The following is a 42,878-nucleotide window of genomic DNA, read 5'->3' as shown; positions in this document are numbered from 1 at the left end:
GGATGGTCTTGGCGTTGTCGACATGGGCGCCGGTGTTGAGGATGGCCAGGGCGCATTGGCGGAAGATGTTGTAGGTACTGCCGGATCCGGCTTCGCTCAGTTGCTGGACTTCCCGCTGGGAGAGTGTTTCCAGGCTGCCTTTCGGGCTGACCGAGGCGTTGATTACTTGTCGTTGGGTCATTCAATGATCCTTAAAACGATGTCATTCCCACAGAAACAACGAATGGCATCCGAATAGTGTGTATCCATGAAAGAAGATGGCACGAACTTCGTGGTCTCGCCATGTCCCCGTTTGACGATGAAAAGATGAAAAGGAGCCCCAGCATAGCTAAATCCCTCGCAGAGGCGATAATGCCCCGCAGTCTTTTTGACGCAGAATCTTTTTACCACCGAAGAAAAGGAATCCCGACGCCATGTTCGAAATCCAGCCGATGGACGCCCAAACCTACCGTCAACAGACACGGCGCAGCACGTTGATCATCGCCGTAGTCTTCGTGGCGCTGGCGATGGTGCTCTCGACGGCGGCGGTGGCGTTGTTCGGCGAACCTGGCGGCGACAACCTGCGGTTCAACATCGGCGGTGTGTTTGCCGCGGTGTTGCTGATGGCGGCACTGATGCGCAAAGTGTTCTGGACCCAGGAGTGGATGGCGCCCGCGGTCTATAGTTGGCAACTCAAGCGCAGCTTGATGAGCGTCACCAATTTCATGCACCACGTCACAGCCGCCGTGGAGGCGGGCGATCCGACGGCTATGAAACTGCTACGGTTCTATCATCTGGGCTTGAGCCAGATGCACGAGCTGGACGGCAATTCCAGCGACCATGGCGCATTGAATCGGGAGATGCAGCAACACGCGGCGCGGATGCAAGTGCTGGGCATTGATCCCGAGCAGCCGCGCCTGGATCCGGCGTGGCTGGAGGCAGTCAAGCGAACATCAGGCTAACCCCGATGGTGTGGCTATCCCGGGGAAGGCATAGTGGGAAGACATCGAGCAGGAAGCCTCGGTATTTCCAATAATCAAGGAGCGAGCGGCATGGGGCATCCGTCCATTTACGATCGTATCGAAAACAGCCGGCCTGGCATTGCCCGACTGAAGATTCGCTCCGCGGTGACGCTGCTGGTTGCGGTGTGCCTGTCGATGGTGGTGATTGTCATCTGGGAGGCCTGGAGCTCTCGCCAGTACCATCTGCGCGACAAGGAAGTGGCGATGTCCAACCTTGCGCAGACCCTGGCCTCGCAGGCGCGTTCGACGATCAAACAGGCGGATACGCTGCTGTTTACCTTGGTCGATCGCCTCGAAAATGATGGCTTCGATGCCGGCCGGATCAGTCGCTTGCAGCGCCTGCTCAGTGCCCAACGCAGTGAACTGAGTCAGATTCACGGCCTGTTCGTGTATGACGAAACCGGGCAATGGATTGCCAACTCAAACGGCGCGGAAGTGGGCGTGGCCAACAATTCCGACCGTGAATACTTCATTTACCATCGCGACCATCCCGATCGCGGCCCACACATCGGCCCATCGATCAAGAGCCGTTCCAGCGGTGAATGGATCCTGACCGTGTCGCGGCGGATCAACCATCCTGACGGCAGCTTCGCCGGCGTAGCGCTGGCAACCATTTATCTCAGTCACTTCCTGCAGCTGTACGACAGCATCGACATCGGCAGCAACGGTGTGATCAGCCTGATCGCCGACGATGCCAGCATTATCGTGCGCAGACCGTTCCATGACGCAGACATCGGTACCAGTCTGAGCAAGAGTCCGCTGTTCACCCAACTGCTGCCCGTCAGCAGTTCGGGAACGGCGACAATTACATCGGTCATCGACGGCGTCGAGCGAGTGACGGGCTATCGTCGGGTCGAAGGTTATCCGCTGATCGTCTTTACCGCGTTGAACAAAGACGAAGTGTTGACCAGCTGGCGCAAGGAGTCGCTGCTCAGCGCCGCCATCGTCTCGTTGCTGCTGGCATTTCTGGGAGTGCTGGGTTATCGCCTGATCAAGTTGATGAAACAGCAAAATCGCATCCAGGCCGAACTGCTTGGCGCTCAGGACAAGTTGCTGGAGGTCAATCGCAACCTGGAACTGTTGGCGCTGGAAGACGCGCTCACCGGGCTGGCCAACCGGCGTCAGTTCGATCTGTTCATTCAGGCCGAAGCCGGGCGTGCCCGACGCAACCAGACCGGTCTCGCGCTGCTGATGATCGATGTCGATTATTTCAAGGCTTTCAATGATCGCTACGGTCACTTGGCCGGCGACGAGTGCTTGCGCAAGATCAGTGCGATCATCGTCGATACCATCAAGCGTCCTGGTGATCTGGCGGCGCGTTTCGGTGGCGAAGAGTTTGCCGTGGTGTTGCCCGGGACCGATTACGTCGGGGCATTTCTGCTGGCGGAGAAAATCCGTGGCGCGGTGCTTGCCAGCGGCCTGGAGCACAGTGAGAGCCCTGAAGGCGTGGTGACGGTCAGTGTCGGAGTCTGTGGCTACGACGCGGTTTCCCAAAGCGCTACCGATGACTTGATCGGTGCTGCCGACAAGGCCTTGTATGTGGCCAAGGCCAGCGGCCGCAACATGAGCGTCATCGCCAATTGAAGTCCGGACCTGACGCTGTCTGCGCTTGCTCGCCACCGCCACCGCCACCGCCACCAGGCACGGTGGCTTCGGTGAAGCTCTTTCAAGCGAAACGCCGTTTGATCACCTGACTATAGACCAGCACGTTGACCAGCAGTACCAGACCCGCCAGCCCCAGTTGAATCGCCGGGGTCAGGCCGCTCGGATAAATCAGCGGCCACACATAATGCTCGATGAAACCGGCGCCATAACCGCTTTGCCCGGCGGCGTGGCGCATCAGGTTTTCCCAGCGCGTCAACGGGCAGGGCAGGTGGAACAACTCCACCGCGATACCCCACGCGACGCAAGGCAGGTGCCACCAGATCAGACGGCGCCACTTGAGCAGCAACAACCCGCCGAACAAGACGAACACAATGAACGCCAGGTGAAACAGCACCAATCCATCGGCGGCGATTCGGTAATGCATGTCGACTCTCGAAGGTGTCAGGCAATCGCTCTATGGTACTCGGGCGCAACAGGTTCGTAGCAATGCGCAAGATTGTTCGAGCCATCGGCCGCGACTGCTGGCAAAGTCGCATGTCTTTTCTTCTGGTTACAGAGCGTTATGTCCAAATCACACTTGCCGCGCAGTGCGTTTCTTCGCGGCGCCGCAGCGATCATGCCGTTGTCCCTGGCCACCGCGCCCTGGGGTTTGTTGGCTGGCTCCATGGCCATCGAAGCCAATCTCACGCCCCTGCAAGGGCAGGGGCTGTCGAGCATCGTATTTGCCGGCGCCGCGCAACTGGTGGCCATCGGGATGCTCAAGGGCGGTGCCGGGGTCTTTTCCATCCTGCTGACCACGCTGTTGCTGACTTCCCAGCATTTGCTGTACGGGATGAGCATGCGCTCGGTGATTTCGCCCTTGCCGGGTCGCTGGCGAGTGGGCTTGGGGTTCCTGCTCACCGACGAATTGTTTGCCTTGACCAGCCAGCACGACAAACAGCAGTTCGACCGCTGGTACGCCTTGGGTGTCGGCCTGACGTTCTACATTGCCTGGAACCTCTTCACCCTTGCCGGCATTGTGTTGGGCAGCAGCATTCCCGGTCTGGAACACATAGGGCTGGATTTCTCCATCGCCGCCACGTTCATTGCGTTGATCACCCCGGTGGTGCGCAATGTGCCGACCGTGGTCTGCGTGGCTGTTTCGCTGTTCTGCTCGGTGCTGTTCAGCTATTGGCAATGGGGCTCGGCATTGGTGCTGTCGGGACTGGCGGGCATGACCGCCGGGTTTATCTGCAACAAGTTTCAGGGAGCACGCACATGATGGTCTGGGCAGTGATCATCGGCATGGGCGTGCTGGTGTTTCTCAATCGTTACGTGTTTCTCGAACCGCGGCTGCCGGTGCGCCTGAGCAGTAATGCCCGGCAGTTTCTGGGCTTCGCCGTGCCCGGGATGTTGACCGCCATCTGTGGGCCGATTGTGTTCATGCCCGAGAAGCAACTGAACCTGCAATGGGACAACCCGTACCTGATCAGCTCATTGGTGGCGATCGGCCTGGTGCTCTACACCCGCAACACTTTGCTCAGCATGTTGTTGAGCATGGGCTTCTTCTTTTTGCTGCGCTGGTGGCTGTGAACCGGGCAAAGGAATGTGTTCTACGCTTAAAACTGACGAACAATCCCTTCAGGAAGAGAGGTGAACATGGCGAACGACCCCAAGCGTCCGGACCCGGACGACGACATGGATGAGCCGACAGAAGAGGAGCTTGAGCAACAGAGAAAATCGGAAAAGACCTGGAAGCATGACGACAGTCGCGAACTGTCGGATCGCGATATCGAAATCCCGTTGAAACCCTGACCGAAAGACGTCCCTGTAGAGCTGCTGCAAGCTGCTCTACAGGGACGGCACGAAATGAAAGAGACTCACTGAGTCTCTGCTAATACGAAGGTTGCAAGCGCGGGAATCAGGCGTCGTCCGACGGCATGAAGTCGGGATGAGCGGCCCGAAAACCCAATGTCTTGTCGATCCAGGCGTTCAGTTCGTTAACCATCACCGGGTGCTTGCCCGGGTAGCTCTTGAGGGTTGAACTCAGGACCTCGTTGATATTGGGAATTGAACGCAAGTTACGGGTCTGTATGTATTGCCCGATAAAACAGTCGAGTTGGTAGTGTTCTGTCTTTGTAAGATAAACACACGCCAGACCCACGACATGATTATTTGTAAAATCGTCGCGCAATTTAGTTCTCTGCAAGGCTTGAGTGTAAGGGGATTTCCTTAAGGGCTGACTCTCTGGTCAGCTGATGGCGTAGCTGGAAATACGGCGCGGATAGTAGCGGTAGCGACAAAAAATGTATGCAAAGCGACGCTCTGGTCAGACCAGCGGTAATACGCCAACTGCGATATTAGTTAATAGAAACAGTCAAGATGCAACTTGCATCTGTATTTTCCGTAATAACTAACGTTTATGCAGGCATCCTTGTTGTTATTGACAGGCTCAGGTCACTTCAGCGATTAAATCCGAGCCCTGGTTTCTGGTATTGCCAACCGCTTTGTCGACCTTGTGCCAGTTGAATACGTCACTGGGTTCACCTTGCAGAAGTACCATTTGCTCCGCGCGCTCCCGAGGTGTGGCCGGGTCCAGCCACTCCTGCGCCAGTTCTGCCGAAAACACCACCGGCCGACGGTCATGGATATCGAGCATGCCGCCGGCGCTGTCGGCGGTAATGATGACAAAGCCGTCGTCTTCTCTGGGCGGTGCGTCGCCCACCGGGAATTGACCGATGGCTGCACAGAAGATCGGCCCTCCATCACGTCGTCGAATCAGCCAGGGCTGCCGCGTGCCATCCCCGGCATCGACCCATTCGAACCAGTTGTCGACCGGGCAGATTGCGCGGTGAGGCCAGATCGCCCGGAAGAACGGGCCGTGGGCGACTTTCTCGACCCGCGCATTGATCGGCGCGGCCCGATCTTTGGCCCAGTGCGGGCGCCAACCCCAGCGCTGTGAATCGGCATGCAGGCCGTCATCCTCCCGATGCAGCAGCGCCAATTGGGTGGTGGGCGCCGCGTTGTAGCGCGCCAGAGGCTGATCGCCGACGTGATTGATCAGCGCGTCGGGAATGCTCAGCACCGCCACGAAATCGTGAATGCCCCGGTATTGCGACAAGCGTCCGCACATCGTTGAACCCTCCGGCAGGAGATTTCAGCTTAGTCGCCTCATTGCCTGGTTTGAGACAAAACTTCCAGGAGCGAGGCTTTTTGGCGAAGTACGCTGGCACAGTAAACGAGCCCCGGAACCAAACACTGTGTACCCTTATCCATCTTCGGCCCGCAGTATCCTGCGGGCCGAAGATGGATGAACGGGCGAAGGAATTTTGCCGTTTGACGTGTTGACCGCACGGGTCTGGCCAAAGGCAAAACATGAAACACTGGTTCAAGCTACTCATGACATGCACGATGGCCGTCAGTCTGCTGGGCTGTATCGCGGCTCCCATCGAAATGACCGCGCAAACCGAACAGCGGCTGCGTGCGCAACCACCGATTCGTTTCCTGCTGACCTTCGATGACGGTCCTTCCGCATCGAGCTTCTGGAACCCCACTGAAACCGTGCTCGACAGTCTGGCAGTCAATCCGCTGCAACCGGGCATCAAGGCGGTGTTCTTCGTGCAGACCCGGGCATCAAGGGCGGGCGGCAGCGAGATCGGCCGTGCAATCATGCACCGCGAACGCGATGCCGGGCACATCCTGGCCTTCCACACCGCCACGCCATCGCATACCAATCATCGCTCTCTGGATGCGCAGGAACTGGATCAAGCGCTCAACGACGGCAGTGCTGATATCGCCGCAATCACTGGTACGCCTCCCACGCTGGTTCGCCCGCCATTCTGGAGTTACGACAAGCGCACTTTCGCTGCCTACCAGCAGCATGGTTTGCATGTGTTGCTGACCGACCTGAGCGCCAATGACGGCAAGATCTGGGGCTTCAATGCCAGCCCGCGGCGCCGCTCGCACATGCTGCGTTCAATGTCTGAAGTACGCGAGCGCATCGCCCGTGGTGAACTGCCAGTGGTGGACGGGGTGATTCCGGTCGTGGTGACCTTCCATGACCTCAATCGCTACACCGCCCGGCATACCCGTGAATACCTGCAGATTTTGCTCGACAGCGCCCGGGCGACTGGCGTCAGGACCGCAAGCCAGCCGTTCTACGACGACACAGCGGCGCTGCAACGAGCGGCGATGGCGCGTACGTTGCGCGACAGTGCGCAGCCGGTTGAACTGCCGGGTGTCTGGAACTGGATCTGGAAGGACAATCCTCATTGAAGAATTTGTTCAAAATGAGAGGTATTTAACGCTTTTCGCTGGGGCAAAACGGGCAAAGCCGATCTATGCTCAGACGGATCCAACCCACTCAACTGTCGCCGAGGCACCGGCCATGGTTCCTATTTCAGTACTTTGCAACATAGTCGAGTCCGGTTTCGAACCGCTGACCTGCGAGTGCACGGAAACCCTGGGATTGTTGCGCATCGAGGTTTTCGAACCCATTTCCGGGGACGTCAAGTTGCTGATCGACGGCGTTTCGACCGAGCAACTGACCAGCGTGCGCGCCATCTCCGACCTGATTGGCGAGTTGCGAACCGAGATGAGCGCCGGGCGCCGGGCGTTTGCCGGCTGAGTTCAGCTTCGCGGCAGCAGTTCGTCAATCATCCGCAAGCAATGGCTCAACCCGGGCGACACATCACCCACCCGCCGACTGAGAATGATCGGCGAGGTTGCGTTGTCTTCCAGTAATGGCGTGAATCCGATGTCGTCGCGGTGCAGCAATTGCACCGAGGCCGGCACCAGCGTGACCCCGATCCCGGCCCCCACCAGACCGATCGCCGTTTGCAGCTCGTTGGTCCATTGCGCCACGTGGATGCTGACCCCGTAGGACTCGAACAACGCAATGACGTGATCGGCATAGCTGGGGCGCGGGTTGCCGGGGTAAAGCACGAAGGGTTCCCGGGCTAGGTCGCGCAGGCTGATGGGGCCAGCCAGCAATGGATGCCCGGCGGGCAGGGCGGCCACCAGGCGATCCTCGGTCAGCACAGTCTGTACGATGGCCGGGTCGTCGATGCGGATGCGCCCGAAGCCGATGTCGATGCGTCCGGATTTGAGGGCTTGCACCTGTTGCAGGGTGGTCATTTCCGAAAGCCCCAACTCCAGCTCCAGCGGCTCTCCACTGCGCAAACGGCGGATCAGTTCCGGGAGCACGCCGTAGAGCGTAGACGGCGCGAAACCAATGCCCAGCCAGGTTTTTTCCCCCAGTCCGATGCGACGGGTGTTGTCGCAAATCTTGTTCAGTTGCTCGAGCAGGGCGCTGCTGTGCTCATGGAAAAAACGCCCGGCGTCGGTCAGCTTCAACGGGCGGCCGCGTTCAAGCAGGATCACCCCCAGTTCATCTTCCAGCTGCTGGATCTGCCGGCTCAGCGGTGGCTGGGCGATGTGCAGCAGTTCGGCGGCACGGGTGAAGTTGAGGGTTTGCGCCAAGACCTGGAAATAGCGCAGGTGCCGCAGTTCCATGAAGCCTCCCGGTGTCAGTTGTTCGCATACCTATAAGGTATCAAGTCAGACCAATTCTATATTGGCAACCAGAAAAAAGCCGTACGAGAATCGATTCCAGAACTCCAAGAACCTGACGGGTATTGAAATGCTAGCAACCGCCATTGAATCGATCGAGACGATCATCGTCGATCTGCCGACCATCCGCCCGCACAAGCTGGCGATGCACACCATGCAGAACCAGACCCTGGTGATCATTCGTGTACGTTGCGCCGACGGCATCGAAGGCATCGGCGAATCCACCACCATCGGTGGTCTGGCCTACGGCAACGAAAGCCCGGACAGCATCAAGACCAACATCGACAAACACTTCGCACCGTTGTTGATCGGCCAGGACAGCGGCAACGTCAACGCCGTCATGTTGCGCCTGGAGCGCAGCATCCGTGGCAACACCTTCGCTAAATCCGGGATTGAAACCGCATTGCTCGATGCCCAGGGTAAACGCCTGGGGCTGCCGGTCAGTGAATTGCTCGGTGGCCGTGTGCGTGATGCGCTGCCGGTGGCCTGGACCCTGGCCAGTGGCGACACCGAAAAAGACATCGCCGAAGCGGAAAAAATGCTCGATCTGCGCCGCCACCGCATCTTCAAACTGAAGATCGGCGCCGGTGAGGTCAACCGCGATCTGGCCCACGTAATCGCTATCAAAAAAGCCCTGGGCGACCGCGCCAGTGTGCGGGTCGACGTCAATCAGGCGTGGGACGAAGCCGTTGCGTTGCGTGCCTGCCGCATTCTGGGGACCAATGGCATCGACCTGATCGAACAACCGATCTCGCGCAACAACCGTGCCGGCATGGCGCGCCTGAATGCCATGAGCCCGGCGCCGATCATGGCCGACGAGTCCATCGAGTGCGTGGAAGATGCGTTCAACCTGGCTCGCGAAGGCGCGGCTTCGGTGTTCGCCCTGAAGATCGCCAAGAATGGTGGCCCGCGCGCCGTATTGCGCACTGCCTCTATCGCCGAAGCGGCGGGAATTGCCTTGTACGGCGGCACCATGCTTGAAGGTGGTTTGGGCACCATGGCGTCGGCCCACGCCTTCGTCACCTTGAACAAACTGGCGTGGGACACTGAACTGTTCGGTCCGTTGCTGTTGACTGAAGACATTCTCAGCGAACCGCTGGTCTACCGCGATTTCGAACTCCACGTGCCGAACACCCCGGGTCTGGGCCTGAGCCTGGATGAAGAACGCCTGGCGTATTTCCGCCGCGACAAGACCTCCACCGCCATTCATCAAGCCTGAGGAGAGCATTATGCTGTTCCACGTAAAAATGACCGTGAACCTGCCGGTCGACATGAACCCCGAAGCAGCGGCCAAATTGAAGGCTGACGAGAAAGCCCTGGCGCTGCGCCTGCAAGATCAAGGCAAGTGGCGTCACCTGTGGCGCATCGCCGGGCACTATGCCAATTACAGCGTATTCGATGTCGACAGCGTTCAGGAACTGCACGACCTGCTGATGCAACTGCCGCTGTTCCCGTACATGGCCATCGAAATCGACGCGATGTGCCGGCATCCTTCTTCCATTCGTGACGATGACCGCTGAGCCCAGCCTGTTCAGCGCGCTACCCTAATAATTACAAGATGAGGAACCTGCAAAAATGAACGTCAAGATCTCCCACACTGCCGAAGTCCAGAAATTTCTCGAAGAGGCCAGCGGCCTGCACAACGATGCCGGTAATCCACGGACCAAAGCGCTGATCTACCGCATCCTGCGTGACTCGGTAAACATCATCGAAGACCTCGCTGTGACCCCGGAAGAATTCTGGAAAGCGGTCAATTACCTGAACGTGCTGGGTGCTCGTCAAGAGGCCGGGCTGGTGGTGGCCGGGCTTGGCCTGGAACACTACCTCGATCTGTTGATGGACGCCGAAGACGAGCAGGCCGGTAAATCCGGCGGCACGCCGCGCACCATCGAAGGCCCGCTGTACGTGGCGGGTGCACCGTTGTCGCAAGGCGAAGCGCGTCTGGATGACGGCGTCGATCCGGGTGTGACCCTGTTCATGCAAGGCCGCGTGTTCAACACGGCGGGCGAACCGCTGGCCGGTGCCGTGGTGGACGTCTGGCACGCCAATACCGGTGGCACCTACTCGTACTTCGACCCGACCCAATCGGAATTCAACCTGCGTCGCCGCATAGTCACCGACGCCGATGGCCGCTATCGCTTTCGCAGCATCGTGCCGTCGGGCTACGGTTGCCCACCGGACGGTCCAACCCAGCAATTGCTCGATCAGCTAGGCCGTCATGGCCAGCGTCCGGCGCACGTGCACTTCTTCATTTCCGCGCCGGATCATCGCCACCTGACCACCCAGATCAACCTGGATGGCGAGAAGTACCTGCATGACGATTTCGCCTACGCCACCCGAGACGAGCTGATCGCCAAGATCACCTTCAGCGACGATCAGCAGCGTGCGGCGGCCTACGGTGTCAGCGGTCGTTTTGCCGAAATCGAGTTCGATTTCACCCTGCAATCGTCTGCCCAGCCTGAAGAGCAACAGCGTCACGAGCGGGTTCGCGCACTCGAGGACTGATCGCGTCGCCCCCTGTAGGAGCAAGCCTGCTCGCTCCTGCAGGGGGTTCGGTACTAGAATGGATTACCGCAACATATAACAACAACGAGAGTGACCCGATGATGCAAGCTCAACTGTTGAGTCAGCGCAGCAGAGTCTTCGACCATGCCGACCCTTATGCGGTCTCGGGCTACGTCAATCAGCACGTCGGTAATCATTGCATTCTCATGCCTCGTGCTGGCAGTCCGCTGGCCAGCCTGGACCATCGCAAGTTCGCCAGCCTCGACCTGTGCCGTATCAGTTACGGTGCCAGTGTGCGCGTGACGTCCGGTGCGCTGGACAGCATTTATCACCTGCAAGTGCTGCTGCGCGGCAACTGCCTGTGGCGTGGACATGGCCAGGAGCATTACTTTGCCCCCGGCGAATTGCTGCTGATCAACCCTGACGATCCTGTCGACCTGACGTATTCCGCCGATTGCGAAAAATTCATTCTCAAAATTCCGACCCGCTTGTTTGAGTCGGTCTGCGACGAGCAACGCTGGCGCTATCCGGGGCAGGGCGTGCGGTTTGTGGAGAACCGTTATCAGCTCAATGAACTGGAAGGTTTCGTCAACCTGCTGGCAATGATCTGCCAGGAGGCCGAGTCCACCGAGCAGATTCCCAGGGTGCAAGAGCATTACACACAGATCATCGTCAGCAAGATGCTCAGTCTGATGAAAACCAACGTCTGCCGCCTTGAACTGGGCTCACAGACGGCCACGTTCGAGGCCATTGCCGATTACATCGCCAGTAACCTCAAGCGCGACATCGACAGCGAAGAACTGGCGCGCCAGGCGCACATGAGCTTGCGCTCGCTGTATGGCCTGTTCGAGCGCAATGCCGGCGTCACGCCGAAAAACTACCTGCGCCAGAAACGCCTGGAGCGCATCAACGCCTGCCTGAGCGACCCGACCTGCAATGTGCGCAATGTCACGGAAGTGGCGATGGACTATGGCTTCCTGCACCTGGGACGGTTCTCCGACAGCTATCGCAAGCAGTTCGGTGAATTGCCTTCCGATACCCTCAAACGCAGGCATTGAGTTCACCCGATAATGTGTGGCGAGGGAGCTTGCTCGCGCTCGGCTGCGAAGCAGTCGCAAATCCGAAGGTCTCGGTTTTTCTGGTTCAGCGACGTTGCAGGTTTTGGGGCCGCTGCGCGACCCAGCGGGAGCAAGCTCCCTCGCCACAGGTCGAAGTCGCGCCCCCAACTGCACAAAACGGATAAAGGTCTGCTTCCTGCACCTGGGACGGTTCTGCGACAGCTATCGCAAGCAGTTCGGTGAATTGCCTTCCGATACCCTCAAACGCCGGCATTGAGTTCACCCGATAATGTGTGGCGAGGGAGCTTGCTCGCGCTCGGCTGCGAAGCAGTCGCAAATCCGAAGGTCTCGGTTTTTCTGGTTCAGCGACGTTGCAGGTTTTGGGGCCGCTGCGCGACCCAGCGGGAGCAAGCTCCCTCGCCACAGGTCGAAGTCGCGCCCCCAACTGCACAAAACGGATAAAGATCTGCATCCAGCGGATAGTCCACCACATTGCCCCGTCCTAGCATGGCCCTGCCTGAACAATAACAATGGAGGCGGCGGCCATGACCCTGCGACCCGAATATTTGCATTCCCTGCTTGAAGACGATCCCGAGCAGGGCCTCTATCGCTGCAAACGCGAGATGTTCACCGATCCCCGGTTGTTCGATCTGGAGATGGAACACATCTTCGAAGGCAACTGGCTGTATCTGGCCCACGAAAGCCAGATCCCCAATATCAACAATTTCTACACCACCACCATGGGGCGCCAGTCGATCTTCATCGCGCGCAACAAGGACGGTGTACTCAACGCCTTCATCAACGCCTGCAGCCACCGTGGCGCGACGCTGTGCCGGCACAAGTCCGGCAACAAAAGCTCCTACACTTGCCCGTTCCATGGCTGGACCTTCAACAACTCCGGCAAGCTGCTCAAAGTCAAGGATCCGGCCAACGCCGGCTACCCGTCGAGCTTCAACTGCGAAGGCTCCCACGACCTGACCAAAGTCGCACGTTTCGAGTCCTATCGCGGTTTCCTGTTCGGCAGCCTCAAGGCCGATGTGCTGCCGCTGGTGGAGCATCTGGGCGAGTCGGCGAAGATCATCGACATGATCGTCGACCAGTCCGCCGACGGCCTGGAAGTGCTGCGCGGTTCTTCGAGCTACATCTACGAAGGCAACTGGAAACTCACCGCCGAAAACGGTGCCGATGGCTATCACGTCAGTTCGGTGCACTGGAACTACGCGGCCACCCAGAACCAGCGCAAGCAGCGCGAGGCCGGTGACGAAAACCCGACCATGAGCGCCGGCAGCTGGGCCAAGCAGGGCGGTGGTTTCTATTCCTTCGACAAGGGCCACATGTTGCTCTGGACCCGTTGGGCCAACCCCGAGGACCGTCCGCTGTACGAGCGTCGCGACGAGCTGGCGCAAGACTTCGGCAAGGCGCGCGCTGACTGGATGATCGAGAACTCGCGCAACCTGTGCCTGTACCCCAACGTCTACCTGATGGACCAGTTCAGCTCGCAGATCCGCATTGCCCGGCCGATCTCGGTCAACCGCACGGAAATCACCATTTACTGCATCGCGCCGAAGGGCGAGAGCGACCATGCCCGTTCGAGCCGGATTCGTCAGTACGAAGACTTCTTCAACGTCAGCGGCATGGCCACGCCGGACGATCTCGAGGAGTTCCGCTCCTGCCAGACCAGCTACCAGGGCAGCGTCACCACCTGGAACGACATGTCCCGGGGCGCCGAGCACTGGATCGAAGGCGCCGACGAGGCGGCAAAGGAAATCGACCTGCATCCGCTGCTCAGCGGCGTACGCACCGAGGACGAAGGCCTGTTCGTGCTGCAACACAAGTACTGGCAGCAGACCATGCTCAAGGCCCTGGCTGCCGAGCAGTCGAAACTGATCGCCGTGGAGGACGTGCAATGACCATTTCCTATGAAACGGTGCGTGATTTTCTCTATCGCGAAGCACGCTACCTCGACGACCGCCAGTGGGACGAATGGCTTGAAATGTATGCCCCCGACGCGACCTACTGGATGCCGTCCTGGGACGATAACGATGAGCTGACCGAAGATCCGCAGCGGGAAATCTCGCTGATCTGGTACGGCAACCGCACGGGCCTTGAAGATCGCATCTTCCGCATCAAGACCGAGCGTTCCAGTGCCAGCGTGCCGGACACCCGTACCTCCCACAACATCAGCAACATCGAGCTGCTCGAACATGCCGACGGACTGTGCAAGGTGCGCTTCAACTGGCACACCCTGAGCTTTCGCTACAAGACCGTCGACAGCTATTTCGGCAGCAGTTTCTACACCCTCGACGTGCGGGGTGAAAACCCGTTGATCAAGGCCAAGAAAGTGATCCTGAAGAACGACTACGTTCGCCAGGTCATCGATGTTTACCACTTGTGAGACTGCCGTCATGACCCATTCCATCGCGTTCAATTTTGAAGACGGCGTCACTCGATTCATCGACGCCAACGTTGGCGAAACCGTGGCCGATGCAGCGTACCGCCAAGGCATCAATATCCCGCTGGACTGCCGCGACGGTGCTTGCGGCACCTGCAAGTGTTTTGCCGAAGCCGGGCAATACGATTTGGGTGAGGAATACATCGAAGACGCCCTCAGCCCTGAAGAAGCCGAGCAAGGCTTTGTCCTGACGTGCCAGATGCGCGCTCAGAGTGATTGCGTGGTGCGGGTGCCGACGTCATCGGAGGTCTGCCGCACCCGTCAGGCCAGTTACGACGCGACCATCAGCGCCGTACGCCAGCTGTCCGACAGCACCATCGCGCTGTCGATCAAGGGCGAGTCATTGAGCAAACTGGCGTTCCTGCCGGGGCAGTACGTGAACCTGGGCATTCCCGGCAGCGAACAGACGCGGGCCTATTCGTTCAGTTCGTTACAGCGCGATGGCGAGGTCAGTTTCCTGATCCGCAACGTGCCGGGCGGGCTGATGAGCAGCTTCCTCACCGGCATCGCCAAGGCGGGCGACAGCATGAGCCTGGCAGGGCCTCTGGGCAGTTTCTACCTGCGCGATATCCGTCGTCCGCTGCTGTTACTGGCCGGTGGCACCGGGCTGGCGCCATTCACTGCGATGCTGGAGAAAATCGCCGAGCAGGGCAGTGATCATCCGTTGCATCTGATCTATGGCGTGACCCACGATTTCGACCTGGTGGAACTCGACCGCCTGGAAGCCTTTGCCGCACGCATCCCCAACTTCACCTTCAGCGCCTGCGTCGCCAGCCCCGAGAGTCAACATCCGCTCAAGGGCTACGTGACCCAGCACATCGAGCCCAAGCATCTGAACGAGGGTGATGTCGATGTCTACCTGTGCGGTCCGCCGCCGATGGTCGAGGCGGTCAGCCAGTTCATCCGCGAGCAAGGCATCGCGCCGGTGAACTTCTACTACGAAAAATTTGCCGCCAGCGCGGCGTGAGACTTGCGCGGGTAACTGCTTCGACAACCCATCCATGCAGGAGCGGGCCTGCTCGCGATGAGTTCGGCACCGACCGATGAGGTAAACATGAACAGATTTCACGAAAAAGTCGCGCTGATTACCGGTGCCGCGCAGGGCATTGGTCGGCGCGTGGCCGAGCGCATGGCGGCGGAAGGGGCGAAGCTGATACTGGTCGACCGTTCCGAACTGGTGTTCGAGCTGCAGCAACAATTGGCGCCGAGCAGCCAGGTCCTGGCGCTGACGGCCGACCTCGAACAATACGATGAGTGCAACCGGGTGATGCAGACCGCCGTCGAGCGTTTCGGGCGCCTGGATGTGCTGATCAACAATGTAGGCGGGACAATCTGGGCCAAGCCTTTTGAGCATTACGAAGCGTCGCAGATCGAAGCCGAGGTTCGCCGTTCGCTGTTTCCGACGTTGTGGTGCTGCCATGCGGCATTGCCGTTCATGCTGGGGCAGGGCAGCGGTGCGATCGTCAACGTTTCGTCCATCGCCACCCGCAGTGTCAATCGCGTGCCGTACGGCGCGGCGAAGGGCGGCGTGAATGCACTGACCGCCTGCCTGGCGTTCGAAACCGCCGGGCGCGGCGTGCGGGTCAATGCCACTGCGCCGGGCGGCACCGAAGCGCCACCGCGGGTGATTCCGCGCAACAGCGCCGAGGAGAGCCCGCAAGAAAAGGTCTGGTATCAGCAGATCGTCGACCAGACACTCGACAGCAGTTTGATGAAGCGTTACGGTACGCTGGATGAGCAAGCAGGCGCGATTTTGTTTCTGGCCAGCGATGAAGCGTCTTATATCACCGGCATGGTCATGCCAGTGGGCGGTGGCGATCAGGGCTGAGAAGACACGAGTTAGAGGCGACGCTGAAACGCTTTGACGATCCTTCGCGTGGCTTCGCTGGTGTTGAGGTTCTGCACGGCATCCAGCGGGTACCAGATACAATCGAAGATTTCATTGAGTGGCCGGGCTGCGGGGTAGCCCGGCACTGAGGCCTCGAAGACGTGGTGCCGGGTACTCTCGGTTTCCAGTTCCATCAGGTACAGCATGTCATCGGCATCTATCCCGGTTTCTTCCTGCAATTCTCGCAACGCCGCGGCAGCAGTGGTTTCACCGGGTTCGACTTTTCCCCCAGGCAGCGTCCAGCGACACCTTGGTTTGCGTACCAGCAAGATGTGTCTTTCCAGCTCGCAAATGACTGTCGCGCGTACTTTCATGGGTTCCAGACCAACTGCTGTCATGAAATTGTAACAAAACTGCAATGATCGGGCCGCTTTTGCCTTCTCTTGTTGTTGTTCTGAGCGGTGTGTGACCCGAAAAGTGCCGTTGTTTTGGCAAGCGGCTAAATCGACGTCTGGTCGTCATGACGTCCAGAGGTGGGTGTAAGGTAAGTGTGTTGACCTTGGATTCATTGTCGAGATGGAGGTGACCATGAGTGTTCCGATGTTGAACAAGATGCACATGAACGGTTACGACGTACTTAGCGTAAACAACGGCCCATGGCGGGTTTGCACCAAAGGTGATCGTCTTGGGTCATTTGCCAGCCGAGAAGAAGCATTGGCGTTTGCGGCGTCACTTCCCGGCTACCGATCAAAGTCGAACAAAAAAGCGAACAGCCAGTAAGCTGATCAAGCGTACGCAAAAGCCCCGGCACGCCGGGGCTTTTTATTGTGTCGGGGCGTTTGCCCGGTAACGGCTACTTTTATTCAGCCTTGTTGCGGGTGATGATCTTGGCCTTCACTTCCTCGGCATAGCCAGACAATCGTTGTTCATCGCCCTGGAACAGGTCGCACAGGCGCTTGACGGCCTCTGCATCGACATCGTTGCCGGTCAGGCGTAATTGCTCGGCGATGCGTAAAAGTTCTACCGCCGACCATCGCAGATCTGATGCAAGCCCTTGCAGATCACGCCGAAGCGCTTGTTCGCTCTCGTTAAGCCACATGATGTTCTCCTGAAACGCTGTGCTACGAAATTTTAGACCCATTAGCGTGACGGGGCGTTGTGTTTGTCATGCCCCGAGCGGCTTCCTTTGGTCGGGAAATTTGCGCGATCGGAAAAATTCGTTGTCGTAGTGAAGTAGCGATTTTCCTCAGGGCGGGGACAGGGCAAATGACGGCAACCGATGACTTCCGGGCGCATGCCCACGAGCTGATCGCCGATCTGGATGCGGCCACCAGCGAAATGATGAATCTCATTTCCGGCCACCAACTCAGCGGTCCGGAATGGGAGCGGGTCACGCGATGGCAGCATGAAGCCTACGAGCGCTGGATGACATATCTGAACGAGCGTTCATACCCCGACCCTGGCGAACACAAGTCCGATGGCTAAGGCGCGGCGCAGCAAATCAGCCGATAGCAAATGGCTGTCGGTGCGGGGACAGGCTACATTTCATGTTTTCAGGATAAGGATGCTTTATGCAGAGGCGGATGTTGTGGGGGGCGGCTGTGGTATTGGCGTTGTTGGGGGGATGTTCGTTACCGGCGTCGGTGGTGCCTGGGGAGCCGAATGTCAGTAAGTACAGTGAAAAAACACCCAAGGTCCTCGCCGGGTGCGTATTGCCGATTTGGCAGCAAGAAGTTTCCAACACCACGCAGTCGTCGATTTCCAATGGCTACCGGATTACCGCACCCAGCATCATTACCGCCGACGAGGTTCTGGACATCGTGAAATTCAAGGACGGTAGCCGGGTGTCCTTGTATCAAGGGCCACCCTGGGCGAAATCCGGCGCATTGCGCCAGGCAGTGCGTGACTGCCTGTAGCCTTCAGTCGCCGATGTCAGTGACCTGGATGAGTTGATCGTCGCCTGCCTGGGCACTCGCTGAGCCTTTCTTTTCACGGCGATCATTCATCCAGTCGTCTACCTGCGAATTGAACTCGGCCGGCGCTTTGCGCCCAACCTTTCTGGCGATATCCAGAATGGTTTGCTGGGCGAGGGCGTCTTCCATGCGCTTTTGCGCGGTCATCATTGCAGCGTGCACCGAGCAGTGCCCTTCAAGTGCCCAGTCGGGGGCTTCACCCTCAAAAAGCGCACAGCGACCGCGAATCTCCCGGCAATCGAAAATGGCCTTGCGCCCATCGATGGCGTTGACGATATCCAGCAGCGAGATCTCGTCGGCGGGCCGGGCCAACTTGAAGCCGCCACGCACACCCTCGGTGGCGACCACCAGTTTTGCCTTGGCCAGTTTGGTGAAGATTTTTGCCAGGTAGTCCAGAGGCACGCCTTGCAGTTCCGCAAGGTCGCGCACGCTCGCTTCACGCGTATCGCCGCGATTGCCCACCAGAAAAATCAGGCAGTGAATCCCGTACTCAACACCTGCGCTGTATAGAGACATCTCGATCTCCGACTAAATATGTCGCAAATATTAACAGCTGATTCCCTGCCTTACAACGAACCACTGCCTCCTCACTGGCATCGACAGGCCTCTGAAGCTGTTGGTTTAAAGGAGTTTTATCGGTGTATCGATTTGATTGATTGGAACCATCTCGAAAAAACTGTTGCGGCATTCAACTCGGACAAATAGAGTCGCCGTTGTCAGGTCGAAAGCCATGCGCCGCGTTTACGAGAAACGTGTCCATCGACTCCTGATCCTTCAACAAATCTAATTGTCCCTGGAGTGATGAATGAAACAGCACATTTTGGTAATCGGCGCAGGTTTCGGTGGCATGTGGACCGCTTTGAGCGCCACGCGCCTGTTCGACATTCACGGCCACGAAGACTTTGAAGTGACCGTGCTGGCTCCCCAGGCCGAATTGCGCGTGCGCCCTCGCTTCTACGAACCGAACGCCCATCAACTGGCTGCTCCCCTCGGCGAATTGTTCGATGTCGTCGGCGTGAAGTTCATCAAGGGCGCCGCCGAGACCATCGACGTCGCGCAAAAACGTGTGGGCTACATCGACGCGGCGGGTGAAAAACAGGTCTGCATCTACGACAAACTCGTTCTGGCCACCGGCAGCCGCCTGGCATTGCCCGGCACTTCGGGTGTGGTTGAGCATGCCTTCGATGTCGATCAGATCGAGCAGGCCGTGCGCCTGGAAAACCACCTCAAGTCCCTGGTCGACCAGCCAGAAAGCCAGGCACGCAACACCGTCGTGGTGGCCGGCGGCGGTTTCACCGGCATCGAAACGGCGACTGAAATGCCCACTCGCCTGCGTGCCATCCTGGGTGATCGAGCGGACATCAACGTGATCATCGTTGACCGTGGCAATAAGGTCGGCGGTTCCATGGGGCCGCAGATCGCCGAGAAAATCGCTGAAGCCAGTGTTCATACCGGGGTGCAATGGCATCTGAATGCTTCGGTTGTCGCTGTCGATGAAAACGGCGTGACCTTGTCCGATGGCCAGCGCATCGAGGCCAAGACCGTGGTCTGGACCACCGGTGTGCGCGCCAATTCGCTGACCGAGCAAATCCCCGCAGAGCGCGATCATCTGGGCCGCCTGCATGTCGATGCGCACCTGAAAGTCATTGGTCAGGATGACATCTACGCCACCGGCGACGTTGCCTATGCGGCCACCGATGACATCGGCAACCACGCGTTGATGACGTGCCAGCACGCCATTGTGCTGGGCCGTCATGCCGGCAATAACGTCGCGGCGCAGATACTGGGGGTGGACCCGACGCCGTATCGCCAGCCCAAATACGTGACTTGTCTGGATCTGGGGGCGTGGGGGGCGGTTTATACCGAGGGCTGGGATCGTCAGGTCAAGCTCACGGGACAGGAGGGCAAGGAGCTCAAGACGCAGATCAACACGGTTTGGATTTACCCGCCGGTGGCGGATCGTGAGGTGGCTTGGGCGGCGGCGGATCCTTTGATTCCGATTGCCTGATGGCTTGAATTTGAACTGAATCCTGCCTGGGGTTTCCTGGGTGGGATTTTTTTTTGCCCAAATCGAGCCATTGCCGGCATGAAATTAATCGTGTACTTTTTCATGAAATTACAACTATAAAATTTCATGGAGCCGGTATGTTTCAGCAGTCCACCCAGCACATCGCCAGCTATTACGCCCATACCTGCGCAAATCAGTTGCCCATTCGACCGGCTCTTGAAGGCGAGCAATCCGCTGAGGTGGTGATTATCGGCGCCGGTTTCAGTGGCCTGCACAGCGCATTGCGTCTTGCCCTGGCGGGCAAGCGTGTGATTGTGCTTGAGGCCAGTCGCGTGGCGTGGGCCGCATCGGGGCGCAACGGTGGTCAGGCGATTCTCGGCTGGTCGTGCGACATGCCACCGCTGGAAGCTGCGCTGGGTTACGAGCGCGCGCGGCAGATGTGGGAGGGCATGCGCTGGGCGGCGCGGGAGTTGCGTGAACTGCCTGTGCGGCATGGGTTCGATTGTGACTATCGGCCCGGACACCTGTGGACCTCGGTGATGCCGAGACGGGTGCGCCTGCTCACCGAATGGCAGCACGAAGCCAGTCACAAATGGGGCCACGACGGCTTGCAATTCATCCCCCGTGAGCAGTTGCCCGACTGGGTTGCCAGCGAGCGCTATCAGGCGGGTCTGTTTGATCCCGAAGGCGGGCACTTGAATCCGCTGAAGCTGGCGCTTGGGCTGGCCGCTGCGATCGAGCGCGCCGGTGGGGTGATTCATGAACACAGCAAGGCACTCGAATATCGTGAGGAGGCGGGCGGGTACGTGGTGACCACCGAGCGCGGCCGGATCCGTGCCGATGTGCTGGTGTTGGCCTGCAATGCCTACCTGGATCGGCTCGACCCGCAACTCTCGAGTTGTGTGCTGCCTGTCGGTACTTACCAGGTGGCCACCGCTGAACTGAGCGAAGAACAGGCCACGGCGTTGCTGCCGAGCAATGTCTGCGTCACCGACAATCAGTTCGTGCTCGATTATTTCCGTCGCACCCCGGACAACCGGCTGCTGTTCGGCGGTGGCTGCACGTATCTGGGCGGCATGCCGAGAGACATCGCCGCAGCTACCCGACCGTGTCTGGAGCGCGTGTTTCCACAATTGAAAGGCGTAGAGCTGGAGTTCGCCTGGGGCGGTCATATCGACCTGACGCTCAAGCGCACGCCTGACATCGGCCGGCGCGGCGACCTCTATTGGTTGCAGGGCTACTCCGGGCACGGTGTGTTGCCGACCCTGGCCGGGGCGCGGGCGGTGTCCGATGCGATATTGGGCCGGCAGGAGGAACTGGCGTTGTACCAAGGCTTGACCAACGGCAGCTTTCCCGGCGGCAAGTACATGGCCGCGCCCTTGGAAGCCATCGGCAAAGCCTGGTATCGGCTGCGCGACAGCATTTGAAACGAGGGAAACCTTTAGATGGACATGCAGGAAGAAATATCGGCGCTGGCGATCCTGATTCAGGACCTGCGCAAACACAAGAAATACACCCTCAAGGAACTGGCGGACAAGATTGGCCGGTCGGTGGGTTTTCTGTCGCAGGTCGAGCGCGGCTTATCCCGCCCCACGGTGGCCGACCTGACGGCCATCAGCGAAACCCTCGGCGTGCCGACCACCTATTTCTACAGCTTGCCCAAACCCATGGCCTTGCCCTGGGTGACCCGGCCGGATGAGCGTCGCACGCTGTATTACGCCGATGGCATCACCGACATCATGGTTTCACCAAAAATGCGCGCGTCCTTTTCGATGCTGGAAAGCCGGCTGGAGCCCGGCGCGAGCAGCGGCGACCGACACATGAAAGACAGCTCGGAGCAGGGCGGCTATGTCCTCGAAGGCGCGTTGACGTTGTGGCTGGATAACGATGAGCCGGTGACCCTGCACGCCGGTGACAGCTTTCAACTCGCCAGTCATGCCCATTGCCGTTACGGCAACCTGTCAGACCAACTCACCCGCGTACTTTGGGTTTACACCTGATAAAAACGACAAGGAACAGAATGATGGATGCTGTGTGCTCTGAACTGCTGGCCGAAGTGCGTGGGTTTCGTCAGCGCTACCCCGATGTGCGCTACGTCGACCTGATTTCCCTGGACATCCCGGGGCATTTCTACGGCAAGCGCTACCCGATAGAAATGCTCGAAAAAGTCGCCGCTGGCAGCGCGCTCAAGTTGCCGCAAAACTGCGTGTTGCTTGGGACCCAGGGCGGGTTGTTCAAGATCGGCGACTACTGCTTCAACGACGGCGACCCGGACGCACTGCGCCGCCTGGTGCCTGGTACGCTCAAGTTGGTGGGCTGGGAAAAACAACCGCTGGGGCAAATGCTGATCACCTCCGACGGCACCGAAAAGCCGATCGTCTTCGAACCGCGCGAAGTGTTGGCGCAGGTGCTGGACCGGCTCAAACGCAAAGGCATTTTCCCGGTGGTGGCGTTCGAGTTGGAGTTCTATCTGTTCGACAGCCAGTTGCGTGAGGGTTTGCCGCAGTTCGCCCGCGATCCGTTGACCGGCGATGCCGATGATCAGCCGAACATGCACATCGAACGCCTGTCGCGTTTCGCCCCGGTGCTCGACGAAATGGTCGAGAGCGCGCGGGCGCAAGGTATCGATGCCACGGTGATCACCGCCGAACTGGGGCCAGGTCAGTTTGAAATCAATTTCGGCCACTGCGATGACGGGCTGCGCGCCGCCGACTGGGCCGCCCTGTTTTGCCGCAGTACCCGTGGCGTGGCGCTCAAGCACAACTACCGCGCCAGTTTCATGGCCAAACCGTACTTGCAACATCCGGGCAGCGGCATGCATGTGCATGTGAGCCTCTACGACAAGGCCGGCAATAATCTGTTGGCGGCGAACGGACAGCGCGCGTTGCGCCATGCCGTGGCCGGTTGCCTGGATGTGTTGCCGCACTGCATGCCGATCTTCGCACCGAACCACAATGCCTTGCGTCGTCTGAGCGCTACGGTGAACGTCGCTTCGCGCGCCAGCTGGGGCTTTGAAGACCGTGATGCCTGCCTGCGGGTGCCGGACTCCGACGCGAAAAACCTGCGGATCGAACACCGCCTGGCCGGTGCCGATGCCAATCCATACCTGGTGCTTGCAGCCATTCTGGTGGGGCTGGAGCAGGGGCTGGAAGGGGAGTGCGAGCCGATTGCACCGCTGAACGAAGACCGCAGCAGTGGCATCGATTTCCCGCTGGAAATGCTCGAGGCCGTGCAGTCGATGCAGAATCACTCGCCATTGCGCGAAGGATTGGGCGCAGAGTTTGTCGATGTGTATTGCGAGAACAAGCGTCAGGACCACCTCGCGTTTCTGAACGACATCAGTGCAAGGGAGTACCGCTGGTTTCTTTAGTTAAAGAGGTTTCGAGGTTAACCTTAAAAAATATCAGGATATTTAAAGGCTTATAAACTTTAGTAACTGGCTGGTTAAATAAAATATCTTGTTACAGCGCGAAACATTGCGTAATATCCGCGCCGCGTTCACCACCACGGTTTATGCATTTTTAAGTCCCGGGCGTCCATCAGCTGCCCGGGATTTTTTTTGCCTGGTGTTTTTGCGTCTATCTGAACGGCCGTGCAGGCCAAATCAGGACTTCGCTTCCTTGGTCCCCAGTACGTCGCGAATGTTGTCCACGACATTGCTGTCCTTGATCACATCGTTCAGCCATCCTTCGAGCGGCATGTTGCCCCATTTGATCGCGCGTTCGATCAGGTAAGGGACGGGGCTCTGCGGCTCGGTCTGCTTGAAGAACTGCGCGATACCCGCCAGCAGGGTGAACGCCTCGTCGCGGGATTGCGGTGTGGTACGCAACGGTGTGACTGGAATGTCTTGCTGGGTCTGGGTCATTGCAGCTCCTGTGGGTTGTGCGCCCGCGCTATCGGAGACGGTCGGCGTGGGAGCGGCAGGGGGCGGGTTTAACTCGATACCCCGGTCCTTGAGCAGTTTTTCGGCCAATTGGCCTGCGCGGGACAGCACGTCCATGAGCCCGGCAAAACTCGGCGCTTCAGGGCCGAACAGACGATCAGCGGTGCTCTGCAATTGCTGGCACGCGTTCAGGCTGGCGGCAATTTCGCTGGCCTTGCGGCGCAAGTGATCCGAGTCAGTCAGCACCACCGAGCGCTGGAATACCTCAGCGTTGATCTTGCCTTCATCAAGGGCGGCGCGCATCGCCTGAGGGCTTTGCAGGGCCAGGTTTTCGACATGTCTGGATTCGTCATAACGAAGCAATCCGTACTGCTGGCCTTGGGTGATGGGCAGTCCGCCGACGACATCGGCGAGGGTCGTCTTCATCCACGACAGGCGGGCAGCGCGCTCATCGACGCCGTCTTCGAGGGACGGAAAGAGATCGCCCCAGAAATTATCCAGAATGCGTTCGGCCAGCGTCAGGCCAAACGTGATGCCGGTGAAATGGTGTTTGTGCGCCAGGCCTTCGCTGAGCCAGGCGACAAGCATCAGGTCCTTGCTCTGTCGAGCCAGGCCTTGGGCAGCCAGGGTGATGGTCAGATCCCAGTCAGATGACTTCAGATCGGTTTGCCAGTCACCCTGGGTCAAATAATCGGGGTCTGCTCGCCGCGCTTCTTTCACCTGATCGAACAAGGCGGAAAAGCTCATGTCTTCGCCGCTCCCCTGATAGATGGGCGCGGTCAGTTCGGCCAGCGAAAGGTCGTTGAGAAATTCAGACATAGGAAACTCTGATCAAAATAAAAGAACACCGTACCCGCCAGGCAGGCACGGTGCTGAAAACGAGCCGCCGGGGCGGCCCGTCATTGCCACGGTTTTATGCGAAAACCTTGTTGGCAGTGCGATCCCAACCACCGGTGACGTTACCGCCGCCCTGGCCATCTGCACGGCTCTGCTGGGTGTAGGTGGTCTTGATGCGAGCGAAGTTGAAGCTGATTTCTTCGATCGGCAGGTCGCCAACCGCTTTGTCTTCGCCGTTCTGGCTGCCACCGGCGACCGCTTTGACCGAAGACACCACGACTTCTTCCAGGTTGATGGTCAGGTAGGTCACCTTGTCACCACCAGCGCGGTTCACATTCAGTTGGATCTTGGCGATGTGCGTGCCTTTGCAGCAGGCTTCGAACAGCTTGGCAGAAGCCTTGTCCACGGCTTTGCGGATGCTGAAGTCGCTCAGCGCTACACGCTCAGACGAAGCACCGCCCGACGAACTGGCTGTCGCGGAGGTGGCCTGGGTTGCGCCGTACTCGTAGCCGAGCACTTCGATCCAATCCTTGTGTTTGTCGTCCAGTACTTCACCAGGAATGCCGTCGATCTGGATGTATGCGTCAAATGCCATTTTTAGTTTCTCCTTACCTTCATTTAAAGGTTGTCACCTGCAAACAGATCACAGCCCTTCGTTTAAACCTCTTTGAAACGATCAAGAGAGGTGTGTTACGCCAGCCCGGGATTGGCCCGGGTAGCGGTTTTTCTTCATTGCACGTGGCGTCTCAATTGAGTGCCCGTACTTCGATTTCTACCCGCCGGTTAGGCTCCAGGCACTGAATCAGCTGAGCCCTTGGCTGCTGCATATCGCACCTGACCAAAGGCTTGGTGCTGCCTTCGCCGACGGCTTCCACCAGCTCGCCGGGAACGCCTTTGCCCACCAGGTAGGTCTTGATGGTTTGTGCCCGCTGCTTGGATACCTGCAGGTTGCCTTGTGGGTCGCCGAGTTGATCGGCGTGCCCGGCGATAATGATTTTGCCGATGTTGGGTGTGCTCAGAAGCTTGCCGGCGATCGCGCTGAGCTGGCTTTGACCCTCGGTCTTCAGGCTCTGGAAGTCGGCGCGGGCAAAGGCGAACAAGGTGTCCGACTCCAGCGTGATGGTCTCGATCGAGCGCAACGACTGGGTGAGCAAACTGTTGATGTAGTTGCGTGAGCTGGAGATCAGGAACGCGTTGTCGAGGATCCGTGGCACGTCCGGCTCGTGAATCTGATCGCTGTAGAAATTGATCTGCCGGCTGGCGAACTCATAGTCCTGATTCGAGGTGGCGACGGCGGCACTGCCAACCTGGCGGGCAATCGCCGGATACCAGTAATCCGGAATTTTCGCTTTCAGGAACCCAGGGTCGGCCTTGTCTCGTTGTGCGCGCGACAACATGACGTAGGTGTCCAGCGTCGACTTGCCGAATGCGGCGATGGACTGCGCCCTGTTGTCATTGGGCAACGCTTTCGACTCGACGCTGTCCACGCCAGTCACCGGCATCAGCTCTTTGGCGTTGCGCTGATAGACCTTGAGCGTGGTCAGCAGATACAACGAGCGCGTCAGGTTGTCGGCCGTGGGTTTGAGCATCACGGTTTCCAGCCGATTGAAATACTGGCCGCGTACCACTGGCTCTACCTTGTGGCCTTGGTATAGCCCCAGGCGCAGGCGCAGTGGCACGCCATCGTCGTGATGCTGCGCATAGTAATGTGCGGTCCACAAACGCAGGCGATCGAGGGTTTGCCAATCGGTGTACTGCCCGCTGGCCGAGTGATCGTCGGCACTGGCCTGGGTCAGCTCTGCCGAGATGCTTTGCAGGGTGTCGCGGTTATTGACGTACGACCAGCTCAACAGGCTGCACAGCAGCACCGCGACCAGACCGGCACCACCGATCCATGCCGCTTTGCGCCGACGCTCGCGATGATTGGTGGTGTACAGCGCCACCAGGTGTTGATCGGGAATGATGACTTTGCGGAACAGACTGTTGATGAACAACGGTCGTGGTTGCGCGTTGCCGTTGGCGATCTCCAGATCCTGTTCAAGCGAGAATCGCTCGGTCACCTGGCGCGCGTGTCCGCCCATTTCCGGTTGGTCGGCATCGAGGGCACTGGTGAAATAAAAGCCACGCAGCAGCTCTGCATTTTGATAAGGGTTGGCGCGCAACAACGCATCGACGAACAGCTGCAGCCGTGGCTTGAGTGCCGCCAGCTCCAGCGGGAAGCGGTACACCGCCGAATCCTGGCGGGTGATCTGAATGTCCTGCGTCACCAGTTGCTGGCTCGCCACTTGTTGCCAGTAGCCGATCAGCTCGTCCATCGCGACGCCGAAGCGCTGACCCCAATCAGCCTGCTCGTAGCCCTTGTGGGAAAAGGTCTTGCCCATGACTTCGCCGCGCGCGGTTTCGTCCAGCTGGCGATAGAAGGGCGCGAAACCCGGCACCAGGTCGCACTTGGTAAACACCAGGTAAACCGGCAGCCGCACTTCCAGCAGGGCATGGGTTTCCTGAATGCGTTCGCGCAGGCGCTTGGCGATACGTTCCTGGTCTTCCAGCGAGGATTGCAGGATGTCGTGGATGCTGACGGTGACGATCAGGCCATTGAGTGGCCGGCGTTGCCGATGCTGGCGCAGCAATTGAAGGAAGGCCCGCCATTTGCCGGCCTCTTCCTGGTTGTTCATGTAGCGACCGGCTGTGTCCAGAAGGACCGCTTCGGAGCTGAAGAACCAGTCGCAATTGCGTGTGCCACCCAGACCGGCGACGCGCACGCCCTCACGCTCGGCGTAGGGAAAATTGAGCCCCGACTGGTAGAGCATGGTGCTTTTGCCCGCTGCTGGCTGCCCGACCACCAAGTACCAGGGCAGGGCATACAGTGCATCTTTGGCATTGCTGCCCCGAGGCTTGTTGCTGTGCAAACGTTCGATGCTTTGCAGCAGTCTTTCGCGCAACAGGCTCACTTCTTCGCGATCGGCCGGGCTCGCATTCAGCACGGCCTGATCGGCATCCTCTCGCAACAATCCTTCGAGGTTGTGATGTCGGGACACGCCTCGGTAAAGCAGCAGCACATAGCCGGCCGACAGCAACAGGAACACGCCAATGCCCGTCAGCAGACTGTTGAGCGAACTGAAATCAAACGCACGCCCGATGCCCCACACCACGAAGATCGTGAGGAAAAAGCACACCCCGAGAATGTAGGGTTGATAGCGCAGGAAGTAATATTTGATCTTGTTCATACGGACTTCGAATCCAGGGCATCGACAAAACGGTCGATAACGTCACCCAGTGGGCGGTCGATTTCGGGAAAGGCGTGTTTGCGGTGGTGCTCGTCGAAGGCATCGAAAGAGGCCAGTACGTCGTAGCTTTGCGACCGCTCACTGATACCTGTCAGCACGCGATAGGCATCGCTGGTGTGGCGTGAGGCAAAACAGATCAGCCTGGGGCGCATGAAGTCGTCGGCCAGCAGACTGACCTGCGGCACCGCGCGTTCAAGGGACATTTGCGTCAGCCATGTGACCCATAAGTCGGCGGTCGGATTCTTCAGGCCTCTTTCCGCGGGCAAGGGCAGGGCGATGCCGATAGGTGTCGCGTCAGCCAGGTGCCGTCTGAAGGCCAGAAGCCGGGTCAACACGGCATTGCTGACGAACTCCGGGTAGGCACCTTCGAGCGCGGTACTGATATCGCGCAGATTGAAATTCACCAGAAACTTGTCATGCACGCGCCGGAACAACTCGAAGTCCTGTCCTTGCAATGGACGCAAGGCCTTGATGCGTTCGAACAGCACCGACGTGCTTTCACCCTGGACGGCCATGTGCAACAAGGGCCTGATCTGTCCGCTGAACAGTTCGCCGAGGGTGAACGGATTGACCAAAGGCTCGGCCTCGCTGGCCTTGAGCGTCTGGAAAATGAAAAACGGATAGCGGCGTCCGCTCGAATCCTTGGAACTGATCAGCCCGCCCAGCAACCAGTTACCGCTGCGTGCGCGATAGCTGAAAAAACATACCGGCAACGCATCGAACAGTCCGCGCCAATCCTCGCGGTGTTGCAAGGCGGCGAGAGCGCCTTGCAACCAGCCGTCGAACTCGCAGACGTCATCGCCTGCGCCTTGCAGGCTGACGAAGTCCGGGCTCGCGGGGACTTTTCCGAAGCAGCCGATCATTGGCCGGATCCCTGATTCAAGGTTCGGCTGCTCACAACGGACGACCTTCTTTGGCGTTGAGCGCACTCAAGGCTTTGACGTTGGCCAGGTCCGTCAACTTGACGCCGCCGTAGTTGCGCACGGCGAGGCTGACCGGGCCGCTGTTGGTGTTCCAGCTGAAACGTTGCTGGATACCGTCGAGATCGCTGACCCTTGCGCTGTCGTTCATGCGCAGCAGGCCCCAACGGCCCGGGTAATCGAACACCGTGATGCGCTCGCCGGTCAGGGTCACCACATCCAGGCGTGCGCCGGGAGTGGTGGTCGTGCCCGGCCATGAGAACCGGCTCCAGCTGGTCTTGCCGTTCCGGTAGTGCTGCACCTGGCCATCGAGGGTGAAGATGATGTCGGTCAGGTTGGCAGAGGGTTCGAGCATGATTTCGAAGCCGTTGTCGCGGTCCGACAGACTGGCGATCACCTGGCCCAACGAGCTGGCCTTGTCGATGCTGTTGACCATGTTCGGGTTGACCAGCGGCGTTGCCTTGCTGTCGCTTCCCATTCCCAGGCCTTCGCCACCGGACAGGTTGCCAATCTCGTTACGCTTGAAGTTCGGCAGCAGCCCGGATTCCGGATCGACAAAACGCTGCAGGTCCTTGACCGATGCTTCGTTGCGGCTGCCGGCGGCAATCGGATAACGGTGGGCCATCACCTGTTCCCATGGCTTGGCAATCTGCTGTGCCCAGGCTTTGGCAATCTGTTGGCCGGCCGGGTCGCGCAGGGTTTCCCAGGCAAACTGGATCGGCAGGCTGAACAAACCCTGCAACGCAGTGGACAGGCCGCCCTGACTGGTGTCGACAGTGGTCTCGACGTAGTTGCGCACGTTGGTCACTTCGCTTGGCAGCCCTTCGAGGGTTTCGCTGATCAGCTGCTTGCTGCTTTTGCCGACGTCCTGGGAGCGCTGGATGTTGTTCATCCGCACCTTGAGTTTGCGCAAGGCCGCCAGGTATCGATCCATGATCGTACTGTCGGCGCCTTCGGCGTTTTGCACGGCAAACACACGTGACACAGGCTCGAAGCGTTTCGCCAGACTGCCGTCGTCAACCGCCGGCAAAGGCGATATCAGCGTGCTTGGCGAGGCATTCTTGCCATCGAGAATACCGCTGACGCTGCTCCAGAATCCGTCGTCAGGCTTGATGCCTGCTGGCAGGGTTTCCCGCGAGGCAGGGACATCCCACTGGGTGTTGTCGTTGACCGCCGCCAGGAGAATTTTCACCGGCGAATTCTGCACATCGCTGAGCAGTGACAGTTGTTGGGTTGCATTGGCCATGTCAGTGAAATGGCGAACGCCGACGCTGTCGATCAGGGTGTACCAGGCCTGTGTGTAGTCGCGCTTGTAGCGCGTCATGAACTCACGGATGAAATTGGCTTTCTGCACGATGCTGTCGGCGCCTTCGCCGTCGAGCACCCAGTCCGATTCATTCTGCAGATTGCCCGACACCAGTTTGATCAGCTCCGGCTTGACGAATTGCTCCCAGCCCTGACGGGTGAAAATCGCCGGCACCGCTTCTGTGCCGTAGAGCAACTGTCGGCCTGGCAAGGGCACCAGATCGCTCAAGCCGACCGCCGGGAACTGGCGACTGGATTCCAATTGCAGGCGCAGGTATTCGCGGTCCACCAGCGAACTGGAAATCATGAAGGACTTCAGGCTGTTGCGGGTCTCACTGATGAGCTGTTCATTGCGTGACAAGGTCGGCGCCTGACCGGTCTTGAGCAGCTGCACATACACCGGCGCGTTGTCCTGGATCACCGCGCTGCTGACCGCGTTGTCGCTGCTGGCCGTGTTGGCCCAGGCGACCGGTAATGCAGCACTCACGAATTCGGGATCCGGATGCGTGGCGGGTTGGGTCAGCATCAGGTAGAGCTTGAGTGCGTTGTAAGACTCGATGATCGACGCAACCTGGCGCTCATCCAGCCGTCCCAACATTTCTTCGGACAGTGAAAGCCCGCCGGTAGTCGCCGACAGTTCAGCGGCATCGCTCGCCGTGGCAGGGTTGCGCAGCGCTGTCAGGGCTTCGCCGCGAGCCTTGTTTGCAATTCCCCTGGCGGCGCCATTGAGGCGGCCGGCGACATCACCGGTGCTGCGCGGCAGGTTGTTCAGGCGGGTCGGCAGTTTCTGCCCCTGCGCACGGGCTTTGGCTGAGCCGGTTTTGGACGTCGCAGGGGCAAAGTTGTTCTGCGGGTCCATGGTTTTTGCAAACTCATTGAACGCGCGCATCTGCAATTGCAATTGCAGGGTGATCGGTTCCAGCGCCTGAGTGCGCAGTTGCTGCAAGTAGGCGGTTTGTGCAACGCGGTAGACATCGTCACCCCGGTACAGGCCGGCGCCGAGTTGCAGCGGCACGCCTTTGGCTCGGTGCTTCTCGATGGCGGTGAGTTGCTCGCGCAGCAGTTCCAGGCCGTGGCCCGACGCGAGCAGCCGCGTGCTGTCCGGCGATTGTTGCAGTTCGGTCAGTTGCTCGCGCAGTGTCGCCAGCCACTGACGGTTGTTCTGGAACGACAGGGTTTGCCAGCCGATGAACGCGAGTCCCGCCATTACCGCCAGACCCAGCAGGGCAGGGCTGGCGGACTTGTTCTTGCCGAATCGCGACTGGTAGAGGGTCAAGTCGCGATCCGGGAAAATCACCCGACGGAACGTATCGGTGATGAAGTAGCTGCGGTCGCTGATTTTCCGGCTGCTGCCTTGCGCCTGTTTGTCGTGCTCGGGGGCGGGCTGCAAGGCGAACGACTCAGCCAGATCATCTTCATACACCTGGCTCAGTTGCTGGTCGGTCTGCAGGGCACTGGTGAAATAGAGTCCGCGCAGCAACAGTGGCGCACCACTGCGACGGGTTTCGGCGAAATGCTGGAGAAATTGCTCGAGCACGCCCGACAGCTCGGCGAAATAGTTGGGGAAGTTCAGCAGCGCGCTATTGGCATCGGCGCCCAACGCAATCATCTGGGCATCGACGTGGCGACGGATATGGCTGTGCAGGTTGGCCAGCTTGGCATCCAGCACCGGACGCAGGCCCTGGTTGCGGATCTCCGACAAACCGAAGGTCATGCCCAGCGGTTGTTGCCGTTCGTTCAGGTCCAGGCCTTCAAACGCCTGGCTGAACCCCGGCAGCTGATCAGTCTTGCTCAGCATCAGGTAAATCGGCGGGTTGACCTCCAGGCAATCGTTGTATTCCTCGATGCGTGAGACCAGTTGTGCGGCGAGCTCGTTGCGCTCGGCAGCACTGCACGCCAGCAGTTCCGGCAGGCTCACCACCAACACCAGACCATTGACCGCGGCCTTGCTGCGTTGTTTTTTCAGCATGCGCAGGAAAGCGGCGAATTCGCTGGCCGACGTGTCGTCCCGCAGATAACGGCCGGCCGTATCGATCATCACGGCCTCAGGGCTGAAATACCAATCGCAGTGTTGCGTACCGCTTTCGGTGTCGTTGGCACTGCTGGCAATGTTCGCCGACAGCCCCGAGCGGGTCAGCAATGAGGTCTTGCCCGCGGCCGACATGCCGATGACCAGGTACCACGGCAAATCGTAAAGCGCCGACGAACCGCCGCCGCCAGCCGAACGATCAGCGCGCAGCATGGCGATGGCGTGCTTGAGCCGCTCGCGCAGCACTTGCTGATCTCGGAACTCACCGGTGGAATTGAGCGACCGGTCGACTTCGATCTGCACCAGGTTTTCGAGGTTGTGTTCAGCCCGGATACGCTTGTACTGACGCAGCACAATGATCAGCAGGTAAAAGGCGCTGACGATCGCCATCGTCTCCAGCGCATAACCGCGCAGCCAACTCACCCGCGGGGCCACGAACCAGCTGACCGCCAGGCTGATCAGCCACAGGACGGGGATGAGAAACCAAAAACTTTTCAACAAACGCAATAATGTCTTCATGTCTTCCTGACTCGGTTACCTGACCTGTGCTCAGGCACTGAACAGCTGGCTGATTTGTTCGGACAGCGCGGCGACTTCTTTGCCCAGCAGCCAGTCCAGCGTCAGGTAAACACCTGCGCAGACCAGCGCAATCAGCGCCAGGTAGAGCCAAAGCGGAACTTCATGACGCAGCATCTGCGAAACCTGGTCTGGCAGTGCCCAGTCGGGCGAGAGTGCCTTGGGCGTCTTGCGAAACCGCGCGATGTCCTGGCCCAGGGTATTGGCCAGGTAACGCAATTGGTCCTTTTGCCCGATGCTGAATTTGCCTTCGAAACCCAATGCCAGGCACAGGTGGTAAACCTCGAGTACATCGAGGTTCTGTTTGACGTCGCCGCGCAACGAATCGATTTTTTCGAAGAAACCTTCACCGGCCAGGTGCACGCCGAAGTAGCGGAATTGCAACGGCTGCAATTCAAAGTGGCGGCGCAACTCGTTGTCGCCGGAGCGCAGCACGCTTTCATCGAGGAACGCACACAGCGCGTACTGGGTGTCTTTGACCTGTTCAACGCTGTAGTCGGCACTGCGCGCTTCACGCTCCAGTGTCTTGAAGAAAGCGTCGACGCTCGCTTCAAAGGCGCTGACCGAGGTCACTTGCCGACCCTTGCGCACGATCAGCGCCATGCTGATGAAATCCTGCACCAGGTCTTTGAGCGTCGGTTTTTCGCTGGCAGCCGCAACGGCGCCTTGCAGTACGGCTTCGGTCATTTGAGTACCGCCATCAGTTCAAGCTTGAGGTTGGTGAACGCGCTGGGCGCATAGAAAGAAATGGCCTGGGCACTCATCATGCGTTCGTAGACCCGGCCATGGGGCTCGATGGAGAAATAGTGATTGTCCAGTCGCACCGGGATCGCATTGGGCAGGCGCGTCGAGTGGTTGAGCGTGACGCCCGGCATGGCGCTGTTGACCACCACTTCGATGTCCTCCGGCGAGCCGACCTTGAACGCCCGCGGCACCAGTTCCAACAGGCTTGCGCCTGGCATGTCGGCATGCACGGAAATGTAGAAATCCGCCTCTGCCAGCCGTGGATCGTGCAACTGCCCTTGCCAGTACGAGGGCTTGGTCTGCGTCAGGTTGATCACCACGCACTGGTTCGGCACGACGTTGTCGAGCAGCACGCGAATCATTTCGTCGAGCTTGACCAGCGAGGCCGCCGGGTCGTGGTGGTCGTACTCGGGAATGTCGTTGAGCTGCGTATCCAGCGAAAACGTCAACAGGCCGCCGGCGAGTTCGGCCAGGAACAGGTACAAACGTTCGGGATGCAAACGCGGGTGCGCGAGCAAATGCGCCAGGCTCGGGTGGGCGCGGTTCACCGTGTTCAGCAGCCAGAACAGGGTCACGTCGCTGGAACCGAACTCGGCGATCTGGTCCGCGCGCTCGCGACGGCGACCGGACAACGCCTTGCTCTTGGATTGCAATGCACCGAGCAAACGCTTGCCCAGCCCGACCAGGGTGTCGTGGGTGCCCAGGTGCAGCGTCGGGTGCACAAAATGCCCGTCGAGGTTGAAGCCGCCGATGTTGTTGCGTGACAGCCGGGCAATCGGGCACCAGGTGTAGCCATCAAGGTTGTCGCCGTCGATCAGCATCACCACGTTCAGGCGCAGGCTGGTGATTTCGTTTTCCAGGTCGCCTTCGTTGAGGTCCGGCAGGGTGTCGAACTGCTTGCGAAAGCGTCGTCCGGTCTTTTGTTCCTGGCCGTCTTCAACGTAATTCAGGCCGAAGGGCTCTGGCAGTTTCAGCGCGGCGTAGACCTTCAGGTCGTTTCCCTTGAGCAGGTCTTTCAAGTCACGGGCCGCGGGCAACGGATCATGCTGCGGCGCGTCGAACAGGCTGCCATCGGGAAACACCAGCTTCAGCCGTTTGAGCTGCAAGGAACCGGTGGCGAGGGCTTCCTCGTCCACTTCCAGCAACTGCACGCCCCAGTGAAAGGGCGTATTGCGCAGCGTCGCCTGCGCCAGCTGATGCTGGTGGAACTCATCCTGATACTGGAAATGTTGTGGCAAAAGGAACATGCCTTCGGACCACATCACCCGGCTTTGCTTACTCATTGAGCGCCTTCCAAAAATGAATTCAATTTCGAGTCCAGCGCTTTTTGCGCGGAACTGGCCGCTTTGTCCTGGGCCTTTTCGATCACGACGTCCTGAACCCGTTCGGCCAGCGTCGGCTGGACCTGCTGGTCGGGCAGGGTGTAGGCCTTGGCGAGCTGCTCTTCGGTCTTGGGTTTGTTCAGCACGTCGACGCCGCTGACGGCGGACACCGTGTTGTTGTCCACCAGCACCCGCAGGCCATCGGAAGAGAACCAGATGCCGTCCTTGCGCAACGAATTGGCGTCAAACGCGACCTTCCAGCGGCTGTTTTCCTCCGAGCGGAAAAAAGCCGCGACGCCGACATAACCTGCGGCTTTGTTCAGTGGCCACTTGTCGACCTGACCCATACCCGGCAGCAAAGTGATTTCACGGTTCTCGATCAGGGTATTGCCGAGGGCTTTTTGCGGGTCGTCCCACAACGAATCCGCGTCAACCGATGAAAAGCGCTCCAGAGAAGTCAGCTGGTAGACCCGCAGCACCACCGAAAGCGGTTTGCCGGAGGCGTCGGGGTTGAGCTGGTTGCCGCCGTCGGACGTCAGGATGACTTTTTCGCTGTCATCGAACAGCATGTCGCCGGCCCACGTGTCGTCGACCCGCTTGCCGACCCGGTCGGTGACGCCACACGCCGTCAGCGCCAGCATCACCGCCACCGCCGTCAGGCATTTAGCCAATGCCGTTTTCGCGGGCTGCTTCCCTGTTTGTCTGTTATCCATGACCGCTACCTGTAAATGCTCGATCAGCACAGGCGATAGGCGAAGTCGCCGTCGCTGCCCAATTCGATGTTCAAACTCTGGATCGGTTTGTCCTGCGCCATTCGCTCCAGTACCCGCTGCGCGAGTTCCGGCATCAGGGTCTTGGACAAAATGTTGTCGATGTTGCGGGCGCCGCTGTCGACTTCCGTGCAGCGCGAGGCAATGGCTTTGACCAGCGCCTCGTCATAGCTCAGGACGGCCTGATGATTGCGCTCGAAGCGCTGGCGAATGCGCTCCAGCTTGAGTGCGACGATGCGCTCCAGAATCGCGTCCTTGACCGGGTAGTACGGGACGATGGTCAGGCGGCCGAGGAAGGCTGGCTTGAATACCTGATTCAGCTCGTCACGCAGTCCTTCGACGATGGCTTCGGGCGTCGGTTGCGGCTGGGCATTGAGGCACCACTGCATGATGCGGTCGGTGCCGGTGTTGGACGTGAGGATGATCACGGTATTGCGGAAGTTGATCTCGCGACCCTCACCGTCATCCAGCACGCCTTTGTCGAACACCTGGAAAAACAGTTCGAGCACGTCCGGGTGGGCCTTTTCCACTTCATCGAGCAGCACCACGCTGTACGGCTTGCGCCGCACGGCTTCGGTCAGTACGCCGCCCTCGCCATAACCGACATAACCCGGCGGCGAGCCCTTGAGGCTGGAAACCGTGTGGGCTTCCTGGTACTCGGACATATTGATAGTGATGACGTTACGCTCACCGCCGTACAGGGTGTCCGCCAGCGCCAGTGCGGTTTCGGTCTTGCCGACGCCGCTCGGGCCGAGCAACAGGAACACGCCGATCGGTTTGTTCGGGTCTTCCATGCGGGCGCGGGAAATCTTGATGCGCTTGCCGATTTCATGCAGCGCGTGGTCTTGTCCGAGTACCCGCTCAGCCAGCAGTGCAGGCAGGCGCTGCACGGTTTCGATTTCGTCGCGCAGCATCTTGCCCAGGGGAATGCCGGTCCAGCCGGAAATCACTTCACCGATGGTGCCGCCATCCACCAGGGCATGCACCAGCGGTTGCTCGCCCTGGACGCTGGCCAGTTCGGCGCGTACGGCGGCAATCTCAATGGCATCGGGTGATTGATTCTCGGGGTGGCTGAGGGCACCGAGTTGCTCCACCAGTTGCAGCTCGCGTTGCCATTGTTGTTCGAGGGCGTCGCGGGTCTGCTGCTCATTCTGCAACTCGGCATTGAGGGCGGTCAGGCGTCGGGCGTGGTCGCTGCCTTTGGCGGCTTCCTGTTCAAGGACCGAAATTTCCGCCTGCAAGTTGTCGATCTGACGCTTGCAGTCTTCCAGCGGTCCCGGCTGCGCCGATTGCCCCAAGGCAACCCGTGCGCAAGCGGTGTCCAGCACACTGACGGCTTTGTCCGGCAACTGGCGCCCGGTGATGTAGCGATTGGACAGGCGCACGGCCTGCACCAGTGCTTCGTCCATCACCGTGACGTTGTGGTGCTCCTGCATCTTCGCCAGCAAGCCGCGCAGCATGTGGATCGCCTTGTCTTCGTCCGGCTCTTCGACCTTCACCACCTGGAAACGGCGGGCAAGGGCGGCATCCTTCTCGAAGTACTTCTTGTACTCGGCCCAGGTGGTCGCCGCGATGGTGCGCAGTTCGCCGCGAGCCAGGGCTGGCTTGAGCAGGTTGGCGGCATCGTTCTGCCCGGCCTGACCGCCCGAACCGATCAGGGTGTGCGCTTCGTCGATGAACAGAATGATCGGATGCAGGCTGCGCTTGGTTTCTTCGATGACCGACTTGAGACGGTTTTCGAATTCGCCCTTCACGCCGGCACCGGCCTGCAACAGGCCCAGATCCAGGGTGTGGATGGCGACGCCCTTGAGTACCGACGGCACGTCACCTTGAATGATGCGCAGCGCCAGGCCTTCGACCACGGCGGTTTTGCCGACGCCGGCTTCACCGGTCAGGATCGGATTGTTCTGGCGGCGGCGGGTCAGGATGTCGACCATCTGCCGCACTTCGAACTCCCGGCCCAGCACCGGGTCGATCCGGCCTTCGCGAGCGCTTTGCGTGAGATTGATGGTGTACTGATCGAGGGCCGGCGTCTTGCCGTTGCCTTTAACCGGGCTGCTGCTCACACCGCCAGTGGTGTCCAGTGGTTTGGCCTGTTGCGACTCGGCGCTGCCTTCTACCAACGCGTTGAGATTCACGCGCAGATCGTCGGCGTTGATCTTCTCCAGCTCGGCCGCACCCGCGATCACCACCCGGCGCAGCTCGTCGTCATCGAGCAAGGCCTGCAGCAGATGACCGGTGCGGATCTGTGCCTGGCCGAACTCGATGGACGCCAGGACCCACGCCTGCTCGATCATGCGAGTCAGGTGCGGGGACAGTGCCGGGGTGCGAGAATTGCCTTTTTTGAAAGTCCCCAGTGCCGTCACCAATTGCGCCTGCAAGCGCTCGGGCACCACATCGTAATGACGCAGGATCGCCGGCAGGTCGTTATCGCTGCTGTCGAGCAACTGCAACAACAGATGCTCGACTTCAACGTCGTAGTGGTGTTCCGACAGACAAAGCGCCGCGGCGCTCTCGGTGGCAGTGCGGCTGGTGTCGTTCAGCTTGGCGAACAGGGACTTCAGGTTCACAGGGAGACCCCATCAAAAGGAATGTGGAAGAGCGCGCAACGGGAGGGTTCCACGTCGACGCCTGGTCGTTTGAGCCAGCCGAGCCGGCCCAGTGAGACGTTGCCCTGGCGACCAAGGCGGGCGACGGGTACGGCTTGGGTCTTGAGCTTGGGCGCCAGTTGGAAGTCGAGTTCCGCACCGACATAGAAACGCACCAGTTCGAGCAATTTCTGGTAGTCGACGGCGCCTGGCTGCAAGCGTTGATAGTCGGCCAGTTCCAGTGGTGCGGTTTCGATGCGCACGCACGACTGGTAATCCCAGACCCGGTTACCGGCGACCGCGCTTTGCCCTAGCACGGCGTTCTTGCGGCCCAGTTGCGTGCATTGGCTGGCTTCGAGCTTCAGCCAGCGACCGGCGAACGGCTTGACCTTGAACGGCAGCGAAAAATAGAAGCTGAGCATCACTTCCAGGTTCAACGCATTGCGTGGTTTCTGGGCGAACAGGCCGGAGAAATAGCTGAACAGTTCGCGGCGCAGGGGCGAGCCTTGTTTGTCGAATTTCTGTTTCTGCGCCTCCGGGCCGAAGCCCACCAGGTTGAGCAGATAGCGGTCGAAATCCGAGCTGCCGTTGCGTTCGTACTCGATGTAAAACTTGTACTTTTGCCAGGCCTCGTAAAACAGCGTGGTCATGCGGTGCGAAAAGATGTCGAGGAAGGCGTGCGCTGCATCATCCCGATACTGGATGTGTCGCTCGATCAACAGCTCGGTGTATGGGCGCGGCAACACACCCGACGGCCCCACCAGTCCCATGAACGTGACTTGCACCTCGGACAGCGGCAGGCCAGCCACGGACACCTTGCCTTCGCGCTCAAACTGCAAGTCGCTGACTTCACTGGCCGGGAAGTTGAGCGACAGCTGCGAGCGAAAACGCAAAGGGTCTTCGTGCGGACGGGTTTGCAGGTCCATGCGCCCGGTTCTGCTGTAATGCAGGCGAAGCAAGCGCACCAATTGGAAAAACTCGAATCGGTGCGGCTCAGCCCGTGCCTGGTCAATCAGACCAGAGGTTGATCGCCGGTTCGCGGTGGCCATTGGACGACTCTCTTTTCGCGCTGCAAGGTGCGAAGGGTTAATTGGGTAAAACTGTTCATGGAGCAGTACTGACCAAAGAAGTGGTCGAGCACCATGCCGAACAAAAACACACCGCTGCCGGTGTATTGGCTTTCATCGAAATTGAGGGTGATACCGACGCCTCGAACGAAGTTCGGCCGCGGGTGGCCGATGCGTGCGACCACCGGTTCGCTGCTCACCGAGACGATGCCGTTGATCTGTTTGCGAATGGCCGACACGTTGCGGTAGTTGTAGAGCGACAGCAGCTCCAGCAGCACTTCGCGGCCACGGGACACCAGTGACATGTGGTTCAGCGACAGGTGCGAAATCAGTCGCCAGATCACCCCGTTGCCCAGCGGTACACGAACAGTGGCGGTGGGTTTGCGCAGGCAGCGGATGTCCTTGATCACCGAGTTGCCGGGGATATTGAAATCGCCGCGCTCGCCACCGAAAGGCAGCATCAGGGGCAGGTCGCGGTTGCTGCAGGTCAGGCGGATGCTCAACGTATCGTTGTTGGCCTCCAGCAAACCCAATTCGCGATCCACCACGCGGATAAACACGTTCGAGCCATCGCGCTGGCCGGACTGCACCGCGCGGCGCCGGGCAATCCAGAAACTTTGGCCGGGACCTTGATCGCCACGGGGTTCGAAAAACGGATGGCAAGTGCCGACCTGATCGATACCGCCGACCTTGCGCACGCGCCGTACGCGATCGATCGACACCACTTCGGCCGAGCTTTGCAGGCGCACATCCGGCGTCACCGCGTACTCGTGCTGAGCGTGGGTCAACTTGATTGGCTCGGCCTGCTGGCGGAACAGGTTGATGATCGGCGTGCAGTTGAGCTTGAAGTTATTACGCCCGATATTTTGCGTCAGACGCGCCAGGCGATCGCTGAGGTCGTAGTCGGAAAAGTAGAAGTTGACCTCGACTTTCTCGATCTCCTTGCCCGCCAGAATGCGCGCGAACCCAGACAGGTCGAAGAACATGAACTTGTCGGGGAAGGTGAAGTATTCGTGCAGCAAGCGATAACCGAGGAACGAGCGCTCCGAGTAATCCACCAGCCCTTCGTCCAGACCGTAACCGACAGCTTTCAGCGCGTTGGCCGGCAAGACCACCTCGCGGCTGCGCCCCTGATCCTCGAAGCTCAACGTGGCCTTGGCCAGGTTGTTGAACAGCAGCTCGTACAGTTGCAGCATCAACGTGCTTTCGCCGTCGAGGAAAAACCGCAGGCTGTCGAGTTCCATCTTGCCGAACATCACATCGGAGGTCGCTGTCAGGCCGATGCGCAAGCGGGCGACCAGGTCGGCGCTGTGGCCGTTGAATGCCGAGCGCTCCATCTCGATGAACGACGCCTGCTGCACGGCTATTGGCCACAGCTCGACCGGGTAGCAGGTGCGGAATTTACACACCACGCCATCGATCGGGTTGGCACTGAGCTCGGTATGCCGGGGCACACGGAACGCTTCGGTGACCTTTTCCTGTTTGCCCAGGTTGAACTCGACGATCGACATCGACGGGGTAGGGCGCAGGTAATGCGGGTACAGCACTTCGAGAAACGATTCGACGATTTCCGGCAGCTCATCGTCGAGTTTTTTGTGCACCCGCGCAGAGAGAAACGAGAACGCTTCGATCAAGCGCTCGGTGTGCGGGTCTTCGCAGTTATCGCCCTCGATGAGCAACCGCGAAGCGATTTTCGGATACTGGCTCGCAAACTCCTGGCCCAAAAAGCGCAGGTGCGACAGTTCCTTTTCGTAATAGGGCAGCAGATCGTCGAGCATCAGTTGAGGTTCTGCACTTTGTATTCCTGGGTGTTGACCTGCAGCACCGCGTCGAAGGACACCTGACGGGTGATGTCTTGCAGGCGCAGGACCGCGTCCACGCGAAAGGTCAGCATGCGTTGGCCGGTCTGTTGTGCGAGCAGCTGGACTTTTACGCTGCGAAAGCGCCGGTCGCCGACCGTGATCGCCTTCTCCAGCTGCCGCTGGATCAACAGGCGATCTTTCGGATCAAGTACGCTGCGACTGGTGAAATCCGGCATGCCGTAGTCGAGGATGGTGCCGCCCAGATTGACGAAACCGTCCAGCTCGCTGGCGACCAGGGACTGGCGGGTGTTGACCAGAATCTCCAGGTCGCGAACGATGCTGGCCTTGTAATCGGCCAGCGAACACAAGCGTTGCGATGACGCTTCGATGGACTGATGCGGACGATCGTCCAGCAATCGGTCCAGCAGTGATGGCAACAGCTTGTGTTGACTCGTCATATCGCCTTCCTGGCAAAGTGTTCGATCAGCCGCGGGTCGATTGCGGCAATTCAGCAACCAGACGCAACGATGCAGTCAGTTCGTCCAGTTGATAGTGCGGGCGCAGGTACGTCACAGCCTTGTAGACGCCCGGCTTGCCCGGCACCTCGAACACTTCGGCACGCGCTTCGCGCAATGGGAACTTGGCCTTGGCTTCCTGGCTCGCGGTGTCGTCCAGCAACACGTAGCTCGACAGCCACTTGTTGAGGAACAGTTCGACGTCCTTGCGCGAGGCGAAGCTGCCGATCTTGTCGCGCATGATCGCCTTCATGTAGTGCGCGATGCGCGAAGTGGCGAAGATGTACTGCAACTGTGCGGAAAGCCGGGCGTTGGCGTTGGCGATATCGGTGTTGTACTGCTTCTGCTTCTGCGCCGACTGGGTGCCGAAGAACGCGGCGTAGTCGGTGCCTTTGCAGTGCACCAGCGGAATGAAACCGAGGTCCGACAGCTCTTTCTCGCGGCGGTCGGTGATGGCGATCTCGGTCGGACACTTGAGGGCGATTTCACCGTCATCGGTCTTGAATGTGTGGGTCGGCAAACCTTCAACCAGACCACCACCCTCGACACCACGAATTGCCACGCACCAGCCGTAACGGGAGAACGCATCAGTGACCCGAGTGCCCAGTGCGTAGGCGGCGTTCATCCACAGGTACTTGTTGTGGTCGCGTCCGTCGACGCTTTCGACGAAGTTGAATTCCTCGACCGGCGTGGTATCCGGGCCATACGGCAGGCGACCGAGCACGTGGGGCAGGGTCAGGCCGACATAGCGCGAGTCTTCGGAGGCGCGGAACGACTTCCACTTGGCGTATTCGACGGTGTCGAAAATCTTCGCCAGATCCCGTGGCCCGGACATGTCGGTAAACGAATCCCAGCCGAACAGTTCAGGCGAGGCTGCCGAGATGAACGGCGCGTGGGCGGCTGCGGCGACGTGGGAAATCTCTTCGAGCAGGTACATGTCTTCCGGGCTGCGGTTGAACTCGTAGTCACCCAGCAGCATGCCGAACGGTGCACCGCCGAAGGTGCCGTACTCTTCTTCGTAGATCTTCTTGAACAGCGCGCTCTGGTCGAATTCAGAAGCGGCCTTGAGATCACGCACCAGGTCTTTCTTCGACGCGTTGAGCAAGTGAATCTTCAGCGTGGTGCTGGTTTCGGTCTGGTCGACCTGATACTTCAGGCCACGCCAGGACGCTTCCAGCTGCTGGAATTCACTGGCGTGCATCGACGGCCTGCGTCATGGCCTGGTGCGCTATCGCGCGGCGTTGTTGATTGCG

At 59.5% G+C, this 42,878-nt stretch carries 42 protein-coding genes and 1 pseudogene; 22 read left to right on the top strand and 21 right to left on the bottom strand.

All coding sequences use genetic code 11. The features are described from left to right. Positions 1–181, bottom strand: a 181-nt coding sequence (locus D8U69_RS02130) for a pyrimidine/purine nucleosidase domain-containing protein (RefSeq protein WP_130906588.1), incomplete at its 3' end; no start/stop codon positions are given. Positions 182–413: 232 nt separating this feature from the next. On the opposite strand from D8U69_RS02130, the gene D8U69_RS02125 reads away from it, so the two are divergent. After that, complete coding sequence (locus D8U69_RS02125) at positions 414–941, top strand: DUF3087 domain-containing protein (protein ID WP_130906587.1); 528 nt, start codon at positions 414–416, stop codon at positions 939–941. 90 nt (positions 942–1,031) lie between these two features. Continuing rightward, complete coding sequence (locus tag D8U69_RS02120) at positions 1,032–2,585, top strand: sensor domain-containing diguanylate cyclase (RefSeq protein ID WP_056856702.1); 1,554 nt, start codon at positions 1,032–1,034, stop codon at positions 2,583–2,585. An 82-nt stretch (positions 2,586–2,667) separates the two neighbouring features. On the opposite strand, the gene D8U69_RS02115 is transcribed toward D8U69_RS02120, so the two are convergent. After that, entirely contained in the window at positions 2,668–3,030 is a 363-nt protein-coding gene (locus D8U69_RS02115; RefSeq protein WP_056856701.1) for a DUF2784 domain-containing protein, read from the bottom strand. Between the two features lie 138 nt (positions 3,031–3,168). Here D8U69_RS02115 and D8U69_RS02110 point away from each other — a divergent pair, with 138 nt between their 5' ends. From D8U69_RS02110 to D8U69_RS29400, 3 genes are all read left to right on the top strand, one after another. Further along, positions 3,169–3,867 (top strand): AzlC family ABC transporter permease, encoded by a 699-nt coding sequence (locus D8U69_RS02110; protein WP_130904611.1) that lies wholly within the window; start codon positions 3,169–3,171, stop codon positions 3,865–3,867. Next, positions 3,867–4,178, top strand: a complete 312-nt coding sequence (locus D8U69_RS02105; RefSeq protein ID WP_177434543.1) for an AzlD domain-containing protein — start codon at positions 3,867–3,869, stop codon at positions 4,176–4,178. Before D8U69_RS02110 ends, D8U69_RS02105 begins: the two co-directional genes overlap by 1 nt. Positions 4,179–4,244: 66 nt before the next feature. Then, positions 4,245–4,400 carry a hypothetical protein gene (locus tag D8U69_RS29400; RefSeq protein WP_177336608.1) on the top strand — a complete coding sequence of 52 codons (156 nt, stop codon included), beginning with the start codon at positions 4,245–4,247 and terminating at the stop codon, positions 4,398–4,400. A 106-nt stretch (positions 4,401–4,506) separates the two neighbouring features. Here the strand turns inward: D8U69_RS29400 and D8U69_RS02100 are convergent, their stop codons facing one another. Both D8U69_RS02100 and D8U69_RS02095 read right to left on the bottom strand, forming a co-directional pair. Further along, positions 4,507–4,779 carry a hypothetical protein gene (locus tag D8U69_RS02100; protein WP_056856912.1) on the bottom strand — a complete coding sequence of 91 codons (273 nt, stop codon included), beginning with the start codon at positions 4,777–4,779 and terminating at the stop codon, positions 4,507–4,509. Positions 4,780–5,037: 258 nt separating this feature from the next. Continuing rightward, entirely contained in the window at positions 5,038–5,718 is a 681-nt protein-coding gene (locus D8U69_RS02095) for an SOS response-associated peptidase family protein (protein WP_130906586.1), read from the bottom strand. Positions 5,719–5,960: 242 nt separating this feature from the next. Between D8U69_RS02095 and D8U69_RS02090 the strand changes: the two genes are divergently transcribed. Together D8U69_RS02090 and D8U69_RS02085 are read left to right on the top strand one after the other, a co-directional pair. Beyond that, complete coding sequence (locus D8U69_RS02090; RefSeq protein WP_130906585.1) at positions 5,961–6,860, top strand: polysaccharide deacetylase family protein; 900 nt, start codon at positions 5,961–5,963, stop codon at positions 6,858–6,860. Positions 6,861–6,972: 112 nt separating this feature from the next. Beyond that, positions 6,973–7,212 carry a DUF1652 domain-containing protein gene (locus D8U69_RS02085; protein ID WP_056856698.1) on the top strand — a complete coding sequence of 80 codons (240 nt, stop codon included), beginning with the start codon at positions 6,973–6,975 and terminating at the stop codon, positions 7,210–7,212. A 2-nt stretch (positions 7,213–7,214) separates the two neighbouring features. Here D8U69_RS02085 and D8U69_RS02080 read toward each other — a convergent pair whose 3' ends face one another. Then, the gene (locus tag D8U69_RS02080) at positions 7,215–8,099 is read right to left on the bottom strand and encodes a LysR family transcriptional regulator (protein WP_056856697.1); all 885 of its coding nucleotides are present in this window, start codon (positions 8,097–8,099) and stop codon (positions 7,215–7,217) included. Between the two features lie 127 nt (positions 8,100–8,226). Between D8U69_RS02080 and D8U69_RS02075 the strand changes: the two genes are divergently transcribed. From D8U69_RS02075 to D8U69_RS02040, 8 genes are all read left to right on the top strand, one after another. Continuing rightward, the gene (locus D8U69_RS02075; protein WP_177434542.1) at positions 8,227–9,375 is read left to right on the top strand and encodes a muconate cycloisomerase family protein; all 1,149 of its coding nucleotides are present in this window, start codon (positions 8,227–8,229) and stop codon (positions 9,373–9,375) included. 10 nt (positions 9,376–9,385) lie between these two features. Further along, on the top strand, positions 9,386–9,676 hold the full coding sequence (catC, locus tag D8U69_RS02070) for a muconolactone Delta-isomerase (protein WP_034150962.1): 291 nt from the start codon (positions 9,386–9,388) through the stop codon (positions 9,674–9,676). Positions 9,677–9,731: 55 nt separating this feature from the next. After that, a complete protein-coding gene (gene catA, locus D8U69_RS02065; protein ID WP_056856695.1) occupies positions 9,732–10,661 on the top strand; it encodes a catechol 1,2-dioxygenase in 930 nt (309 codons plus the stop codon). 98 nt (positions 10,662–10,759) lie between these two features. After that, a complete protein-coding gene (locus tag D8U69_RS02060) occupies positions 10,760–11,719 on the top strand; it encodes an AraC family transcriptional regulator (protein ID WP_056856694.1) in 960 nt (319 codons plus the stop codon). A gap of 545 nt (positions 11,720–12,264) precedes the next feature. Beyond that, complete coding sequence (gene benA, locus D8U69_RS02055; RefSeq protein WP_130906584.1) at positions 12,265–13,629, top strand: benzoate 1,2-dioxygenase large subunit; 1,365 nt, start codon at positions 12,265–12,267, stop codon at positions 13,627–13,629. Next, entirely contained in the window at positions 13,626–14,114 is a 489-nt protein-coding gene (gene benB / locus D8U69_RS02050) for a benzoate 1,2-dioxygenase small subunit (RefSeq protein WP_130906583.1), read from the top strand. Before benA ends, benB begins: the two co-directional genes overlap by 4 nt. Positions 14,115–14,124: 10 nt before the next feature. Further along, on the top strand, positions 14,125–15,138 hold the full coding sequence (gene benC / locus D8U69_RS02045; protein WP_130906582.1) for a benzoate 1,2-dioxygenase electron transfer component BenC: 1,014 nt from the start codon (positions 14,125–14,127) through the stop codon (positions 15,136–15,138). Between the two features lie 87 nt (positions 15,139–15,225). Further along, complete coding sequence (locus tag D8U69_RS02040; RefSeq protein ID WP_130906581.1) at positions 15,226–15,999, top strand: 1,6-dihydroxycyclohexa-2,4-diene-1-carboxylate dehydrogenase; 774 nt, start codon at positions 15,226–15,228, stop codon at positions 15,997–15,999. Between the two features lie 11 nt (positions 16,000–16,010). Here the strand turns inward: D8U69_RS02040 and D8U69_RS02035 are convergent, their stop codons facing one another. Continuing rightward, positions 16,011–16,373: an NUDIX hydrolase gene (locus tag D8U69_RS02035; RefSeq protein ID WP_056856691.1), complete on the bottom strand. Its 363-nt coding sequence runs from the start codon at positions 16,371–16,373 to the stop codon at positions 16,011–16,013. A gap of 214 nt (positions 16,374–16,587) precedes the next feature. Between D8U69_RS02035 and D8U69_RS02030 the strand changes: the two genes are divergently transcribed. After that, entirely contained in the window at positions 16,588–16,779 is a 192-nt protein-coding gene (locus D8U69_RS02030) for an SPOR domain-containing protein (RefSeq protein ID WP_056856690.1), read from the top strand. A 79-nt stretch (positions 16,780–16,858) separates the two neighbouring features. Here D8U69_RS02030 and D8U69_RS02025 read toward each other — a convergent pair whose 3' ends face one another. Next, on the bottom strand, positions 16,859–17,098 hold the full coding sequence (locus D8U69_RS02025; RefSeq protein WP_056856689.1) for a hypothetical protein: 240 nt from the start codon (positions 17,096–17,098) through the stop codon (positions 16,859–16,861). Positions 17,099–17,265: 167 nt separating this feature from the next. On the opposite strand from D8U69_RS02025, the gene D8U69_RS02020 reads away from it, so the two are divergent. Together D8U69_RS02020 and D8U69_RS02015 are read left to right on the top strand one after the other, a co-directional pair. Beyond that, positions 17,266–17,484, top strand: a complete 219-nt coding sequence (locus D8U69_RS02020; RefSeq protein ID WP_056856688.1) for a hypothetical protein — start codon at positions 17,266–17,268, stop codon at positions 17,482–17,484. An 86-nt stretch (positions 17,485–17,570) separates the two neighbouring features. Further along, positions 17,571–17,915 (top strand): hypothetical protein, encoded by a 345-nt coding sequence (locus tag D8U69_RS02015; RefSeq protein ID WP_056856687.1) that lies wholly within the window; start codon positions 17,571–17,573, stop codon positions 17,913–17,915. Positions 17,916–17,918: 3 nt separating this feature from the next. On the opposite strand, the gene D8U69_RS02010 is transcribed toward D8U69_RS02015, so the two are convergent. Continuing rightward, positions 17,919–18,488 carry an Rrf2 family transcriptional regulator gene (locus D8U69_RS02010; RefSeq protein WP_056856686.1) on the bottom strand — a complete coding sequence of 190 codons (570 nt, stop codon included), beginning with the start codon at positions 18,486–18,488 and terminating at the stop codon, positions 17,919–17,921. A gap of 289 nt (positions 18,489–18,777) precedes the next feature. Here D8U69_RS02010 and D8U69_RS02005 point away from each other — a divergent pair, with 289 nt between their 5' ends. The 4 genes from D8U69_RS02005 to D8U69_RS01990 all read left to right on the top strand — a co-directional run bounded on the left by D8U69_RS02005 (position 18,778) and on the right by D8U69_RS01990 (position 23,350). Continuing rightward, the gene (locus D8U69_RS02005; RefSeq protein ID WP_130904601.1) at positions 18,778–19,980 is read left to right on the top strand and encodes an NAD(P)/FAD-dependent oxidoreductase; all 1,203 of its coding nucleotides are present in this window, start codon (positions 18,778–18,780) and stop codon (positions 19,978–19,980) included. A gap of 137 nt (positions 19,981–20,117) precedes the next feature. Then, entirely contained in the window at positions 20,118–21,407 is a 1,290-nt protein-coding gene (locus tag D8U69_RS02000) for an FAD-binding oxidoreductase (protein ID WP_130906580.1), read from the top strand. A gap of 18 nt (positions 21,408–21,425) precedes the next feature. Further along, positions 21,426–21,980 (top strand): XRE family transcriptional regulator, encoded by a 555-nt coding sequence (locus tag D8U69_RS01995; RefSeq protein WP_056856683.1) that lies wholly within the window; start codon positions 21,426–21,428, stop codon positions 21,978–21,980. 23 nt (positions 21,981–22,003) lie between these two features. Further along, positions 22,004–23,350 (top strand): glutamine synthetase family protein, encoded by a 1,347-nt coding sequence (locus D8U69_RS01990; protein WP_130906579.1) that lies wholly within the window; start codon positions 22,004–22,006, stop codon positions 23,348–23,350. A 234-nt stretch (positions 23,351–23,584) separates the two neighbouring features. Here D8U69_RS01990 and tssA read toward each other — a convergent pair whose 3' ends face one another. From tssA to tssC, 13 genes and pseudogenes are all read right to left on the bottom strand, one after another. Further along, positions 23,585–24,682, bottom strand: a complete 1,098-nt coding sequence (gene tssA, locus D8U69_RS01985; protein WP_130906578.1) for a type VI secretion system protein TssA — start codon at positions 24,680–24,682, stop codon at positions 23,585–23,587. Positions 24,683–24,776: 94 nt separating this feature from the next. Further along, positions 24,777–25,295: a type VI secretion system tube protein Hcp gene (locus D8U69_RS01980; RefSeq protein WP_007978712.1), complete on the bottom strand. Its 519-nt coding sequence runs from the start codon at positions 25,293–25,295 to the stop codon at positions 24,777–24,779. A gap of 151 nt (positions 25,296–25,446) precedes the next feature. Further along, positions 25,447–27,927 carry a type VI secretion system membrane subunit TssM gene (tssM, locus tag D8U69_RS01975; RefSeq protein ID WP_130906577.1) on the bottom strand — a complete coding sequence of 827 codons (2,481 nt, stop codon included), beginning with the start codon at positions 27,925–27,927 and terminating at the stop codon, positions 25,447–25,449. Continuing rightward, positions 27,924–28,850, bottom strand: coding sequence for a type VI secretion system-associated protein TagF (gene tagF / locus D8U69_RS01970; RefSeq protein ID WP_130906576.1), 927 nt, complete (start codon positions 28,848–28,850; stop codon positions 27,924–27,926). The genes tssM and tagF overlap by 4 nt, the downstream gene beginning before the upstream one ends. A 31-nt stretch (positions 28,851–28,881) precedes the next feature. Further along, positions 28,882–32,760 (bottom strand): type VI secretion protein IcmF/TssM N-terminal domain-containing protein, encoded by a 3,879-nt coding sequence (locus D8U69_RS01965; protein WP_130906575.1) that lies wholly within the window; start codon positions 32,758–32,760, stop codon positions 28,882–28,884. 30 nt (positions 32,761–32,790) lie between these two features. Next, positions 32,791–33,504 carry a type IVB secretion system protein IcmH/DotU gene (icmH, locus tag D8U69_RS01960; protein WP_056856677.1) on the bottom strand — a complete coding sequence of 238 codons (714 nt, stop codon included), beginning with the start codon at positions 33,502–33,504 and terminating at the stop codon, positions 32,791–32,793. Further along, positions 33,501–34,844: a type VI secretion system baseplate subunit TssK gene (tssK, locus tag D8U69_RS01955; RefSeq protein WP_007978722.1), complete on the bottom strand. Its 1,344-nt coding sequence runs from the start codon at positions 34,842–34,844 to the stop codon at positions 33,501–33,503. Before tssK ends, icmH begins: the two co-directional genes overlap by 4 nt. Beyond that, positions 34,841–35,596, bottom strand: a complete 756-nt coding sequence (gene tssJ / locus D8U69_RS01950) for a type VI secretion system lipoprotein TssJ (protein ID WP_130904595.1) — start codon at positions 35,594–35,596, stop codon at positions 34,841–34,843. The genes tssK and tssJ overlap by 4 nt, the downstream gene beginning before the upstream one ends. A 23-nt stretch (positions 35,597–35,619) precedes the next feature. Then, positions 35,620–38,223, bottom strand: coding sequence for a type VI secretion system ATPase TssH (gene tssH, locus D8U69_RS01945; protein WP_130906574.1), 2,604 nt, complete (start codon positions 38,221–38,223; stop codon positions 35,620–35,622). Beyond that, positions 38,220–39,290, bottom strand: a complete 1,071-nt coding sequence (gene tssG, locus D8U69_RS01940) for a type VI secretion system baseplate subunit TssG (RefSeq protein ID WP_130906573.1) — start codon at positions 39,288–39,290, stop codon at positions 38,220–38,222. Before tssG ends, tssH begins: the two co-directional genes overlap by 4 nt. Beyond that, entirely contained in the window at positions 39,254–41,086 is a 1,833-nt protein-coding gene (gene tssF / locus D8U69_RS01935; RefSeq protein WP_130906572.1) for a type VI secretion system baseplate subunit TssF, read from the bottom strand. Before tssF ends, tssG begins: the two co-directional genes overlap by 37 nt. Beyond that, positions 41,086–41,568, bottom strand: a complete 483-nt coding sequence (gene tssE / locus D8U69_RS01930; protein ID WP_056856672.1) for a type VI secretion system baseplate subunit TssE — start codon at positions 41,566–41,568, stop codon at positions 41,086–41,088. The genes tssF and tssE overlap by 1 nt, the downstream gene beginning before the upstream one ends. A 25-nt stretch (positions 41,569–41,593) precedes the next feature. Next, a pseudogene (gene tssC, locus D8U69_RS01925) lies at positions 41,594–42,826 on the bottom strand (type VI secretion system contractile sheath large subunit); the annotation flags it as partial. Positions 42,827–42,878: the final 52 nt, after the last annotated feature.

The organism is Pseudomonas sp. Sample_16 (assembly GCF_004307665.1).
Lineage (GTDB): Bacteria > Pseudomonadota > Gammaproteobacteria > Pseudomonadales > Pseudomonadaceae > Aquipseudomonas.
Note: the sequence above shows the minus strand (reverse complement) of the source record. Positions and strands in the feature narration are given on the sequence as shown.

Excerpts from the sequence above, each read along its gene's own strand:
- D8U69_RS02125 (WP_130906587.1), top strand. The coding sequence starts at position 414 with ATGTTCGAAATCCAGCCGATGGACGCCCAAACCTACCGTCAACAGACA.
- D8U69_RS02120 (WP_056856702.1), top strand. The coding sequence starts at position 1,032 with ATGGGGCATCCGTCCATTTACGATCGTATCGAAAACAGCCGGCCTGGC.
- D8U69_RS02115 (WP_056856701.1), bottom strand. The coding sequence starts at position 3,030 with ATGCATTACCGAATCGCCGCCGATGGATTGGTGCTGTTTCACCTGGCG.
- D8U69_RS02110 (WP_130904611.1), top strand. The coding sequence starts at position 3,169 with ATGTCCAAATCACACTTGCCGCGCAGTGCGTTTCTTCGCGGCGCCGCA.
- D8U69_RS02105 (WP_177434543.1), top strand. The coding sequence starts at position 3,867 with ATGGTCTGGGCAGTGATCATCGGCATGGGCGTGCTGGTGTTTCTCAAT.
- D8U69_RS29400 (WP_177336608.1), top strand. The coding sequence starts at position 4,245 with ATGGCGAACGACCCCAAGCGTCCGGACCCGGACGACGACATGGATGAG.
- D8U69_RS02095 (WP_130906586.1), bottom strand. The coding sequence starts at position 5,718 with ATGTGCGGACGCTTGTCGCAATACCGGGGCATTCACGATTTCGTGGCG.
- D8U69_RS02090 (WP_130906585.1), top strand. The coding sequence starts at position 5,961 with ATGAAACACTGGTTCAAGCTACTCATGACATGCACGATGGCCGTCAGT.
- D8U69_RS02085 (WP_056856698.1), top strand. The coding sequence starts at position 6,973 with ATGGTTCCTATTTCAGTACTTTGCAACATAGTCGAGTCCGGTTTCGAA.
- D8U69_RS02080 (WP_056856697.1), bottom strand. The coding sequence starts at position 8,099 with ATGGAACTGCGGCACCTGCGCTATTTCCAGGTCTTGGCGCAAACCCTC.
- D8U69_RS02075 (WP_177434542.1), top strand. The coding sequence starts at position 8,227 with ATGCTAGCAACCGCCATTGAATCGATCGAGACGATCATCGTCGATCTG.
- catC (WP_034150962.1), top strand. The coding sequence starts at position 9,386 with ATGCTGTTCCACGTAAAAATGACCGTGAACCTGCCGGTCGACATGAAC.
- catA (WP_056856695.1), top strand. The coding sequence starts at position 9,732 with ATGAACGTCAAGATCTCCCACACTGCCGAAGTCCAGAAATTTCTCGAA.
- D8U69_RS02060 (WP_056856694.1), top strand. The coding sequence starts at position 10,760 with ATGATGCAAGCTCAACTGTTGAGTCAGCGCAGCAGAGTCTTCGACCAT.
- benA (WP_130906584.1), top strand. The coding sequence starts at position 12,265 with ATGACCCTGCGACCCGAATATTTGCATTCCCTGCTTGAAGACGATCCC.
- benB (WP_130906583.1), top strand. The coding sequence starts at position 13,626 with ATGACCATTTCCTATGAAACGGTGCGTGATTTTCTCTATCGCGAAGCA.
- benC (WP_130906582.1), top strand. The coding sequence starts at position 14,125 with ATGACCCATTCCATCGCGTTCAATTTTGAAGACGGCGTCACTCGATTC.
- D8U69_RS02040 (WP_130906581.1), top strand. The coding sequence starts at position 15,226 with ATGAACAGATTTCACGAAAAAGTCGCGCTGATTACCGGTGCCGCGCAG.
- D8U69_RS02035 (WP_056856691.1), bottom strand. The coding sequence starts at position 16,373 with ATGAAAGTACGCGCGACAGTCATTTGCGAGCTGGAAAGACACATCTTG.
- D8U69_RS02030 (WP_056856690.1), top strand. The coding sequence starts at position 16,588 with ATGAGTGTTCCGATGTTGAACAAGATGCACATGAACGGTTACGACGTA.
- D8U69_RS02025 (WP_056856689.1), bottom strand. The coding sequence starts at position 17,098 with ATGTGGCTTAACGAGAGCGAACAAGCGCTTCGGCGTGATCTGCAAGGG.
- D8U69_RS02020 (WP_056856688.1), top strand. The coding sequence starts at position 17,266 with ATGACGGCAACCGATGACTTCCGGGCGCATGCCCACGAGCTGATCGCC.
- D8U69_RS02015 (WP_056856687.1), top strand. The coding sequence starts at position 17,571 with ATGCAGAGGCGGATGTTGTGGGGGGCGGCTGTGGTATTGGCGTTGTTG.
- D8U69_RS02010 (WP_056856686.1), bottom strand. The coding sequence starts at position 18,488 with ATGTCTCTATACAGCGCAGGTGTTGAGTACGGGATTCACTGCCTGATT.
- D8U69_RS02005 (WP_130904601.1), top strand. The coding sequence starts at position 18,778 with ATGAAACAGCACATTTTGGTAATCGGCGCAGGTTTCGGTGGCATGTGG.
- D8U69_RS02000 (WP_130906580.1), top strand. The coding sequence starts at position 20,118 with ATGTTTCAGCAGTCCACCCAGCACATCGCCAGCTATTACGCCCATACC.
- D8U69_RS01995 (WP_056856683.1), top strand. The coding sequence starts at position 21,426 with ATGGACATGCAGGAAGAAATATCGGCGCTGGCGATCCTGATTCAGGAC.
- D8U69_RS01990 (WP_130906579.1), top strand. The coding sequence starts at position 22,004 with ATGGATGCTGTGTGCTCTGAACTGCTGGCCGAAGTGCGTGGGTTTCGT.
- tssA (WP_130906578.1), bottom strand. The coding sequence starts at position 24,682 with ATGTCTGAATTTCTCAACGACCTTTCGCTGGCCGAACTGACCGCGCCC.
- D8U69_RS01980 (WP_007978712.1), bottom strand. The coding sequence starts at position 25,295 with ATGGCATTTGACGCATACATCCAGATCGACGGCATTCCTGGTGAAGTA.
- tssM (WP_130906577.1), bottom strand. The coding sequence starts at position 27,927 with ATGAACAAGATCAAATATTACTTCCTGCGCTATCAACCCTACATTCTC.
- tagF (WP_130906576.1), bottom strand. The coding sequence starts at position 28,850 with ATGATCGGCTGCTTCGGAAAAGTCCCCGCGAGCCCGGACTTCGTCAGC.
- D8U69_RS01965 (WP_130906575.1), bottom strand. The coding sequence starts at position 32,760 with ATGAAGACATTATTGCGTTTGTTGAAAAGTTTTTGGTTTCTCATCCCC.
- icmH (WP_056856677.1), bottom strand. The coding sequence starts at position 33,504 with ATGACCGAAGCCGTACTGCAAGGCGCCGTTGCGGCTGCCAGCGAAAAA.
- tssK (WP_007978722.1), bottom strand. The coding sequence starts at position 34,844 with ATGAGTAAGCAAAGCCGGGTGATGTGGTCCGAAGGCATGTTCCTTTTG.
- tssJ (WP_130904595.1), bottom strand. The coding sequence starts at position 35,596 with ATGGATAACAGACAAACAGGGAAGCAGCCCGCGAAAACGGCATTGGCT.
- tssG (WP_130906573.1), bottom strand. The coding sequence starts at position 39,290 with ATGGCCACCGCGAACCGGCGATCAACCTCTGGTCTGATTGACCAGGCA.
- tssF (WP_130906572.1), bottom strand. The coding sequence starts at position 41,086 with ATGCTCGACGATCTGCTGCCCTATTACGAAAAGGAACTGTCGCACCTG.
- tssE (WP_056856672.1), bottom strand. The coding sequence starts at position 41,568 with ATGACGAGTCAACACAAGCTGTTGCCATCACTGCTGGACCGATTGCTG.